Genomic DNA, 57671 nt, shown 5'->3' with positions numbered 1-57671 from the left:
TGCCCTGGCCCAGTTCGCTGAGCAGTACTTCGGAATAACGCGACAGCCGCGCTTCGGTGTAACGCATGGCGGCGAAGGACTTGGGATCATCCGGCGCACCCCAGTTGCCCTGGCCGTCGACCAGCGTGTAGCGATAGCTGAACGGCTGGGCCATCAGCACCATGGCCTCGTAGCAGGCCGAATCGCCGTGGGGGTGGAATTTACCGAGCACGTCACCGACGGTACGCGCCGATTTCTTGTGCTTGGAATCGGCGTCCAGCCCCAGCTCGCTCATGGCGTAGACGATACGCCGCTGTACCGGTTTCAGGCCGTCGCCGATATGCGGCAAGGCACGGTCCATGATCACGTACATGGAGTAGTTGAGGTAGGCATTTTCGGTGAAGTCAGCCAGCGAGCGGCGTTCTACACCGTCCAGGCTGAGATCAAGGGAGTCGCTCATGCGGGCCTCATCGGTTCGTTGTCTGGCGCAGCAGCATGGTGCCACCGCGCTGGGTAAATTCAAGTTTGTTCAGTGCGCTCATGCCGAGCAACACCTGATCGCCATGCAGCCCCGGGGCCACCAGTGCGCGTACATCCCGCAGCACTATGTCGCCCAGTTGCAGGCGTTCAATATGGGTGCGATAGCCCTGGCTCAAGCCATTGGCCGTGCTCAGGGTCACGCCGAATCCTTCTTCGAGCTTCAAGCGCTTGGCCAGGTCCGCCGGAATCGACACATCAGTCGCCCCGGTGTCGAGCATGAAGCCCACCGGCTGGCCGTTGATCTGGCCGCTGGCGACGAAATGCCCCTGCACATTGCTCACCAGTTTCACCTCGATGAAACCTTCGCCCTGCTCCGAACTGACCACCACATTCGGATTTTGCTGACGCGCTTCCCATTGGCCGAAAAACCGTGTGGCCAGAAACAGCGCCGCACACCAGGCCAGCACCATGAATACCCGGCCGATGCGCTGCCCCGGGGTTTGTTGTCTCATGGCTTGGCACTCCAGCCACCTTCCGGTGCAGCGAAGCGCCAGACCACCGGACGGACTTCGCCATCGGCGCGGGCGCCGAAGTTATTGTCGACACCGATCCAGGCGCCATCGGCATCCACGATCAATGCTTCTTCCAACCCGTAGTTCTGTGGATAACGACGGTTTGCCTGCAACAACTCGGCGGCATACGACCAGCAACGCTCGACCCTGGCCGTCTGCGGATCCCGGCGGCAGATCTGGTAGGCGTTGCGTTCAAGGGTGAACAGCTTGCCGTTGAACAGCGACAGGTCAGAAAAATCCCGCGGTACAGCTTTGGCGTCAGGAAACTGCTCGGGCTGCATTTCCATGCCCGCTTCGCTCAGCAGCACGCAGCCACCGTCGCAATCCCACAACGTCTGCTTGCGTTTGATCATCAGCAATCCGCGCCCTTCACGCTCGGCGGCGAACCACATCTGATCGCCCGCCGGATTGACCGCCAGCCCTTCGAACAATGCATTGAATTGCAACAGCAGGCCTCTGGCCCGTGCCTCGCGAACCAGCATCGGCGAGATCTTCAGCCAGGCGGCGGGCCCCGTTGGCGGCACTTGCAAGACAGCGGCATGGCCTTCACTGACGATGTAACGATTGCCGGCGCTGTCGCAGGTGATGCCCTCGAAGTCCAGATCACCGCCACGCACGAACGAAGCCCCCCAGACGCGAGACTTCAGCCCCCAGGGCAAACCACTGTCAGGCACTGGCGGTGCGTTGATGTGCACCGTTTCGGCCTGCCAGACAGATTCGCTGGTATCCAGGCGGTAGATCTGATTATCGTCGCGGTCGGAAACCGCCCACAGATCATTGCCGCACTGCGCCAGCCCGGACAGGTTGCCGCCGCGCATACCGTCGACGACATGTTCGGACAACAGGCGCAGCTGTGGCGCCGGATCGGCGGATACCGTGTACGACGTCAACAGCAACCCACAAGCCAGGGCAAAGCCCAGACGCATCAGCCCAGCACCTCGGCCAGGTTGCCCTTGGACTCCAGCCAGGTCTTGCGGTCGCCAGCGCGTTTCTTCGCCAGCAGCATGTCCATCATTTCCGAGGTCGCCTCGAAATCTTCCAGGGTCAATTGCACCAGGCGCCGGGTGTTCGGGTCCATGGTGGTCTCGCGAAGCTGCGGCGGGTTCATTTCGCCCAGACCTTTGAATCGTGTGACTTGCGGCTTGCCGCGCTTCTTCTCGGCCACCAGACGATCGAGGATGCCATCGCGTTCGGCTTCATCGAGGGCGTAGTAGATCTCTTTGCCCAGGTCGATGCGGTACAACGGCGGCATGGCCACGTAAACGTGGCCGGCATCCACCAACGGGCGGAAATGCTGGACAAACAGGGCGCAGAGCAGCGTGGCGATGTGCAGACCGTCGGAGTCGGCGTCGGCGAGGATGCAGATCTTGCCATAGCGCAGTTGGCTCATGTCCGCCGCGCCCGGATCGACGCCGATGGCCACGGCGATGTTGTGCACTTCCTGGCTGGCCAGCACTTCGCTGCCGTCGACTTCCCAGGTGTTGAGGATCTTGCCGCGCAACGGCAGGATCGCCTGGAACTCTTTGTCCCGCGCTTGCTTGGCCGAGCCGCCAGCGGAATCACCTTCGACCAGGAACAGCTCGGAACGCATCGGGTCCTGCCCGGCACAGTCGGCCAGCTTGCCCGGCAGCGCCGGGCCCTGGGTGACGCGTTTACGCTCGACTTTCTTGCTCGCCTTCAAACGACGGCCGGCGTTGTTGATCGCCAGTTCCGCCAACGCCAGACCGGTTTCCGGGTTGGCGTTGAGCCACAGGCTGAACGCATCCTTGACTACACCGGAGACGAACGCCGCCGCCTCACGGGACGACAGGCGCTCCTTGGTCTGGCCGGAGAATTGCGGTTCCTGCATCTTCATCGACAACACGAAGGCAATGCGTTCCCAGACGTCCTCCGGCGCCAGCTTCACGCCGCGCGGCAACAGGCTGCGGAATTCGCAGAACTCGCGCATGGCGTCGAGCAGGCCTTGACGCAAACCGTTGACGTGAGTACCGCCCTGGGCTGTCGGGATCAGGTTGACGTAGCTTTCCTGGACCGCGTCGCCACCTTCGGGCAGCCACAGCAGCGCCCAATCCACCGCTTCTTTATTACCGGCCAGGCTGCCGCAGAACGGCTCGTCCGGCAGGCGCTCGAATTCGCTGACCGCATCCACCAGGTAGGAACGCAGGCCGTCTTCGTAATGCCATTCGACTTTCTCGCCGGTGGCCTTGTCTTCAAAACTGACCAGCAGCCCCGGGCACAACACGGCCTTGGCCTTGAGCACGTGCTTGAGGCGGCTGATGGAAAATTTCGGGGAGTCGAAGTATTTCGGATCCGGCGCGAAGAACACGCTGGTGCCGGTGTTGCGCTTGCCGACAGTGCCGACGATTTCCAGCTCGGTGGCCTTGTAGCCATCCTTGAAGGTCATCTGGTATTCGTTGCCGTCACGCTTGACCCGCACCCGCACTTCGGTGGACAAGGCGTTGACCACGGAAATACCTACCCCGTGCAAACCACCGGAGAACTGGTAGTTCTTGTTGGAAAACTTGCCACCGGCATGAAGCTTGGTGAGGATCAACTCGACGCCCGAAACACCTTCCTCAGGGTGAATGTCCACCGGCATGCCACGGCCGTCATCGCTGACTTCCAGAGAATGGTCGGCATGCAGGATCACCTGCACCGATGAGGCATGCCCGGCCAAGGCTTCGTCGACACTGTTGTCGATGACTTCCTGGGCGAGGTGGTTCGGCCGACTGGTGTCGGTGTACATGCCGGGGCGCTTGCGCACCGGGTCGAGGCCCGAGAGGACTTCGATGGCGTCTGCGTTATAAGAGCTAGCGCTGGGAGTGGCCATGGGGTCTCGTCGTCAGTCGTTCATTGAAAATAGGGGCGAGAATTCACAATGCCGTGAAATCGATCGCCTGATACAAATCTGCGCCAATGCCGGCAAAACTCAGCATGGCCGGAAGCTGTGCGGCAAACCCCTGGAAACCATGGTCGCCGCCGGCCTGGATGCGCAAGGCACAGGCCCGGTAATACTGCTGGGCGAGGCGATAGTCCAGCGTTTCGTCAGCCGTCTGCAACCACACCTGATAACGCTGTGGGTCCTGGGGCGCCGGCACTTCCAGTTCGGCCAGGGCCGTCACGTGGTCGTGGGTCATTTCCCAAGTCTCTTCGGTATACAGGTTTTTCTGCGTCCCCAGATAGCCGTCGAACATCCGGTGCGGACCGACGGCGGGGTTGATCAACAGGGCTTTCAAGCCAAGGCGCTCAGCCAGGTGAGTCGCATAGTAGCCGCCGAGTGAGCTGCCGACCAGCAGTGGCCGCCCCAGTTCGACAATCGCCTGTTCCAGTTGCGCAATAGCCTGGCGCGGGTGATGGTGCAACGCCGGAACGCGCAAGTGTTCACTCAGGCCCAGACGCTCCATCACCTCGATCAACTGACAGGCCTTCTTCGACAACGGCGAGCTGTTGAAGCCGTGGATATAAAGGATCGAACCGGACATTTGAGCTCCCTGTGCGTCGGCTAAAGAGGCGGAGTTTACAGGGCGCAGGGAGAAACGGGGATACCCGCAAAAATCAGGTGCCTGCACCGCCGCCATCGCGAGCAAGCTCGCTCCCACACTAGTTTTGCGTCGTTCACAAAATCCCTGTGGGAGCGACGGTGCGACGATTCGACTTGCTCGCGATGGCCGCACCTCGGTTTCCAGAAAAATGAAAAAATCAGTAGCCGTTGGAACCGTAATCCACAGTGAAATCGAACCCGGTAACCCGCTCCACCCCGGTTTCCAGCCGCCCGTCGGGCAGCAGCCGCAACCAGCGATAGCCTGGCGCCTGTTCCCCGACCTTGAAATCCTCGCTGCCCGGCTCGAACTGGATGCAGGTCGAGGGCGAGGCGATCAAACGCACGCCGTTACGTAATTGATCGATTTCCTGGTGCACATGCCCCCACAGCACGGCACGTACCTGTGGAAAACGATCCAGCACGTCAAAAAACGCCTCGGGATTACGCAGGCCGATAGGCTCCATCCATGCGCAACCGATGGACACCGGGTGATGGTGGAAGCACACCAGATGATGGCGATCCGGCGCTTCGCTCAACGAGCGGGCGAGCAACTGCAGCTGTTCATCCTGCAAATATCCCGGCACCGAGCCTGGCACCGCCGAATCGAGCAAGGTGACCCGCCAGTTGCCAATATCCACCACCGGTTCGAGCAAAGCGCTTTGCACCGCCGCCTCGGCCATGATTCGCGGCTCATCGTGATTGCCGGGAATCCAGCGCGCCGGCGCATCAAGCTGGCGCGTCATGTCGCGAAACTGCTGGTAGGACTCCAGCGTCCCGTCCTGGGACAGGTCACCTGTGGCCAGGATCAAGTCAATCCGCGGCTGTTGCCCGCGCACCAGCTCGATGACCTTTTGCAGACTGTCGCGGGTGTTCATGCCCAGCAACGCGCCGTCCGCTTCGGCAAACAGGTGGCTGTCGGAGAGTTGCACCAGCAACGCCGGATCGGCGGTGGTCAATGTGGATACGCTCGGCAAGGCGTTCTCCCAGGGCGTGATCACGGGGATGGGTAAGTGCCGCAATTATGCTGGGGGACGATCGAAAGGGGAAACCTGTGAACCTGACACAGTTCACAACTGCGCTTCACTACTAACGTACTACTTCGTATTCATGCCCCAGCGCCAGGCAATGGCTCAGCCATTCGCCCAGAAACATGTTCAACTGGGCTTTTTCGTCCGGCTGGTGCATCGCGGCGTTCGGGTAAGGATAGATGCCACGAAAGCGTCGCGCATGTTCGGCGCTGACCACTTCGGCCATGCGCGCGTCGTGATAGACCTGTACTTCCAGTTGCGGCACCGGCAGCCAGGGCAGGCTGTGCTCCTGGCGCACTTGCAGGGTCGTGGTGTAAGGACAGGTCAGCAGCACTTCCAGGGCCAGCACACCCAGCATCTGGTCGCCATGGGTCACGGCAATGCGCCGCGCGGCGGGCTCGCAGCGCATGTCCGGCAGCAGTCGCATCAGGCGCGCGTAGTTCGCCTCGCAAGACGCTTGCAGCCCCACCAGGTCCACCCGATAGCGATCGCGCAGCTTGTTTACGACCATAACCCCCTCACTTCAACGCGGTTCAAAGCCAGCCATTGCAAGGCAATGATGCTCGCCGCGTTGGCAATACGTCCGTCGCGTACGGCTTGCAGGGCATCTTCGAAAGCCCAGACCGTGACGCGGATGTCTTCTGCCTCTTCCTCCAGCCCATGCAGGCCGCCAACCCCGGTACTGTCGCAACGCCCCAGGTACAGATGTACGAATTCGTTGCTGCCGCCCGGCGATGGAAAATATTTGAGCATCGGCCAGAGCGCCCCGATTTCAAGCCCAGCTTCCTCCTGCGCCTCGCGGTGAGCAACTGCTTCCGGCACTTCATCCTTGTCGATCAGACCAGCGACCAGTTCGATCAGCCACGGGTTGTCGGTCTTGCCCATGGCTCCGACGCGAAACTGCTCGATCAGAACCACTTCATCGCGCTGCGGATCGTAAGGCAGCATGCAGACCGCGTCATGACGAACGAACACCTCACGATTGATCTCGCGGCTCATGCCCCCGGCGAACAATTCGTGGCGCAGGTGCACGCGTTCGAGTTTGTAGAAGCCCTCGTAGCACTTTTCGCGCCGCACGATATCAACGGCGGTCGGAATGGCGTTGGTAAAATCCTTCATGACTATCCTCGTTACTGCAAATCCTGTTCGAGGCTGCTTTTTTCCTGGGCCTCGACTTCGCGCCATCCTAACGCGCCCGTGATGTTTGATGCAGCTCCTTTCCCGTCAGCGGGATAGACGGTGAGGGCGAAACCCACTCTAATTAGCTTAGTGGCGAACTGACTGCTTTGTTGAGAGTCGAAGCCGGTAACTTTTTGCCTTCCCCTGTTTCAGAAAGGACGCACATGTCGTTTTTCAAAATCGCCTCCGTGGCCGCTATCGCCCTGACCCTTGGCGCTTGCGCGAGTCTGTTCCAGCCCAACTACCGGACGCCGCTGGAAACCACGCGCGATGCCTCCGAGCAACTCAAGCCCGGTTGCAGCAACCCGGATTGCCCGCTGGTCAACATCGACACCCTGCGCTTCCCGGCCGAGCCTGCACTGGACGGCATCATCGAAAAACGCCTGCTGCAAATGACCCGCACCTCGCCTGACGCTCCGGTAGCGCCGACCCTGGAGGCCTATCGCGAGGAGTTTTTGCGCACCGCCGGCCCGCGCAGCAGTAGCTATCTGCAAGCGAAAGTACGTGAGCAGCATGACGGATTGGTGATCGTCGAATTGTCCAGTTACCTGGACACCGGCGGTGACCATGGCACGCCGGGGCGAGGCTTTATCAACTACTCGCGCCAGCAGCATAAAGTGCTGACGTTGTCGGACATGCTGGTGCCGGGGCAGGAAGAAGCGTTCTGGAAAGCGGCGCAGGTGGCGCACAACAACTGGCTGATCAGCACCAAGCTCGATCAGGAACCGGAGTTCGTGAAGAGCTGGCCGTTCCAGAAAACCCGGAACGTGGCACTGACCTACGGCGGGGTGATCCTCAAGTACGAAACCAGCAGCATCGCGCCTTACGCGCTGGGCCATGTCGAACTGAAGATCCCCTACCCTCGTCTTAACGGGATCATCAAGCCCGAGCTGTTTCCCGGCCGTAACTGAAGGCTCGGCCCAGCACAAGCTGCAGCAGCCCTGCCAGGACCAGTGCCGGCAGGGTGGCACCGACATCCGGGTACAGGTTGGCCAGCAAATGATAAGTACTGATCCCGCCCAGCCAAGCGAGCAGCGCCGGCCAGCGTAGCGCGGCCGAGGCCACCTGGCCGCTACGCTTGCGCAGGATGAAGTGGTCCACCAGCACCACGCCGAACAATGGTGCAAACACCGAACCGATCAGCAGCAGGAAGTTCTGGTACTGGGCCAACGGAGCCAGCAGGGCAATCAGCGTGCAGATGACGCCGATGGCCAGGGCCAGGTGCTCGACTTTGGCGCGCAACAGAATCCCGCTGGACACCGCCGCCGAGTGAATATCGGCAAAGGCGTTTTCCGATTCATCCAAAAGAATCAGCAGCAGCGGAATCCCCAGGCCGGCACCGGCCAGCGCCAGCAACAAGGCATTGACTTCACCGCTTGGCGCGAACGCCAGGGTGTAGGCCACGCCCAGGCTCATCAGCCAGAAATTACCGATGAAGAAACCGATGGCGGTGCCACCGAAGACGTTTTTCGCCCGTTTGCCGAAGCGCGAATAGTCGGCGATCAGCGGCAACCACGAGAGCGGCATGGCAATGGCGATGTCGAAACCCACGGCGAACGGCATCGAACCGTCACCGGCCTGAGCCCACAATGCGGCCAGGTCGGCCTTGGCGAACAGGTTCCAGGTCAGCCAGGTGCAGGCGGCCAGCAGCAGCCAGATACCCCATTTGCGCAGGATCTGCCGCACGAACGTTAGCGGACCGCTGACCGCCAGCAAGGTCGCCAGGGCGCCGAAGAACAGCGTCCAGAGCAGCGGATTCGACAGCAGACTGCCTTCGCTGAACGCTTTGGCGCCCAACAGGCTGGCGGCATCGCGCATGACGATGATTTCGAACGAACCCCAGCCGATCAATTGCAACAGGTTCAGCACCGCCGGCAGGCTCGCGCCTTTGGCACCGAGGCTGAGCTTGAGCGCGGCCATCGACGACAGGCCGGTGTCGCTGCCAATCACGCCGACGGCGGCCAACAGCAGAACACCCACCAGCGTGCCGAGAAAAATCGCCAGCAACGAACCGGACAGCCCCAGGCCCGGCGCGAGCAATGCACCGGTCTGCAACACCATCAGGCCGATGCCGAGGGAAAACCACAGGGAAAACAGATCGCGGCCGCCGAAGACACGTTTGTCGGTCGGCACTGCGACATCAGGTGAATAAGTGCTGGGTTGAATGCTCAAGGGTGTTATCTCAGAGGGACATTTGTTGTTGTGAAGATCGCCATCGCGAGCAAGCTCGCTCCCACAGGGGATCTGTGTCGTTCACAAATCCCCTGTGGGAGCGAGCTTGCTCGCGATGGCGGCGGTGCAAGCACCGCCGACGTCAGGTCAGATCAAACTTTCTGATAAAGCTGACTGCCTTCCTGCTTGAACCGCTCGGCCTGTTCGGCCATGCCCTGGGCGACGTCCACGTCGACCGCTTCGATCCGTTGGTTGGCCGCATACTCGCGGACTTCCTGGGTGATCTTCATCGAGCAGAATTTCGGCCCGCACATCGAGCAGAAGTGCGCGACCTTGGCCGAATCCTTCGGCAGGGTTTCATCGTGATACGAACGGGCGGTGTCCGGATCGAGGCCCAGGTTGAACTGGTCTTCCCAGCGGAATTCGAAACGCGCCTTGCTCAAGGCATTGTCGCGGATCTGCGCGCCCGGGTGCCCCTTCGCCAGATCGGCGGCGTGCGCGGCGATCTTGTAGGTGATGATCCCGGTCTTCACGTCGTCCTTGTTCGGCAAGCCCAGGTGTTCCTTCGGCGTCACGTAGCAAAGCATGGCGCAACCGAACCAGCCGATCATCGCCGCACCGATGCCGGAGGTGATGTGGTCGTAGCCCGGCGCGATGTCCGTGGTCAGCGGGCCGAGGGTGTAGAACGGTGCCTCGTCGCAGCACTCCAGCTGCTTGTCCATGTTCTCTTTGATCAACTGCATCGGCACATGGCCAGGGCCTTCGATCATGGTCTGCACGTCGTGCTTCCAGGCAATCTTGGTCAGCTCGCCGAGGGTTTCCAGTTCGCCGAACTGCGCTTCGTCGTTGGCGTCGGCAATCGAGCCGGGACGCAGGCCATCGCCCAGCGAGAAGCTGACGTCGTAGGCCTTCATGATTTCGCAGATGTCTTCGAAATGGGTGTAGAGGAAGTTCTCTTTGTGGTGCGCCAGGCACCACTTGGCCATGATCGAACCACCCCGGGAGACAATGCCGGTCACGCGCTTGGCGGTCATCGGCACGTAGCGCAACAGCACGCCAGCGTGGATGGTGAAGTAATCGACGCCCTGCTCGGCCTGTTCGATCAGCGTGTCGCGGAACAGCTCCCAGGTCAGGTCTTCGGCCACGCCGCCGACTTTTTCCAGGGCCTGGTAGATCGGCACGGTACCGATCGGCACCGGCGAGTTGCGGATGATCCACTCGCGGGTTTCGTGGATGTGCTTGCCGGTGGACAGGTCCATGATGTTGTCCGCGCCCCAGCGAATACCCCAGGTCAATTTCGCCACTTCTTCTTCGATGGACGAACCCAGGGCGCTGTTGCCGATGTTGCCGTTGATCTTCACCAGGAAGTTACGGCCGATGATCATCGGTTCCAGTTCGGTGTGGTTGATGTTGGCCGGAATGATCGCACGGCCGCGGGCGATCTCGTCACGGACGAATTCGGGGGTGATGATTTTCGGTACGCTGGCGCCGAAGCTGTGGCCCGCGTGTTGCTGGTCCAGCAGGCCGGCGGCGCGGGCCTCTTCCAGCTTCATGTTTTCGCGGATGGCGACGTATTCCATCTCGGCGGTGATGATGCCTTTGCGCGCGTAGTGCATCTGGCTGACGTTGGCACCCGGTTTGGCGCGGCGCGGGTTGTTGACGTGGGCGAAGCGCAGCTTGGCCAGCTCCGGATCGGCAAGGCGCTCCTGGCCGAAGTTGGAGCTCAGGCCGCTCAGGCGCTCGGTATCGCCACGGGATTCGATCCACGGCGAACGCACGTCAGCCAGGCCTTTGCGCACATCGATGATGACATTGGGGTCGGTGTAGGGGCCCGAGGTGTCGTACACCACTACCGGCGCGTTGATTTCGCCGCCGAAGTCGGTCGGGGTCACGTCCAGGCTGATTTCGCGCATCGGCACGAGGATGTCGGGACGACTGCCCTGGACATAAATTTTTTGCGAGCGGGTAAACGGCTTAACCGATTGCTGATCGACCTTGGCCGAGTCACTCAGATTGGTTGCGATTTTTGATTTTGTAGTCATCACGGGCTCTCCAGACAAACATCCAGGCAGTGGATTTTTTGTCGGAGCGAACCTGTAAACGAATGGACGCACGGGCGCTGGGAAAACCAGCTGTGCTGTGCTCAATACTCGAGGGGTGTTCGATTGTCGAACAACATCCCGGACGAAGCACAAGAGGACTCGCCGGGTGACGAGAAATCTTGTTCCCTACGCAGGCGCTAACCTGATCAGGTTCAACGGGATCCGAAATTATTCGATCTCAGCCTCATAGCAAGGCACCCCGACAAGAACCCGGCCAGTCTAGACACAACTGGCAAAGAACGCCAACCCCACTGCAAATACCATGATGAATGGCGTAATTACACGCAGTATCAGGATTGTTGCCGCCTGAATGCGCAACTACACTCGCTACGCTGAGCCGGCATTGACGCTGTCAAAGCGGGGCCTTAGCCTTGGCGCTCAAATTACCTCTGTAATATCAATTCTAGGGATCGTCTATGCTGCGCAAACTCTCACTGGCCCTTGCCGTGTCTTGTGCGTCCAACGGATTGGCCTGGGCAGCAGATGCGCCCCTATCGAACAAGACGGACCTGGTCAGCGTTTATCAGGAAGCCGTCAACAACAACGCCGACCTGGCGGCTGCCATCGCCCAATACGGCGCGCAGAAGGAAGTCGTACCCCAGGCCCGCGCCGGGCTGCTGCCGAACCTCTCGGGCGGCGCGAATATTTCCGAGGTGCGTACGGATCTCGATCAGCCATCCTCCACGCTCAACCGCGACGCTCATTCCTACCAGGCCACTTTGGCGCAGCCGCTGTTCCGGGCTGACCGCTGGTTCCAGTTCCAGGCCGCCAAGGAAGTCAACGAACAGGCCGCCCTGCAACTCTCGGCGACCGAGCAAAACCTGATCCTGCAAACCGCTAACAGCTATTTCAACGTGCTGCGCACCCAGGACAACCTGGCCTCGACCAAGGCTGAAGAAGCGGCGTTCAAACGTCAGCTCGATCAATCCAACGAGCGTTTCGATGTTGGTCTCTCGGACAAGACCGACGTATTGAACTCACAAGCCAGCTACGACACCGCACGCGCCAACCGGATCGTTGCGCAGCGCCAGGTGGACGACGCCTTTGAAGCATTGATCACCCTGACCAACCGCCAGTACAACTCGATCTGGGGCATCAGCCATAACCTGCCGATCCTGCCGCCAGTACCAAACGACGCCAAGGCCTGGGTCGAAACGGCGGGCAGGCAGAACCTCAATCTGTTGGCCAGCAACTATGCTGTCAGCGCCGCCGAGCAAACCCTCAAGCAGCGCAAGTCCGGGCACTTGCCAACGGTTGATGCGATAGCCAAGTACGAGAAAGGCGACAACGACGCACTGGGCTTCAGCAACCCGAATAACCAGCCTGTGCCGTTCGGTGGCAACGCCGAGCAAACGACCGTTGGCCTGCAACTGAACATCCCGATCTACAGTGGTGGCTTGATCAACTCCCAGGTGCGTCAATCGTATGCACAGCTGGACCAGACCGAGCAGCAACGCGAATCCCTGCGCCGCAGCATCGTGGAAAATACCCGCGACCTGCACCGCGCGGTGAACACCGATGTCGAGCAGGTACAGGCGCGCAAGCAATCGATCATCTCCAACCAGAGCGCGGTGGAAGCGACTGAAATCGGCTATCAGGTGGGTACGCGAAACATCGTCGACGTGCTGGATGCGCAGCGCCAGCTCTACACCTCGGTGCGCGACTACAACAACACCCGCTACGACTACATCCTCGACAACCTGCGCTTGAAGCAACAGGCCGGCACGTTGAATCCGGGGGACCTGCAAACCCTGGCACGCTGGCTCAATCCCAACTACAACCCGGACAAGGATTTCCTGCCACCAGATCTGGCCAAGGCTGCGGCTGAGCAGTTGAAAGCCCGGCCTTGACCATCAGATTTTAGGCAGCACAAACCTTGTGGGAGCGAGCTTGCTCCGGGCGGCGTTCCGACGATCGCTGACTGACAGGCAACTTAAGTGTTGAATGTTCAGCCGCCATCGCGAGCAAGCTCGCTCCCACAGGATCATTGGCGGACTGAAGAGTTGTCGATCAACCGCCCCAACCCGTCCAGCAACCGCTGCAACGCACCTTGATTAGTGCGCATCACTTTCAACCCGGCCTCTGCCATGCGCTGCGCATCTCGCGGCAGTTCGAATAGACGCTGCACCGCCACCGCCAGCCCTTCAGCATCCTCCACTTCCTGCAACGCCCCGGCACTGCGCAACTGGGCGGCGATTTCGAGGAAGTTGAAAAGATGCGGACCGCTCAACACCGGTTTAGCCAGGGCCGCCGGCTCCAGCAGGTTATGCCCGCCGTTGGGCACCAGGCTGCCGCCGACGAATGCACTGTCCGCCAGGGCATAGAGAAACAGCAACTCGCCCATGGTGTCGCCCAGCAGCACCGACGTATTCGCACTGACCGCATCGCCGCTGGAACGCCGGACCGTGGCAAACCCCTGTTGCTGGCACAACCCGTACACCGAATTGAAGCGCTCCGGATGACGCGGTACCAGAATCAGCAAGGCATCGGGGTGACTGGCCAACAACTGACGATGGGCTGCCAACACCACTTCATCCTCGCCCTCGTGAGTACTGGCGGCGATCCACACCGGTCGCTCCAGCGCCTGCCATTGCCCGCGCAGCTCAACAGCACGCTCCAGCAGTTGCGGGTCGATGGTCAGGTCGAACTTGATCGATCCGGTCACTTCGACGGTTTCCGTCCGCGCGCCGAGGTCGCGCAAGCGTCGGGCTTCGGCTTCGGTCTGTACCGCGAACAGGCTCATCTCGGCCAGCATCGGCTGGGTCAGCTTGGGAAACCGGCCATAGCCCTTGGCCGAACGCTCGGACAGTCGCGCATTGGCCAGCGCCACGGGGATCCCGCGTTTGGCACACTGATGTATATGGTTGGGCCACAGTTCGGTTTCCATGATCACCGCCAGTTTCGGCTGGACCCGATCGAGGAAGCGCCGGGCGGCGCACGGCAAATCGTAAGGCAGATAGCAGTGCTGGATGCGCGGCTCATTGGCGAACAGTGCCAGGATCCGTTCCGACCCGGTCGGTGTCATGCAGGTCACGGTGATCGGCAGATTCGGATAACGCGCCAGCAAGGCGCGGATCATCGGCGCGGCAGCAATGCTTTCGCCCACCGACACGGCGTGCACCCAGATGCCGCCAGGTTTCATCGTCGGCATCGCGCAGGAGAAACGCTCGCCGATGCGCCTGGCATAGGCAGGCGCCTTGCGCGCGCGCAGCCAAAGCCGAATCGCTACCAATGGCAGCCCCAGATAAAACAGCGCGGTGTAGAGAGTTCTATTCATGGCGGCGGAGTTTATCGGCTTTTTTCGCCAATCGTCTGCAAGTGCACGGCAAAACGTTCGGCGAGCCAGCGCGCGGCCGGACCTAGCGGCTCATCCCGGCGCCATACCAGTTCCACCACCAGAGCCGGCGGGGTCCATTCGCTGACCAGTTCGACCATCTGATTCTGATAAGTCGGGTACTGCACTACGTGGCGTGGCAACCAGGCCCAGCCGAGGCCACGTACCAGCCATTCGGCCATCACATAGAAACTGTCGGCGCGCCAGACTTGCGGGCTGGCCGGGTCACTGCCGGGATAAATGCTCGACGCCGTGGACATCAGCAACTGCCGATGTTGCGCCAATTGTTGACTGTCCACTGCGCCTTTACGCGCCAACGGATGATCCTTGCCGCACACCGTGACCATTTCCACGCTGCCCAGCACCCGCCGCTCAAGTGCCTCGGGAATCTGATCGTGAAAGAACAGCAGCCCCAGATCGGCGCGCCGCTCCACCAGCTTGCGCGCGACATCGCCTTGGGCGGCGCTGGTCAGTTGCACTTCAAGGCTGGGGAATTTTTCCGCCAGGGCCTCGAAGCTTTCGATGATCGGCTGATACGGCATCGCTTCATCCTGCGCCACACGCAATCGCGCTTCCTGCCCGCGCATCATTGCCAGCGCCCGGCCGTTGAGCCGTTCGCACTGGCGCAACACCTCCCGCGCTTCGTCCAGCAATGCCGTACCGGCTTCAGTGAGCTTCGGTTGACGCCCGCTGCTACGGTCGAACAGGCTGACACCCAGGTCTTCTTCCAGCAACGCTATCGAACTGCTGACCGCCGACTGCGCCTTGCACTGATCCCGCGCCACGGCAGAAAACGAACGCTGCTCCGCTACGCTGACAAACAACCGCAACTGCTCCAGATTCCATTGCATGCTCATGGCTCAACCCATCTTATAAACAGATAGGTAATGACTTTACCGCATCTGGCGAATCACTAGAATGCCGACCTCAGAGAGCAACACTTCACACGAGGATTGAACCATGACCGCTTACTACTACCTGGCCATTGCCATCTGCGCCGAAGTGATTGCCACTGTTTCGATGAAAGCCGTCAAAGGCCTCAGCACCCCGCTGCCATTGGTGCTGGTCATTCTCGGCTACGGCATTGCCTTCTGGATGCTGACCCTGGTGGTGCGCAGCGTTCCGGTGGGTGTGGCGTACGCCGTGTGGGCCGGCATGGGGATCGTGATGGTCAGCGTCGCCATTGATATCGACTGACACGCCCTCATCGCGAGCAGGCTCGCTCCTACAGGTTTTGCATCCGCCAACAAATCTGCTCTTCGTCGAGTCTGTATACTGCGCCCTCGTCTTGAACACAGAGGTCGCTGCATGCCATCCGTTATTTCCACCGACGTTCTGATTGTCGGCGCTGGTGTCGCCGGCCTCTGGCTGAATGCGCGCCTGCGACGCCAGGGTTTTTCGACCGTGCTGGTGGAAAGCGCCAGCCTCGGCGGCGGGCAGAGCGTGAAGTCCCAGGGCATCATCCACGGCGGTGCCAAATACGCGCTGCACGGCGCCCTGACCGGCGCCTCGGAAGCCATCGCCGACATGCCGCGCCGCTGGCGCGAAGCCCTGGCTGGTGATGGCGAGCTGGATCTGTCCGGCGTGCGCCTGCTGTCCGAAGCTCACTACCTGTGGTCCCCCGGCACCCTCGCCGGCAACCTCACCAGTTTTTTTGCCAGCAAGGCCGTGCGCGGTCGCGTCGATCAGGTCAAGGGCGAGCAATTGCCGCCTGCCCTGCGAGACAAACGCTTCAAGGGCAAGGTCTATCGCCTGGCGGAACTGGTGGTCGATGTGCCGAGCCTGATCCAGCGCCTGGCCGATCTGGCGGGAGATGGTTTGCTCGCAGGGCAGAGAATCGAGCCGTTGCTGGAAGGTGGCGTGCTGGTCGGCCTGAAGGTGGATGAGCGCGAAATCCGTGCCCAACGCATCGTCCTGAGCGCCGGTGCCGGGACGGCGGCATTGCTTGAAGCACTGGGCCTGAGCCAGCCCGCCATGCAGCGCCGCCCGTTGCACATGATCATCGCCAAGGGTCCAAGCCTCAAACCGCTGTACGCCCACTGCCTGGGCGGTGGTACCAAACCCCGTATCACCGTGACCACACACCCGGCGGCGGATGGCCAATGGGTCTGGTATCTGGGCGGCGATATCGCGGAATCTGAAGGCGTGGCCCGTGAGCCTGCCGAGCAAATCGCCACCGCACAGAAAGAACTCGGCCAGTTGCTGCCGTGGATCGACTTGAGCACGGCGCGTTGGGCCACCCTGCGCGTAGATCGCGCCGAACCCCTGCAATCCGGCCTGACCCGCCCCGACAATGCGTTTCTCGCAGAAGAAGGCCGCCTGCTGGTGGGCTGGCCGACCAAGCTCGCCCTGGCGCCGGACTTCGCCGACCGTGTGATCGCCAGCCTGACCCGCGACGGTATCCAGCCAAGCCACCCGCCAGCACTGCCTGAACTGCCGAAGCCACCGATGGGCGTACCTGCCTGGGAGCAACTGCTGCCATGAGCCAACCGACCCTGCACGACCTGCATCGCCCCCTGGGCAGTACCGGCCTGGTGGTTTCACCCTTGGGCCTTGGCACGGTGAAACTGGGCCGCGACCAAGGGGTGAAGTATCCCAACGGCTTCAGGATTCCCGATGACGATGAAGCGCACATGTTGCTCAAGCTCACCCGCGACCTGGGTATCAATCTGATCGACACCGCACCTGCCTATGGTCGCAGCGAAGAACGCCTCGGCCCGTTGCTGCGCGGTCAGCGCCAGGACTGGGTGATTGTCAGCAAGGTGGGTGAAGAGTTTGCCGACGGCCAGTCCCTTCACGATTTCAGCGCCGCACACACACGTATGTCGGTGGAGCGCAGCCTGCAACGCCTGGAAACGGACTTCATCGATCTGGTGCTGGTGCACTCCGATGGCAACGACCTGGCGATCCTCAATGACTGCGAAGTCTACGAGACCCTCGCCGCGCTCAAGGCCGAAGGCAAGATTCGCGGTTTCGGCTTTTCCGGCAAAACCGTCGACGGTGGCCTGAAGGCCCTGGAGCAAGGCGACTGCGCGATGGTCACCTACAATCTGAACGAACAAAACGAGAAGGCCGTCATTGACTATGCTGCTGCACACGGCAAAGCCATTCTGGTCAAGAAAGCCCTCGCCAGCGGTCATGTCTGCCTGAGTCCGGGCGTGGATCCGGTGCGCGCCAGTTTCGAATTGTTGTTTGAACATCCGGGTGTTGCCAGTGCTATTGTCGGGACCATCAATCCGCTGCACCTCGCCCACAATGTCGCGACCGTTGCCCAGGTCCTACGTAGCCACTGACGCCGCCCACGCGGCCTTAAGCAGGAGCCGACATGTCGCGTACGCTCATCAGAAAGAACCCGAGCAACTTCAAGACCCTGCCGTTATTCGTCGAAGCGACTCCCGAAGGCCTGGCTTATCAGAGCGTCGGCAGGCCGCTGAATTTCTCCCAGACCCTGCAACGTCGTCGTCCGGTGACGGTCGGCGACAGCGAACGGTTTTCCCTGGAGCTGGCCAACCTCGGGGTTTCGGTGCGCCTGACCCTGCATTGGCAGAATCGCGATTACTGGGTGCTGGTGCGCCAACGCCGGCAGGACCGTGGCGATGTGGTGCTCAAGCTGATCTCCGGCTACGTGCCGGCTCATGAGCTGAACCTGCCCTTGCACACGGCGATCCAGGAGATAGCCGAAGAATGCCTGCTGGAAACTCCGGAAGGCTGGCTCGGTGGGCGGTTCAATGACACCTGGCTGCCGACGCCCTACTCGGCCGCCCTGCATTACCGTGAAGCCCTGCCGTTTCGCTTGTCGCCTTTGTCCGGTTCGGCTCGGCCGGTACGTTGCRCCAATCTGATGCTGATAGAGCGTCCGCGGGCTTACGTGCATTTACCGACGGCGTCACTGCAATTGATTTACGACTTGCGCCTGGACGTTCCCAAGGAAGCCAAATCCCTGAGCCTGTTCCATGTCGATGAAAGACTGGAAGGCGATCAACTCGTCGCCCGCCTCGACCGCAAGCGTCCCGATCTGTACTTGATGCCTTTGCAGGACGGCCATCCGATGGCTGAGCTGTATACCCTGAAAAAGGATCAACTGTACCCGGCCAGCACGCGCGGCCTGTACCTGGCCGAGAGTTTTGCCCGACAGGAAGGCTGGTTGGTGCGCGATGAGCGGATTCGCTGGAAGGACTGGGTGAGACAGCAGGGGTTGACCCCTCCGGGGAAGGATTCGGGGTTGGCGCGGTTACGTGGGAAGGCCAAGTTGCTGCTGAAGAAAATCGTGCCGCGTAAAAAAGTAAGCACTTAAACGCAAAAGATCGCAGCCTGCGTACTCCATGTAGGAGCTGCCGCAGGCTGCGATCTTTTGATTTTACGATCCCCAGGCTACCGGAAAAGATCGCAGGCTACGCCAGCTCCTACGACTTGCGGATCTTCTCGACAATCGCGGTGGTCGAGCTGTTTTCCACCAGCCCCAGCACTTTCACGGTGCCACCGTAGGCCGTCACGATGTCCGCGCCGACCACCTGGTCGACCCCGTAGTCACCACCCTTGACCAGCACATCCGGCTTGACCGCGCTCAGCAGGTTTTCCGGAGTGCCTTCCGGGAAACTGATGACCCAGTCCACCGCCCCCAGACCGGCCAGCACCGCCATGCGCCGGTCGACACTGTTGATCGGACGGCCTGGCCCTTTCAGGCGGCTGACCGATGCATCGTCGTTTACCGCAACGATCAAACGATCGCCCTGGGCCCGCGCCTGTTCGAGGTAGGTCACATGACCGGCGTGCAGGATATCGAAGCAACCGTTGGTGAACACGATCCGCTCTTTGTGCGCGCGGGCATCGTCGACCGCCAGCAACAGTTGCTCAAGACCCAGCACACCGCGCTCGGAACCTTCCTCGCGCTGGATCGCACGACGCAATTCCGGCGCACTGATGGCCGCCGTACCGAGTTTGCCGACCACGATACCGGCCGCCAGATTGGCCAGAGCCACCGCGTGAGGCAGCTCTTCGCCAGCGGCAATCGCGGCCGCCAGGGTGGAAATCACCGTATCGCCAGCACCGGTCACGTCGAACACTTCACGGGCACGAGCCGGCAAGTGCAGCGCCGGGTGATCCGGACGCAACAAGGTCATGCCGTGCTCGCCACGTGTCACCAGCAAGGCACCGAGGTCCAGGTCGTGCATCAGCTGCGCGCCCTTGCTCACCAATTCGTGCTCATCGGCGCAACCACCGACGATGGTTTCGAATTCGTTGAGATTCGGTGTGATCAGGCTCGCACCGCGGTAGATCGAGAAATCCTTGCCCTTGGGATCGGCCAGCACCGGAATGCCACGGGCACGGGCAGCCTGGATCAGCGCCTGATGGTTTTTCAGCGCGCCTTTGCCGTAGTCGGACAGCACCAGCACCTTGATGCCTTCGAGCAACTCATCGACCTGCACAGCCAGCGCCAGCGCGTCAGTGGCGAAGGGCTCTTCGAAGTCGATACGCAGCAATTGCTGGTGACGGCTCATGACCCGCAGCTTGACGATGGTCGGCTGGTGCGCAATGCGCTGGAAGATGGCCCGCACGCCGGCGCCCTTGAGGCTGTTGACCAGGCTGTTGGCGGCTTCATCGTCGCCGGTGACACCGACCAACGAAGCCGGAGCCCCCAGGGCGGCAATGTTCAAGGCAACGTTGGCAGCACCGCCCGGGCGGTCTTCGATGTGATCTACCTTGACCACCGGCACCGGCGCCTCAGGAGAAATCCGTGAGGTACCACCATGCCAATAACGGTCGAGCATGACATCGCCGACCACCAAGACGGGGGCTTGATCGAATCGCGGCATGGACAACTTCATGGTGCAACCCACATACAGAATGAACAGGGGCGCGATATTAACACAGGGTTGGTGTCGGCTTGTGCGGTGGCTGCAACCGGATGATTCGCCGGGATTTATTGCTCATTTTTTGAGCGAAAACCCGCCAGGCGACGACACGCATCGGCTTCATTCATAACCAGGCATCTCGTAGCTTGGGCAACAATTTCCAGAGATAACGTTGCAACATGCAGACACCCGCGCGAAAGGACGAGCCAGGCTCGCCCTTTCGGGGTCAGGCGATGTCTTCGGCCGGGGCGTCGAGGCCCATCGCGTTGAGGCGCGAGTAGTAGCCGTTTTGCGCCAGCAGTTGATCATGGGTGCCGCGCTCGACGATTTTCCCCTGATCCATGACCAGGATCAGGTCGGCCTTCTCGATGGTCGACAGGCGGTGAGCGATCACCAGCGTGGTGCGACCTTTCATGACCTGATCCAGGGCTGCCTGAATATGCCGCTCGGACTCGGTATCGAGTGCCGAAGTCGCCTCGTCGAGAATCAGCAGGGGAGCATTCTTCAACAGCGCCCGGGCAATCGCCAGGCGCTGACGCTGGCCACCGGAAAGCAGCACGCCGTTTTCCCCGACCTGGGTGTCCAGGCCTTCAGGCAACTGAGCAATGAAGTCCATTGCGTAGGCATCCTTGGCCGCCTTTTCAATGTCTTCACGGGGTGCACCGGCCAGGTCGCCATAAGCGATGTTGTTGGCCACGGTGTCGCTGAACAGGGTCACGTGCTGGGTCACCTGGGCGATATGCCGACGCAGGTTCAATAGCTTGTACTGTTCCACTTCGACGCCATCGATGAGGATTTCACCCTTGTCGTGGTGATAGAAACGCGGAATCAGGTTGGCCAGGGTCGACTTGCCGCTGCCCGAACGTCCCACCAGCGCCACCATTTGCCCGGGCTCGACCGAGAAACTGATGTCATTGAGCACCTGACGCTCGGTGTCAGGGTAGGTAAAGCTGAGGTTGCGCACGTCCAGGCGACCGCTGACGACGTCACGCTCGACGGTGCCGGTATCGACTTCAGGTTCGACATCCAGTTGCTCGAAGATACTTTCGGCACCGGCCACCCCCTTCTGGATGGTCGAGCTGACTTCGGACAGCTGGCGAATCGGCTTGGGTAGCAGGCCGGCCAAGGTGATGTAGGCCACCATGTCGCCGGCTGACGCATCGCCACGCAGGAACAGCACCAGGAACATCAGCACGGCCATGGCGGTGTAGATCACCAATTGCAGCAGCGGCGTGTAGATGGCGCCGGTGCGGGTCATGCGCAATTGCTTGTCAGTGTTGCCCTGGCTGGCGTCGAAGAAGCGTTTCTCTTCATAGGCTTCACCGCCGAAGCTGCGCACCACGCGATAACCCTGGATGGTTTCGGACGCCACATGCGTCACGTCTCCCATGGCCAGCTGGATTTTCTTGCTCTGCTTGCGGAATTTCTTGCTGGCGGTGCGCACCATGATGGCGATCAGCGGCAGGATGGCGACCATGACCAGCGTCAGGCGCCAGTTCATGAACAACAGCGAGGCAAACAGGAAGATCACCGTCATGCCTTCACGAATTACGACCTTGATCGCATCCGTTGCCGCCCCCGTGACCATGGTCACGTTGAAGGTGATACGTGAAATCAGGTGCCCCGAGTTATGCTTGTCGAAATACCGGTTTGGCAACACCAGCAGGTTGTTGAACAACTGCACCCGCAAGTCATGGACCAGGCCCAGGGAAACCTTGGCCAGGAAGTAGTTGCCCAGGTACGACCCCAATCCCTGCCACGCAGCGATCAGGATGATCAACAACGGCACCGCCTGCAGCAGTTGCAGATCCCGCAGGTAGGGCACGGTTGGAAACAGCGCCGCTTCAGGGTTGGACAGACCGTCGACGAAGTACTTGAGGATGTAGCCCAGCATTGGCTGCGTCGAAGCGAAAATCAGAAAACCGACGATGCTGATCAGGAACAGGCTGATGTACGGCCGGACATAGCCGAGCAGACGGAAGTAGATTTTCAAGCTCGATGGGCTTGCACTGAGACTGGAGTCGGTCATATCACGCGAATGTCGATAAAAAGGACGCTGACTTTAGCACAGCTTCCCCAGGGTTCTGGCAATCGCATACAGTCTGTGTATTGTGGCGCGTCAAATACCCACCAGATGTCCCTGCCTTGGTACGCTCGCTCAATTCAGGAATAAGTTACTCAGCATGCAATCAAACGCTTTGAACAGCACGTCCAATAGAATCTTCGATTTCATTTGCTTGTGGATCCTTCCGCTCGGTTATTTATTACTGCTTTGTGCGCTGTTTTTCCTGCCTGGGCGCAGTGTGCATCACAAGCTTTACTATGGCCTGTTCAGCATTCCGGCACTGATTGCGCTGTGCCTGCGTCCGCGGCTCAGCAAAGAACTGCTGCACGAACCGATCGTCATTGCAGTCCTGCTGTTTGTGGCGTGGGCACTACTCAGTCTGCGCTGGGGACTGGGCGGCGACATCGACTTTGGTGAGTTCAAACCGCCATTGCATACCCTGATGCTGTTCGTTGGCTGCTACCTGCTGGTGCGCTATCGCAGCGAAATCATTCAGCCCCTGCTGTTCTGCGCCGCAACGGTGGCGCTGATTGCCTCTGTCTATAACCTGTACAGGTTCGGCCAGATCTACCAACCGGAAATGCGCCTGATCGGTGTCGGCGCGTTCGACAATCCACTGCTCAGCTCCCACGCTTTCGGCTTTTTCTGTACTTACTGGCTGAGCCTGAGCATGACCTGCAAGCGACACCAGGTACTTTGGTTAAGCATACCGGCGATGGCGATCATGTTCGCCGCCGTCCTGGCCACCGGCTCCAGGACCCCACTGGTTGCACTGACGCTGGCCGCGCTGTGGCTGTGCTACATCTGCTGGAATCGACGCTCGGTCTTCATGCTTGGCTCCATGTTCATCACCGGCACGGCGACTTTCGCGTTGTTTGCGGACAAGATCCTCGAAAGAGGCAGCTCCTTTCGTATCGAGCTCTGGCAATTGGCCATGGACAGGATCACTGATCATCCGTGGATCGGGCACGGCTACAACGCCGAACTGACCCTGGACCCAGGCGTCGGCTACCCCCTTCAGGAGCCCCATAGCTTTGCCCTGGGCGTGCTCTACTACGTCGGCATTATCGGTCTGCTGCCATGGCTGTTCTTCCTCGCGTGGAGCTTCATCAGTAGCTGGCGCCATCGCGTGCAACCGCTGTTTGTCATTGCCTCAGCCTGGCTGGCCTTCGGTATCGGTGCGGGCCTGACCGAAGGTGGCGGAATTATCTCTCGCCCCAAGGAGCACTGGTTCCTGCTGTGGATCCCGTTGGCGCTGATTGCTGCATTGAGCATCAATCAACGGGCCAGGCGCCTGCTGGACACGCCGATCAAGACCGCGACACCAAGCGCACTGCAACAACTGACGGCCGATGCCCGGGTCATCGAAGAAGATGGTTTGGGCCCCAAAGTCCTGCGCCTGACCGATGGCAGCTTTCTCAAGCTGTTCCGCCGTCGCCGCTGGTACACCTCGGGCAGTTTCACGCCCTACTCCGATCGATTTGCCGTCAACAGTGTGCAACTGCGCAACATGGGCATCCCGACACCGCACATCCTCGACCTTTACCGGTTCGAAGACGGCAGCAACGCTGTGCACTACTCTCCCTTGCCGGGCAACACGCTGCGCCAGATCCTGCAAGGCATCACCGCCCCGGCGGTGCGCCAGGCACTGGTGGAGCGCTTCGGCAAATTCATGGCCCAACTGCATCAGCAAGGGGTCTACTTCCGCTCCCTGCACCTGGGTAATGTGCTGGTGCTGGAGGACGGCGAGTTCGGCCTGATCGACCTGGCCGACCTGCGGATTTACCCTTCATCGTTGAGCCCTTCGCTGCGTCGGCGCAATCTGCGCCACATGCAGCGCTACGCATCAGATTGGCACTGGCTGTTCGAGGATCACTTCGAAGCGCTGCTGCAGGGATACGCTGCAGTGGCTTCGCAATCCGACGTAGATAATTTGCACAGGCACGTGCTGGCCGGGAGTCCTCCTGCCCAGGCTCACCGATGATAGAAACCAACCCGCTTATCGCGATGACGGCCTACCTGCTCGCCATCGCGACTGCTGCGCTACTGTTGCGCAGCGTGCCGAGATTCACCCGACAGCTGGAGCATCGCGGCGAAAGCCGCTTTGCCGGCATCGACGGCTTACGCGGGTATCTGGCCTTCGGCGTGTTCGTGCACCACTCGATCATTACCTGGATCTTTCTGCAAACCGGCGTGATCGATTTTCCGCCGAGCAACTTCTACTCGCAGCTCGGCCAGGGTAGCGTCGCCCTCTTTTTCATGATCACCAGCTTTCTGTTCTGGGACCGCTTGCTGACCCATGGGCGGCAACACGACTGGCTGGCATTTGCGGTATCTCGGCTGTTTCGCCTCTACCCGCTCTACCTGCCGCTGATGTTGACCGTGTTTGTCTGTGTGTTCTATTTGCAGGACTGGGAACTCAAGGACTCCGGCACCCAGCTCATTGGCCAGACCCTGGCCTGGCTGATATTCGACCGGCCAGACGTCAACCAGTACCACCAGACCGGCATGCTGATATCCAACGTCACCTGGACGCTGGGGTACGAGTTGTTTTTCTACCTGGCCCTGCCACTGGCCGCCATGCTGTTCATTTATCGCGGCGGCTGGATGCAGACAGTGCTGTGCCTTATCGGCATCTATGCCCTGTACGAGGTGGTCGGCTGGGAACACTCGCTGAAGAAGCACTTCCTGGCCAGTTTCCTCGGCGGCATCGCTGCAGCGTACTGGGTTCGCCGCCCACAATGGGTCGCCTGGAGCCTGTCTCCGCTAGCGGGCATCATCGCCCTGCTCGCATTGGCGATCGCCTTTACGGTGTTCAACCGGGCTTTCAACCTGGGAGCGCTGCTGCTGCTTTCACTGTTCTTTGTGATCGTGGCGTCCGGCAACACCTTGTTCGGTGCCCTGAGACCACGCAGCATTCGCTGGCTGGGGGAAATCAGCTACAGCACGTATTTGCTGCACGGTTTCGTGCTCTGGGTACTGGTGCAGCGACTGCCGCCGGTATTGCATCTCGACGCCCGGCAAGCCTGGGTCTTCCTGCCGTTGCTGGCTGTGTGCAGTTGCCTGCTGATCATCATCAGCAGCCTGAGTTACCTGTACATCGAAAAGCCCGGTATCAATGCCGGCAAGAAAACCCTGCACTGGTTGCGCCAGAACAGGAAGCTGAGGAAAGAACTTTCGGAGGAGTCGGCTCAACAACGTTAAGCAACCACCGGGGCATGTCATCGAGGACAATGCCCCGCCTCCCCCCCTTGAATCCCGCCTTTGGCTCAGTCTTTCTCCAGCCGCGAGAAATACATCCGCCCCAGCCCACGCCAGGTTTTCTTGTTCCAGGCCTTGAACGGAATCTGCGCCAGCAACTCCCGCGCCAGCTTGCGATCACGGTTGGCGGTCTTGAGGAACATGGAGTTGAGAAATTTGTAGCGCACCTCGTCATACAGCGGGTGATCGCTGAAGAGCGCGTAGGTGCGCAGGATGCTGTCAATCATGAAGCGGTGGTTCTTGTAGGAGTTGGTGGCGTGCTTGCGATAGCGCGCCATCAACACATTCAGACCATCGATAAAGTAACCGGCATGGGTCACCTTCAGTTCAATCAGCAAGTCTTCCAGGCGAATGGTCGGGTCGAAACCGCCCACCTTCTCCAGCGCTTCGCGACGGATCATCAGGGTGGGAGCCGGAGGATAGGGCTTGCGCTCCAGGAACATGTCGTCGAAGTCCAGGCGACGGAACGGTACATCCCGGCGTTGGCGCTTCTCGGGGTAGAGATTGCCGTCGGCATCGATCAACTCGATGTTACCGGCGCAAATGCCGACCTCGGGCTTGCCGTCCATATGGGCGACCTGGGTGGCGATTCGCTCCGGCAACATGATGTCATCCGAACCGAACGGCACGATCAGGCTGCCCTTGGCCCGGGCAATCGCACCATTGAGGGTGTTGGTCAGCCCCTGGTTTTCCTGCACCCGGAAATCGAAACCATGGATTGCCTGCAGCGCCTTGATCCGCTCGACGCTGTCATCTTTCGAGCCATCGTCGACCACCAGCAACTCGATGTTCCGATAGGTCTGGTTGAGGACGCTGAGAATGCTTTCCTCGATGTAAGGGGCATGGTTATACGACGCGATGATGACCGTGACGATGGGTTGCGCGTCGTTCATGGCTGTTCCTTGCGGGCCTGTTCCAGGCCGGAGTCGATCAGATTGAGGTATTCGCGACGGAACTCCTCGATGTCATGGTGTTGCTGCAGATAACGGAAAGCCTGCTCGCCCTTGGCCTTGAGCTCGTCATCCGTCAGCCCGAGGTAAGTGTCCAGCGCCGCCTGCAGCGTCGGCACATCCTTCGGTGTAATCGCCAGGCCACCGGCACCCTCGATGAGCGGCAGCATGGCCGGCACGTTCGAGGCGATCACTGGCAAATGCCCGCTCATGCCTTCAAGCAGCGCCAACCCGAGTCCTTCGGCCAGGGAGGGCATGGTCCAGATATCGAAAGCGCGAATGTACTGCAGGGCAATTTCCTTGAACCCCAGCAAATGGGCGCGACCGCTGAGGCCGAGGCGGTCGATTTCCGCAGCCAGGCGCGACTCTTCACGGCCGGCTCCGATGATCGCCAGTTGGGTATTCGGGTATTTGTCCTTGAGTGCCGCGAAGGCCTGCAGCAAATAGATATGGCCCTTGACCGGCACCAGTCGCCCCAACGCACCGATCAGCCGCACAGACGGATCGATGCCCAACATTTCACGGGCTTTTTCACGACTGTGTTGCAGGCCTTCGGCTTGCTCGATGTCGATGGCATTGGTGATGGCGTAGGTATTCTGGTCAGTGAAGCCGCAGTCACAGTCCAGCAGATACTGTTTCACCGCAGGCGACACGCCGACGAAGCGCCAGTGACGATCAATCAGGCGCTGGGTCTGGCGGCGCCGGTAAAAACGGTCGTACTCGCCAAAGCCGTGGGAAATACCGATGCACAAAGGCACTTTCAGCCAGCGGTTGAGTGCCAGCATCATGTTGACCGGCTTGAAGCGATTGCAGATCACCACATCGAATTTTTCCCGGCGGCAGAACTTGTACAGCTGCCACATGGCCCGCAGGCGCATGCCCTTGAGGGACTTGTCGGAAAACTCGAAGTACACCGAACGGTCGGCCCGGCTCACCGCTTCACCCGGCCCGGGTTTGCCGCGCAAAAATGCGGCGGTCACTTCATAGCGTTCACTGGGCAGGGCCTTGACGATTTGCTCCGCGAGGTCGGCGAAATCATGGGCTTTGACGTTGTAGTCAGGCTGCAGTTGCAGGACCTTTGACCGCTGACTCATAACTCTCCCCGCTGAGAAACATTGCCTGGTGTGTGCTTGAGGGACCACAAAAGCTCGTGGCGCCGGACTGCCTTGCGAAAGAATTCGTTCTGGCCATAGGTTGGCGGCAAGCGGCCGGCCAACAACCGTTGGATCAACCGACGCAAGCGACGCTTGAACGGCATCGCCGGTTGCAGGTCGTGCATCATGCCCAACGCCATGGCTTTGTCTCGCTGCTGCTCCAGCGGCAAGGGCAGGCAATAAGGTTGCATCGGTTGGGACGGATCGAAGGCAGGCGGCAAGGCGATGCCGTCACCGGTATCGCCCATCGGCCAGCGGTCGTTGTCGTGCAGGTGGTTGGCATAGCCCAGCAGCGTGGTCGGTTGCCAGTCCAGGCCTTGCAAGGCTTCGAGGACTGCCGCCTGGGCGCAGATATGATCGGGATGCGGATCCAGGGTCGGATGCGGCAGGACGATGACCTCGGGCCGGGCCCGCAGCAGCAACTCTCGCAGATCCGCCAGCAGGTTGTTCCAGGTCGGCGCGCCATCGACATCGCCGGGCAGCACGAAAGGATTCAACCGGCGGAACAGACGGGTATCACTCATATCCGCTTCCCGCGATCCCGCCGCTACGGCAGGCGCGGCCTGCATGCTCGCCAATTGCAGACAGAAGTAACCCAGTTGTACGCAGTGAGCCTCGGGCACTCCGGCCCAACGTGGCACGGCGATACTGTCCCAGGTGCGCAGGCGGCCTTTCAAGCGGGCCGCATCGACCTTGTTCAGGCCCATCTGCCGATAGTGCTCGGCTTCGATTTCACCGGCGGTCAGCGTGACGATCCAGGTTTCGTCGGCCTGGCTGTACAAACCGTAGGCCGCCAGTTCGGCGTCATCGGCGTGGGGGGCGATGACCATCACCCGCTGATGCCGGTAATCCGAGTGCTCGAACGCCCACAGCACGGGCTCACCAAACACGCGACAGAAGCGCCCGCGCAAGCGCAGGTCACCGCGCGACAGCGCCTGAGCCTGACCACTGAGATTGAGGTAACGCAGGCCGTTCACGCCCCGCTCGAAGGTTTGTCGATCAGGGTTTTCGCCACCCGCCAACTCCACCACCGGATCGATAAAACGCCCCAGCCAGGTGCTTTTTACCCGCAGGGCCAACACCAGCGTCGCGTCGTCGACCAGCATCACGCCCTCGTCCAGCCGCAAGTGTTCACCGCTCAGGTGCACCTTGGGCTGTGGCGTATACGGGGGGAAGCTGTACTGGTAATCGTCTTTCGCTGAGTAGAACAGATGGTCGGCAAACCAGGCTTCGTGGGCAATCCAGCCAAGAACCGCCAGCACCAGCGGCAACCACCAGGCCACCAGCACACCTACGACGATCAACAGCACCAGCGCAATCAACAGGCCGATACGTTTATTGCGCCGGTGGCGCTTGAGCAGTTGCTGTTTGCGGCTCATGGCTTGGCTCATACGGTGAAGACCGGCACGGGGTTGCACCAGCGATCCTTGTACTCACGATCGGCGCGACCGAAGGAAAAGCGCAACGGTTTGTCCTGTGCCCGGGCATGCTCCCAGGCGCTTTGCGTATTGAGAAAACTCAGCACACTGCCAGGGCTGAACTCGCGAGTCTCGGGATCGACTCCGCCGTTGATGTACTCGACACTGATCCACTGCGGGGTCTCGACGCGGTACACCAGTTGTATCGCAATCGGCGCATCGTTGAGGAAAATCACCGAGCCGATCAGCAACTCGCGCAGCAACTCGACGACCTCGGTCATGCGCTCGGCACCCGTCGCCGGGAAGCCCCAGCGGCGCTGGAACAGGTCGCAATAAATCGCCGCCAGTTCAGTGCTGGAAAATTCGGACACCGGCCGCACCACGCCACCGGCCTCTTCCAGCAAGCGCAATTCGCGGCGCTGGTTATAGCGAAATTTTTTCGACAGTTCTTCGGGTGTGCGGGCCATGGCCAGTTGTTCGGCTTGCAACTTGATGCCAGTGAAACGACCTTCGTTCAGCGCCGACAGATACCGCGCGCGATGGCGCAAAGGCGCTTGGGTATCGGCAGCGGCGGGCAGGATGATCTCGGCGTTGCCCAGGTCGAACAGACCTTTTTTGCCGCGACGCTTGAGCACGTCCTTGGACAAGGCCAGGTCGCGCCCCCAGGTCGGGATCGCCGCCTTGACCTCGTCACCCTGGACCCAGGCCAGGTAACGCACCGGAATATCCGCCAATTGCGCCAGCCGCTCGACCACCATGGGATGAGTCGCGACACTGCCGCCATAACGCTGCCAGGTTTCGGCGTAAGTCGAGGCGTCGACTACCGCCCAGCCACGCTCGCGCCAGCCTTGAAATCGGTTGAGCATCAGCCCCTCTGTGCCAGTTCGGTAACGTGCGGCAAATGCCAGAAAGCATCGCGCACCGCGCGATCGGAGAAGCGTTCGCGCAAGCGCTCGAGCATTAACTCGGCACACTGTCGGCGTTGCTGATCATCCATGCCAGCCAGATGTTGCAGCCCTTGGGCCAGACGCCCGGCATCGCCCAACGGGAACAGGATGCCCACGCCTTCGACCACTTCTTTCGCTCCGCCGCACGCCGTTGCGAGCAAAGGTACACCAGCGGCCATGGCCTCCAGCAGCACCATGCCGAACGGTTCGTGATCAGAGCTCAGGGCAAACACATCGAAGGCCCGGAAGTAGTTACGCGCATCCGGCACCTGACCGAGGAACAGAACCCGGTCACCGATACCCAGTTCCCGGGCCTGGTCCTTGAGGTCCTCCTCCAGACGCCCCTTACCGAGAATCACCAGCTGACTGTTGGCCGGCAACCCCGGCAACGCCTCGGCAAAACCGTGCAACAGCGTGGCCTGGTCCTTGTCCGGATGCAGCCGCCCGACGTTGCCGACGATCCAGGCATCCGCCGCCAGCCCGAGGGTTTCCCGGGCCTCGCGAGCCGACACCTGCGTGGCTTGCAAGGCATCCACGTCGATACGGTTGTACAAGGTCTGAATTCGCGAAGCCGGCCACTTCGGCAGGCAATTGCGCATGTCGTCGCGCACCGCGTCGGACACGCCAAGCAAACTCAAACGCTTGCGGAATATATGCGCGAACAGTTTACGGCTGCCGCGCTGGTAGTCTTCAAACCCGTGGTGCACGCCAATGACCGGCAACGACGTACCGAGCAAGGCGATGTAGATAGGCTTGAAGCGATGAGCGATGCAGAAACTGAAGTTGCGCGACGCGGCGATCTTGCGCAGATCGCCGATGGCTCCCAGCTTCAGGCCGCGAATGGCTTTGGAGCTGTACTCCATGAACAGCACTTCATCGCTGGCGCATTGCGCGGCGACTTCAGCATCGGCAACCCCGGTGAGAAACACCGTGGTCACTCGATAACCGGTCCCAGCGAACAGGCTGGCGTACTGCCGTGCGCAGTCCAGAAACGGCCCGTCATAGCCGTGGCAGAACTGCAGCACATGGCGTTCAGCCGAACGTGTCATAGGCGTTCGCGCCCTCTTTGACCACCAGGATGTCTTCCATGATCAGATACTGTAGATCCGAACCGAAGAACATGTTCAGGGCGTCGGTCGGCGAGCAGATCATCGGTTCGCCGCGACGGTTGAGCGAGGTGTTGAGCGACACGCCGTTGCCGGTGAGCACTTCCAGCGCTTTCATCATGTCGTAGTAGCGCGGGTTGTATTCGCGCTTGAGCACCTGGGCGCGGGAGGTGCCGTCTTCGTGGACGACTTCCGGCACGCGGGTTTTCCACTCTTCAGCCACTTCGAAGGTGAAGGTCATGAACGGAGCCGGGTGATCGATCTTGATCATCTGTGGAGCGACAGTGTCGAGCATCGACGGGCAGAAAGGCCTCCAGCGCTCGCGGAACTTGATCTGGTGATTGATTCGGTCGGCCACACCGGCCACGCTCGGGCAACCGATAATCGAGCGACCACCCAGTGCACGCGGACCAAACTCCATGCGGCCCTGGAACCACGCCACCGGGTTGCCATCGACCATGATCTTGGCGATCTGCTCCGGCATGTTGTCGAGCTTGCGCCACGTCGGCTTGTCGGCGTGACGGGCGCACGCGGCGATCACGTCTTCGTTGCTGTACGACGGGCCGAGGTAGACGTGCTCCATCTTCTCGACCGGTACGCCACGGGCGTGGGACACATAGGCTGCCGCGCCCACCGCGGTACCGGCATCGCCGGAGGCAGGCTGTACAAACAGTTCCTTGACGTCGTCGCGAGCGATGATTTTCTGGTTGAGCTTGACGTTCAACGCACAGCCACCGGCGTAGGCCAGTTTGCCGGTTTGCTTGAGCACGTCGCCCAGGTAGTAGTCGATCATCTGCAGCGCAATTTTTTCGAACAGCGCTTGAATGCTGGCGGCGTAGTGGATGTACGGCTCGTCGGCGATATCGCCTTCACGCTTGGGACCCAGCCACTCGATCAGCTTCGGCGAGAAGTAGTAACCTTTGCCCTTCTCTTTGTAGCGACGCAAGCCGATGACGTTGGCGTAGTCGGTGTTGATCACCAGTTCGCCGTTTTCGAACGAAGCCAGGCGCGAGAAGTCGTATTTGCTGGCATCGCCATACGGCGCCATGCCCATGACCTTGAACTCACCGTCGAGCATATCGAATCCGAGGAACTCGGTGATCGCGCCGTACAGGCCGCCGAGGGAGTCCGGATCGAAGAATTCCTTGATCTTGTGGATCTTGCCGTTTTCGCCATAACCGAAGAAGGTCGTGGCGTACTCGCCCTTGCCGTCGATGCCCAGGATCGCGGTTTTCTCTTTGAAACCGGAGCAGTGATAAGCGCTGGAGGCGTGGGCCAGGTGGTGCTCGACCGGCTCGATCTTGATCTTCTTCGGATCAAAACCCAGTTGCTCCAGGCACCAGACGATCTTGTTGCGATAGCGCTTGTAGCGACGGTTGCCCATCAGGATCGCGTCGAGGGCGCGGTCCGGGGCATACCAGTAACGCTTGGCGTACTGCCAGCGGGCCTTGCCGAACAGGCTGATCGGAGCGAATGGAATCGCTACCACGTCAACGTCGGACGGCTTGATGCCAGCCTGTTCCAGGCAGAACTTCGCCGATTCGTAGGGCATGCGGTTCTTTGCATGTTTATCGCGTACGAAGCGTTCCTCTTCAGCCGCCGCGACCAGCTTGCCGTCGATGTACAGGGCTGCGGAAGGATCATGGCTAAGGGCGCCGGACAGGCCAAGAATCGTCAATGCCACAGGGGTCTAGCCTCTTTAGTCTGCATGCAGGCGCAAGCGCCTCAAAAATTAATGTGCCCTCGCAAGGGGCGAGAGACAGCTAAAGGGCGGGATTATAGCTTAAAAGCAGCGGCAAGCCTCTAGCCGCAAGCGGCCAGCAACTGCGACAGGGACCTCGCGGCATTTTTATCCGCGCGCAGGTCGCCAATAGATGGAAATATTGCCGTCCACGCTTTGCCGGTAAATCGTGTACGGCAAGACAACGGTGTCCAGCGCGCCAGACACGGCCAAGTCCACCAATATGAGTGGTACAAGAAAACCCGTAGGGTCTGGCGGCGCATTCAATACACAGAAGTCGTAAGCCAGGCCGCTGTAGACACGGGGGATGGACTGGCAATAGGTCTTTTGCCTGCGCAGCCCCTGCGCTGCTTCGGCTTCATCCTGCAGGACCGTTGCGGCAGTCCCGCAGCCCATTAGCGACACTGATAAAACACCTGATGAAACTGCCATTTTGATTGTCACAGCCTGCCCTCCGAGAACGTCAGGCAAACTAGCATCGGGGCGATTTGGGCCACAGTTCATGACTTCCCAAGATCGCGTAGGACGGTTCACAAGAACTTGTCTGCTTTCTCGGTTGGCAGTTCCGGCCTCATCGCGGGCAAGCCCGCTCCCACAGGGATTGTTGGTGAGCACAAAGCCTGTGGGAGCGGGCTTGCCCGCGATAGGACCGAAGGTCCTGATTCAGCCAGCACTGGAGATATCTTTGGGCAAACGCTGATCAATCACCTGGTAAAGGGCGCTACCTTCAGGCCAATTGCGCATGAACCGCGCGCGATCCCTTGCATACGCCGGGGCGAAACTGCCAAGGGAGCTGTGCTGGCACATCGAATCGAGATCGATCAACGCCCAGCGATCCTGCTGCCAGAACAGGTTATGGCCCTTGAAGTCGCCATGGCTGATGCGTTCGCGAATCAGCTCGGCAAACAGATGATCCAGCGCCGCCAACTCGACTTCCGGTGCATCACCGCTTTCAACATGCGGCGCAAAACGTTCGATGATGTCCGGCCCCGACAGATGCTCGGTGATCAGGTACGCCCGGCTGCGCAGCCACAGAAAACGCTTTTCCAGCAACGCCAGCGGCTTGGGCGTGGCAATCCCGAGGAACACCAGGCGATTGCCTTCGCGCCATGAATGCCAGGCCCGGCTCGGGCGCCAGAAGCGCTTGAGCCAGTGGGCAAAGCCCTTGATGTTGTAACGCTTGATCACCAGCGTGCGGCCATCCACCTCGACCTTACCGACGCTCGCCGCGCCCCCGGTCTTGTACAGATGCCCCTGATCGAGCAGGGTATCGGCCTGTTCCAGCACCGGCACCATCGACGACTCTTCCTCGCGGCGAATCGCCCGCAAGCCGAAGGCCCCGCGCTGGACGCTGAACAGCGTGCACTCGCGGCCGACCTTGATCAGGAAGTCTTTGAGGCGCCAACTGCGGACCTTGTCGATCTGCTTCTGGAGCGCCTCCATGGGCAAGGCGTGCTCGCCGTTGCTCAGCAGGTAATACACCAGCAACTCTTCAATGAAGGGTTCAATCGACTTCGGCAACTGGGCGAAGAACACCCCGAGGTTTTCCAGGACCTTCTGCCGTGACAGCGGCTGCCCCGGCGTTTCGGAGCAAATCCCGGCGCCGTCGATCAAGTACAGACGACCACGCTGACGGAGCAGGTTGTCCAGGTGCAGGTCTTCCTGCCACAGTCCTTTGCGGTGCATTTGACCGATGGCACCTAACGCCTCGGCCAGCACCGCTCCTTGCCCATCGGACAGCACGGGCTGCTGCTCAACCTGCTTCCAGGTATCACCCAGGCTTTCGGCGCCTTCCAGAAACTCGAACAGCAGCCAACCACCCTCACCCTCTTTCAGGCCATCGGCCAACAGCTGCGGCGTGGTCAATCCTTGAGCGGCAAGCAAGCGCACGCCGTCCAGCTCACGCTGGAAGTGCCGCGCAGCCTTGCTGCCTACCAGCAACTTTGCCAACACCGGTCGGCCACGCCAGACACCGGCACCGACATAACGCTGCCCCGGCAACACCCGCAACAGGCTCAGCAGTTGTAGCTCAGCGGGGCCGGCGGCATCAGCCAGCGAAACGCTCAATGGCAACGCCGGGGTGCGGCCGGCGGACTTCAACTCGGATAAACGCATCAGCGTGGTCCCTTTTGGCTGCGCCGCGTAGTCAAACGCCCCAGCCAGCTGTCGATCAACGAGCTGTCCTGTGGTTGATCCAGATAGGCGGCCAGCAATTGCCGCAGTTGCGACTCTCCCCACTCGGGCGCGCGGCGCGCCAGCGGTTCCAGGTCCTTGATTCGGTCACGCTGCCCGTACAGCAGTGGTCGGGTCTTTTCCAGATCGATCAATTGAGCCTGATAGCCGTTGCCGGTGGCGCGCATGAAAATATGCTTGGGATAGAAGCATCCGTGCACCTGGCGTGCCGCGTGCAGCCGCCTGGCCAGTTCGCCACTGGCCTTGAGGATTTCCGAGTGTTGCTCAGGGCTCAGTTCATCCCAGCGCTGCAACAGCGATTCGAGGTCGTCCCAACCATCCAGGGCGCGGGTCAACAGGACCGCCCGAACTTCACCATCGACCTTGCGCTCACCGTAGAACACCGCTTCCAGCGCCGGAACCCCCAGCTTCTGGTAACGGGAGATGTTGCGAAACTCGCGAGCGAAGCTCGGCTCGCCGAACGGTGCGCGTAACGTGCGGGTCAGGTAGTTGCTTTGACGCTTGAGGTAGAAACCATGACCTTCCAGGTCCAGCCGAAACACACTGCTCCAACCGCCCCGACCGGTGTTGGGCTCATCCACCGCGTCGAGTTGTTTGGCCCAGAGGGCATCGAATGTGCCGAGGCCGTGGCGTTCAAGCAGCGCACGGTCATCAGCGGCCAGAAAATCAGTCATTCACGCCCCTCGAAAAATCTCACCACGTGCCGGATACGTTTTTTGTCCGCAGCGTTGAGCCGGGTCCGATTGCGGTATTGCAGGTAAAAGCGCAGGCGCTGGGTTGCCGACAGTTGATACTTGGCGACCTTGTCCAGGCACGCCAGATCCTTGGTAATACGGTACTTGAGCCAGAAACCGCGCCAGAAATCGCCGTTGGGGCAATCGATCAAAAACACTCGAGCCTCATCGTCGATCAGCAGGTTGCGCCACTTCAAGTCATTATGGGTGAAGCGGTGGTCGTGCATGGTCCGGGTGTATTCGGCCAGCTGACGACTGACGGTATCGACCCAGGCGCGATCCGAAAGTTTCGGGTCGCGACGCTCGGCCAGTGCCGACAAGTCTTCGGTATGCGGCAGCTCCCGGGTAATCATCGCGCCGCGAGCGTAGGCCACACCGCGTCGTTCCAGCCCCCAGGCCACCACTTCGGCCGTGGGGATGCCCCACTTGGCGAAGCGCTTGAGGTTCTGCCACTCCATCTTCACCCGAGGCTTGCCCAGGTAACGCCGCAAGCCTTTGCCAGCGCCCACATACCGTTTGACGTAATAGTTGACGCCATTGCGCTCGACCCGGATGACCTCCGAAAGCAGATCGCTGGTCAAACGCTCGCCTTGCAGCGCAAACACAGCCTCGAGGCTGCCAAAGTCATCGGCCAGTTCGCTGTAGGCCGGTTCCAGTTTCCAACCCGACATCAGAGCGCATCCCCGTATCGCTGTTTACGCTCGTAGAGCTTGTTGGCCTTGCCGTCGAGCCATGCCAGCAAAGCGGCCTCTTCACTCAGGATCTGGCGCAGCGGTTGCTGGAAATAGCCTTTGAGGAAACGCAGCTTGTCGCGGCGGGTCAGGCCGATGTCCAGCGCGGAAAAGTACAGGGCCGCCAGATCCTTGTTGCGCCAGCGCGAGGTGATCGCCGGGCGGGTCTGGGCGCGGTGCAGGTCGATCACCGAGAGCTTGAAGTCGTCCGCGGTCACCGGTTTGTCGGTGTGCAGCAGGAAGTGGCAGATGTAGCAGTCGCGGTGGTTGACCCCGGCGCGGTGCATCATGCCGGTCATGCGTGCGACTTCGGCGATCAGCGCGCGCTTGAGTTTTGGCTCGGGCGGCTGCTTGATCCAGTTGATACTGAAGTCTTCGAGGCTGACAGTGGGTGCCAGCTCCTCGGTGACGATGAACGAGTGCTGGTCGGCCGGGTTGCTGCCCTTCTCGCCATACGCGACGGCGGTCATGGTCGGCACGCCAACTTCCTGCAGGCGCTGAATGGCCTGCCACTCCTGACCGGCCCCCAATACTGGAAGCTTGGCGGTGAGCAGGTTCTTGAAGATTTCGCCCCAGCCGATGCCACGGTGGATTTTCACGAAAAATCCGTTGCCATCGACTTCCGTGCGTAAGGTCCGGCGCGCTTCCAGCTCGCGGTACACCTCGCCCTCAAGCCCCTCGACTTCGGCGAACGGGTCGCGTCCGGCCCAGAGGCTCTTGAACGGTTCAGCCAGCATCAACTTCATTTAAGCGTGCTCCGCCAGAATCACATCGGCCGCGTGCTGCGGCATGCTGTAGAGGTCGGCCGTCCCGGCGTAGGCCAGACCATTGCGGCTCCAGGCCGCCCTTGCTTGAGCGTCGTTCAACATGCCGGTCAGGTACTGCGTCAGTTGCGCCTGATCGAACGGTTCGTCCAGCACCAGACCCGCATCGGCCTCGGCGATGTAATGGGCATAACCGCACACCGCGCTCACCAGCACCGGCAAGCCAGCCACCAGCGCTTCGAGCAGCACGGTGCCGGTATTTTCGTTGTACGCCGGGTGGATCAACAGATCGGCACCCAACAGGAAACGCGGGATATCACTGCGCCCTTTGAGGAACGTGACGTTGTCGCCCAGCCCTAATGTCGCACTCTGCATCTGGAATAATTTGGGGTCATCCTGGCCAATTACAAACAGCCGGGTGCGTTTCCTCAACTCGGCAGGCAATGCCGCCAGTGCCTTGAGGCTACGGTCCACGCCCTTGGTCTTGAACCCGGAGCCGATCTGCACCAGCAGCAGTTCGTCGTCCTTGAGATCGAATTCAGCGCGGAACCCGGCGCGAATTTCATCGGCATCCGCCGGTCGGCGACGGTCCTGGGCGATACCCGGTGGCAGCAGGTGGAAACGCTCCAGCGGCGTGTCGTAATGCTTGATGAACAGCGGCTGCTGGACCTCGGAAATCATCAACACTTCGGTCTTGGCATCCCTGGCGAACACCGCCCGCTCGTATTCGGCGAAGTGGCGATAGCGGCCCCAACGGCGATACAGCGAGTTGCGCAGGTTCTGTGCCTTGTCTTCGAAGCAGCCGTCGGCCGCGTAATAGACGTCCAGGCCCGGCATCTTGTTGAAGCCGATCAGGCGGTCGACCGGGCGCTTGGCCAGGTCCGCTCCCATCCATTCGCTGAGCTTCTCATTGCGGCGATGGTTGAAGAACGCCTTGACTGGCGCCACCAGCACTTCGAAACCCGGCGGCACGTCACCCTCCCAGATCAGCGTGTAGACGCGAATCTGATGACCGCGCTTCTGGCACTCCAGGGCGATTCGCATGAAATCGCGCTGCAAGCCGCCGAACGGGAAATATTTGTACAGGACAAATGCCAATTGCATCAGCGCAGCTCCTCAGCCATTAACAACGTGCTCAGTCGGCTGGCGACACGCTCGGGATTCAGACGCGTGAAGCACAATGGCAACTCGCGTTTCAGGTCAAATTGACGGGCATCTTCGGCCGTCGGTTGATAGGTGCATTTCTTTTGCAGGCACGGCGCACAAGGGAAGTCGCTGGCCATGTGAATCTGCACCTTGCCATAAGCGCCTGTCAGGCCCGGGTTGGTCGGGCCGAACAGCGACAACGTCGGCACATCCAGCGCGGCGGCCAGATGACCAAGACCGGTGTCGACCGCCACGCAGGCTTGCGCGCCGGCCAGCACCTTGCCGACACCCGCCAGGTTCAGTTTTGGCAGCACTTCGGCGTGCTTGAAACCCGCGGCGATACGCTCGGCCCGGGCTTTCTCCAGGGCATTGCCCCAGGGCAACTTCACCCCGACGCCAAGGTAGCCAACCCGTTCGGTCAGCTCGCGCCAGTAGGCTTCGGGCCAGTGCTTGGTGTCCCAGGTGGTGCCGTGCAAAAACACCACGTAAGGATTCTTGCGCGGCAACTCCACCAGGCGCTCGATATTCAGTCCGTAGTCGCCCAGGCCTTTAGGCAAGTCATAGCCCAACGCAATGGCGAACAACTGACGCACTCGCTCCACCGCGTGCTGCCCACGGGCAACGGCCAGACGTCGATCGTAAAAGCGCGCAGCGATGGGCTCGCGCGCCGAGCTTTTATCGAGGCCGGCCACCGGCGCCTTGACGTAACGGGTCAGCCAGGCACTTTTCAGCAAGCCCTGGGCGTCGATCACCAAGTCATATCTGGTGACGCGAACGCTTTGCTTGAAGCGCTTCCACTCACCGCTCTTGATGGTCTGCCAGATGTTTTTGCGCCAGCGACGGATCGCCACCGGAATCACCTTGCCCACCGCCGGATGCCAGGTCGGGATTTCGGCAAAGCCTTCTTCCACCACCCAGTCGAATTTGATGCCGGGAATCGCCCGCGCCGCATCGGTCAACGCCGGCAACGCGTGAATGACGTCGCCCAGCGAAGAAGTCTTGATCAACAGAACCCGCAAGCTATTTGACCTCGACCACAGTGCCTTGCAACCGCTGCAAGGCTTCGTTCACGGCCTGCGGCATGAGCTGGCGCAGGCAGTTGTAATGGCCGAAACGGCAGGTGCGATCGAAGCACGGACTGCACTCGATGCCCAGGCGTACGATTTCGACATGCTCGGCCAGCGGTGGCGTGAAGCCCGGCGACGTCGAACCGTAGACCGCGACCAGCGGGCGGTTCAGAGCGGCGGCGACGTGCATCAGGCCGGAGTCGTTGGACACCACAGAATCTGCACAGGACATCAGGTCGATGGCTTCGGCCAACGAGGTGCCGCCGCTGAGGTTGACCGATTCTTCACGCAGACCTGGAATCAGCCGCGCGCGGATGTCTTCGCCCACGGCGTGATCGTTTTTCGAACCGAACAGCCAGACTTGCCAGCCTTCGCGGATCTTCGCTTCGGCGACCTTGGCGTAATGCTCGGACGGCCAGCGCTTGGACTCGCCAAACTCGGCACCAGGGCACAGGGCCAACACCGGACGGTCGAGGGTCAGACCGAACTTTGCCAGTGCCGCCTCGCGCGTGACCGGGTCGATCTGCAGTGTCGGGCGCGGATAGGGTTTTGGCAACTCGACGCCCGGCTCATAAGCCAGGGCCATGAAGCGCTCGATCATCAGCGGATAACGATCTTGATCCAGCGTGCGCACGTCGTTGAGCAGGCCATAGCGGAACTCGCCACGCCAGCCTGTGCGTTTCGGGATGCCGGCAAAGAACGGCACCAGCGCCGACTTCAGGGAGTTGGGCAACAGGATCGCCTCGTCGTACTGGCCGGCCAGGGATTTGCCGATGCGCCGGCGAGTCGCCAGTTCCAGAACACCGTGACCGAGCGGAAAGCTCAAGGCCTGGCGAACTTCGGGCATACGCTCAAGAATCGGCCGGCTCCACTCGGGGGCCAGCACGTCGATTTCGCATTGCGGGTGGCGTTGTTTCAAACACTGGAACAGTGTCTGCGCCATCACCATGTCACCGACCCAACTGGGCCCAACGATCAGAATTTTCATGTGGTTTCCATAAACGAACCGGGGAGGCCTACGCCTCCCCGCCTCGAAAATCTCTGCGGGAGCACGGCGGCTTGCGATGGGTCATCACCTTCAACATTGCTGTCGAGTGTCACTCCGCTATCGCGAGCAGGCTCGCTCCCACATTGGGTATTGGTGTACCTCGATCCGCATGGCACTGCAGATCCACTGTGGGAGCGAGCTTGCTCGCGATGAGGCCATCACATTCAACATCAATGGTAACTGTCAGTCCGCCATCGCGAGCAAGCTCGCTCCCACAGGGGTATTGGGCGTATCGAATATCCCGTTTCAGCTTAGCCCCAGCTCACGCCAGATCCGCATGACCTGCCGCCGTTCGTCCGCGAACTGGTCGCCCGGAATCACCCCCGGGTCCTTCTGCAAGGCCTGCCGGTGGGCGGCGGAACGGTACGCTTTATACGCTTCACGCAACAGGCCGGCATCTTCGACGGGCATCAGCCCTTCATGCTCCAGCTCTTCCAGAATGCGGATGTTGTCGGTCCAGCGCAGCAACGGCGGGTGTGTTTCGGACCACGCCAGGGCCGCGTATTGCACCATAAATTCAATATCGACGATACCTCCGGCGTCCTGCTTGATATCGAACGGCGCCGTGGCTTCGAAGGCATTTGCCCCGGTGCCGGCCGCCGTGCTCTTGCTGCCCAGGTTATCGCGCATCTTGGCGCGCATCTCGCTGACCTCCTGGCGCAGGGTCGGCAGTTCACGCGTCTTGCCCAATATCGCGGCGCGGACTTTCTCGAAGGCCTGGCCGACATCCTGACTGCCCACCAACACCCGCGCCCGCACCAATGCCTGATGCTCCCAGGTCCAGGCCTCGTTTTCCTGATAGCGGGCAAACGCCCCCAGGGAACTCACCAGCAAGCCCGACGCACCGGATGGCCGCAGACGCATGTCCACTTCATACAACTGCCCGGAGTTGGTCTGTGCAGTCAGCAAGTGAATGATCCGCTGCCCCAGCCGGGTGAAGAATTGCGCGCCATCGATGGGTTTGACGCCATCGGTTTCAGCCTGCGGATCGCCGTCGTGGATGAACACCAGGTCCAGGTCCGAACCATGCCCGAGTTCCAGACCGCCGACTTTCCCATAACCGACAATGATGAAGCCGGGATCGCACAAAGTGCCATCGGTGCGTAGCGGCGTGCCGTACTTGGCCACGGTCTGGCGCCAGGCCAGTGCCAGCACTTGCTCCAGGATCGCCTCGGCGAGCCAGGTCAGGTAATCGCTGACCTTCATCAGCGGCAGGCTGCCGGCGATTTCCGAGGCAGCCACCCGCAGGCGGTGCGCCAGCTTGAAGTGGCGCAGGGCTTCCATTTGCTGCTCGAGGTCGTCCTCGGGAATCCGTGTCAGGCGCTCGCGCAATTCAGCCGCCAGTTCTGGCGCCAGTGGCGGTTTGAACAGCCGGCCTTCGTTGAGCAATTCGTCGAGCAGCAGCGGGAAGCGAGTGATTTGCTCGGCGATCCACGGGCTCGCCGCGCACAGCGTCAGCAACCGCCGCAACGCACTGGGGTTCTCGGTCAGCAGCACCAGGTACGCGGAGCGACGGGCCACGGCTTCAACCAGCGGCAGCACCCGTTCCAGTACCAGGTCCGGATTGTCATGCTCCACGGCCTGCGCCAGCAAACGCGGAATAAAAGCATCGAGACGTTCGCGACCCAGACGCTGCATCGCCCGCAACTGGGGGCTGCTGCGCAAACTGGCCAGGGCTTTCAAGGCTTTTGGGGCATCCTTGAAACCACCCTCTTCCAGTTGACGGCAAGCGGCCTCATCGTCCTGAGCCTCTTCCCACAGCGGCAACCACTCACCGCCGACCACCACTTCGCTTTCGGCGCCCTGCTCTTCGTCGGGATCGGCGATCACCTGCCCGAAGTGCCAGGCCACGCGGCCGCGCCAATACATCAATTGTTCGTGGAAGGCCGTCCAGTTGGCGAAACCCAGCATAAAGGCAATACGCGCCTGATCCTGCTCGCCATCGGGCAACATTTGCGTCTGGCGGTCGGCAATCGCCTGAATCGCGTGTTCGGTGTAACGCAGGAATTCATAACCTTCACGTAGCTCGCCGATCACAGCCGGCGGCAGGTAACCCTGACCTTCCAGCGTGCTCAGCACCTTTAATAGCGGGCGTTGCTGCAAGCTCAAATCGCGGCCGCCGTGAATCAGCTGGAACGCCTGGGCAATGAACTCGACTTCACGAATACCGCCGGATCCGAGTTTGATGTTGTCGGCCATGCCCTTGCGCCGTACTTCCTGCTGGATCAGCTGCTTCATGGTGCGCAGCGCTTCGATGGCCGAGAAGTCCAGGTAGCGCCGGTAAACGAACGGTCGCAGCATCTCCTGCAGTTGCGCGCCGGCTACTTGATCGCCGGCCACCACCCGCGACTTGATCATCGCGTAGCGTTCCCAATCGCGGCCCTGATCCTGGTAATACTGTTCCAGCGCGTTGAAGCTCAGCACCAGAGCGCCGGACGAACCGTAAGGTCGCAAGCGCATGTCGACGCGGAATACAAAGCCGTCGACGGTCATCGGGTCCAGGGCCTTGATCAGCCGCTGGCCCAGACGAATGAAGAACTCCTGGTTATCCAGCGCGCGTTTCACACCGACGGTTTCGCCGCCCTCGGGGTAGGCAAAAATCAGATCGATGTCCGAGGACAGGTTCAGCTCCACGGCGCCGAGCTTGCCCATGCCGAGGATGACCATCTGCTGCGGCTCGCCGCTACGTCGGCCGGTCGGCACGCCGAACTGCTGACAATGCCGCACATACAACCATTGATAAGCCTGATCGATGCTGGCATCGGCCATGTCCGAGAGGTCGCGGCAGGTCTGTACCAGGTCAGCCTGACGGGTCAGGTCGCGCCAGATGATCCGCACCTGATGGCGTGCACGCTGACGGCGCAAGGCGCGACCAAGCTGATCATCGGTCTCGGCCACGCTCACGGCAGCGGCAATCTGCGCGCACAACTCACCGGGCGCGAAGCGGCGGTCCAGTTCGCCGGACTGCACCAGCGCCAGCAACATCAAAGGGTCACGAACACACTGTTCAATCACGAAATCGCTGGCGGCGGTGACGCGGGCAAATTGCGCCCAGCGTTCCGGCGTCCAGGTGGACAGCCCGTGATCATCGTCCAGGGCAGCGACGGCAGCCCGGAACGACTGCTCGGCGCGGGTGACCAACGGCAGGAGAATGGCGGGCAGTTCGGCAAGCGAAGGGAGGCTCATGGTCTATCCTTGATCGGCGTACAACGGACTGCATGTAGTGGTTTTCGAAAACTCACTACCTGAGGGACTGTCGAACAAAAGTTAGAAATAGCTGAAATTTCTTTAATTTTGGCAGCCAGCATCAAGCTTTTACCTTTTGTAGTTGGAAAAAGACCAACCTTAACGATTATTCTCACAACGCAGCCGGGGGCTACAAGCCGCTCATCTGTAGTTTTACTACTCGTATATACATTAGACGGGCTGAAATGCCGGAAGATTTGTAGTAAAACTACACGCCGCCGGAACAACCTGTCGGCAATCCAAGAATTCATAACGTCTGCCCACAAGGCCAGTCGCTAACTCAGGCAACCGATTCTGGTAGCCTTTCCGCCCTGGAGCAAGCCATGCAAGACCTCGATCCCGTCGAAACCCAGGAATGGCTGGACGCCCTGGAATCGGTTCTCGACAAAGAAGGCGAAGACCGTGCTCACTATCTGATGACCCGTATGGGTGAACTCGCGACCCGCAGCGGCTCGCAGTTGCCTTACGCCATCACCACGCCTTACCGCAACACGATCCCCGTTACCCACGAAGCACGCATGCCTGGCGACCTGTTCATGGAACGCCGCATTCGCTCGCTGGTACGCTGGAACGCGATGGCCATGGTAATGCGTACGAACCTGAAAGATTCCGACCTCGGCGGTCACATCTCCAGCTTCGCGTCCAGTGCGACCCTGTATGACATCGGCTTCAACTACTTCTTCCAGGCCCCGAGCGACGAACACGGCGGCGACCTGATCTACTTCCAGGGCCACACCTCGCCAGGCGTTTACGCCCGCGCATTCATGGAAGGCCGCATCACCGAAGACCAGATGAACAACTTCCGTCAGGAAGTCGATGGTCAAGGCCTGTCGTCCTACCCGCACCCTTGGCTGATGCCTGACTTCTGGCAGTTCCCGACCGTATCCATGGGTCTGGGCCCGATCCAGGCGATCTACCAGGCACGCTTCATGAAGTACCTGGAACACCGTGGCTTCATCCAGCCAGGCAAACAGAAAGTCTGGTGCTTCCTGGGCGACGGCGAGTGCGACGAGCCGGAATCCCTGGGCGCCATCTCCCTGGCCGGCCGCGAGAAGCTGGACAACCTGATCTTCGTCATCAACTGCAACCTGCAGCGTCTTGACGGCCCGGTTCGCGGCAACGGCAAGATCATCCAGGAACTCGAAGGCGTGTTCCGCGGTGCCCAGTGGAACGTGACCAAAGTCATCTGGGGCCGTTTCTGGGACCCACTGCTGGCCAAGGACGTCGACGGCATCCTGCAACGCCGCATGGACGAAGTCATCGACGGCGAGTACCAGAACTACAAAGCCAAAGACGGCGCGTTCGTGCGTGAACACTTCTTCAACACGCCAGAACTCAAGGCGATGGTTGAAGACCTGTCCGACGACGAGATCTGGAAGCTCAACCGTGGCGGCCACGACCCGTACAAGGTCTACGCGGCGTACCACGAAGCGGTCAACCACAAAGAACAACCGACCGTCATCCTGGCCAAGACCATCAAGGGTTATGGCACCGGTGCCGGCGAAGCGAAGAACACTGCGCACAACACCAAGAAGGTCGATGTCGAAAGCCTGAAGTTGTTCCGCGATCGCTTCGACATCCCGGTCAAGGACGATGAACTGGAAAACCTGCCGTTCTTCAAACCGGAAGTAGGCAGCGCCGAAGCCCGTTACCTGAGCGAGCGTCGTACCGCACTGGGCGGCTTCGTGCCTCAGCGTCGCGCCAAGAGCTTCAACATCCCGACTCCGCCACTGGACACCCTCAAGGCGATCCTGGACGGCTCGGGCGACCGTGAAATCTCCACCACCATGGCCTTCGTGCGGATCCTCGCACAGCTGGTCAAGGACAAGGAAATCGGCCCGCGCATCGTGCCGATCATCCCGGACGAAGCCCGTACCTTCGGTATGGAAGGCATGTTCCGTCAGCTGGGCATCTACTCCTCCGTCGGCCAGCTCTACGAGCCAGTCGATAAAGACCAGGTGATGTTCTACAAGGAAGACCAGAAGGGCCAGATCCTCGAGGAAGGCATCAACGAAGCGGGCGCCATGAGCTCCTTCATCGCTGCCGGTACTTCGTACTCCAGCCACAACCAGCCGATGCTGCCGTTCTACATCTTCTACTCGATGTTCGGCTTCCAGCGTATCGGTGACCTGGCCTGGGCCGCTGGCGACAGCCGCACCCGTGGTTTCCTGATCGGCGGCACTGCCGGCCGTACCACCCTGAACGGTGAAGGCCTGCAACACGAAGACGGTCACAGCCACCTGCTGGCTGCCACCATCCCGAACTGCCGCACCTACGATCCAACCTACGGCTACGAGCTGGCGGTGATCATTCAGGACGGCATGAAGAAGATGACCGAAGAGCAACAGGACGTCTTCTACTACATCACCGTGATGAACGAGTCGTACCAGCAGCCTGCCATGCCGGCCGGTGCCGAAGAAGGCATCAAGAAAGGCATGTACCTGCTTGAGGAAGACACCCGCGAAGCGGCGCACCACGTTCAGCTGATGGGCTCCGGCACCATCCTGCGTGAAGTCCGTGAAGCAGCGAAGATCCTGCGCGAAGAGTTCAACGTCGGCGCCGACGTGTGGAGCGTTACCAGCTTCAACGAATTGCGTCGCGACGGCCTGGCCGTTGAACGCACCAACCGTCTGCACCCTGGCCAGAAGCCTAAGCTGAGCTACGTCGAAGAGTGCCTGAACGGCCGTAAAGGTCCGGTCATCGCGTCTACCGACTACATGAAGCTGTTCGCCGAGCAGATCCGTCAGTGGGTACCGTCCAAGGAATTCAAAGTCCTGGGCACCGACGGTTTCGGCCGTAGCGACAGCCGCAAGAAACTGCGTCATTTCTTCGAAGTCGACCGTCATTTCGTGGTGTTGGCAGCCCTGGAAGCACTGGCTGACCGTGGCGACATCGAACCTAAAGTGGTGGCCGAGGCCATTGCCAAGTTCGGTATCAACCCGGAAAAACGCAACCCACTGGACTGCTGAGGAGAGATTTTGTGAGCGAACTCATTCGCGTACCTGACATCGGCAGCGGTGAAGGTGAAGTAATTGAACTGTTTGTGAAGGTCGGCGACCGTATCGAAGCCGACCAGAGCATCCTGACGCTGGAATCGGACAAGGCGAGCATGGAAGTGCCCGCGCCGAAGGCCGGTATCATCAAGAGCCTGAAAGTGAAGCTGGGCGATCGCCTGAAAGAAGGCGACGAACTGCTGGAACTGGAAGTCGAAGGTGCCCCTGCGGCTGCCGCTGCGCCGGCTGCCAAGGCTGAAGCCAAACCGGCTGCTGCTCCTGCCGCCGCCGCTCCTGCTGCTGCGCCGGCTGCCGCCAGCGTTCAGCAAGTGCACGTGCCGGACATCGGTTCGTCGGGCAAGGCCCAGATCATCGAGATCCAGGTCAAGGTCGGCGACACCGTCGCGGCTGATCAATCGCTGATCACCCTGGAATCCGACAAGGCCAGCATGGAAATCCCGTCGCCTGCCGCTGGCGTGGTCAAGGCCATCAGCGTCAAGCTCAACGATGAAGTCGGCACTGGCGACCTGATTCTGGATCTGGAAGTGGCGGGTGCTGCTGCACCAGCTGCTGCCGCTCCAGCTCAGGCGGCCGCTCCTGCCGCCGCTGCTCCCGCGCCTGCCGCTGCCGCACCGGCTGCTCCAGTGGCCGACAGCGTTCAGGACATCCACGTTCCGGACATCGGTTCGGCGGGCAAGGCCAAGATCATCGAAGTCCTGGTCAAGGCCGGCGACACCGTTGTGGCCGACCAGTCGCTGATCACCCTGGAGTCCGACAAGGCGAGCATGGAAATCCCGTCGCCAGCCGCTGGCGTGGTGGAAAGCATTTCCATCAAGCTCGATGACGAAGTCGGTACCGGCGACCTGATCCTCAAGCTGAAAGTCAAAGGCGCCGCTCCGGCCGCTGCACCGGCAACTGCCGCTGCAGCTCCGAGCGCACCTGCTCCAGCTGCTGCTCCTGCCGCCGCCGCACCTGCTGCTGCCCCGGCCGCCGCGCCAGCCAAGCCTGGTGCAAAAGTTCACGCCGGCCCTGCCGTGCGTCAACTGGCCCGCGAATTCGGCGTCGAGCTGAACGCCGTTGGCGCCAGCGGTCCGCACGGTCGCATCCTGAAGGAAGACGTGCAGGTTTACGTCAAGGCCATGATGCAGAAGGCCAAGGAAGCGCCGGCCGCTGCTGCTGGCGCAACCGGTGGCGCGGGCATCCCGCCGATTCCGGTCGTGGACTTCAGCCGCTTCGGTGAAATCGAAGAAGTGCCGATGACCCGCCTGATGCAGGTCGGCGCCGCCAACCTGCACCGCAGCTGGCTGAACGTGCCGCACGTGACGCAATTCGACTCGGCGGATATCACCGAGCTCGAAGCGTTCCGTGTTGCCCAGAAAGCCGTTGCAGAGAAGGCCGGCGTCAAGCTGACCATCCTGCCGTTGCTGCTCAAGACCTGTGCGCACCTGCTCAAGGAACTGCCGGACTTCAACAGCTCGCTGGCGCCAAGCGGCAAAGCGATCATCCGCAAGAAATACGTCAACATCGGCTTCGCCGTCGACACCCCGGATGGCCTGCTGGTACCGGTCATCAAGAACGTCGACCAGAAGAGCCTGCTGCAACTGGCCGCCGAGGCTGCTTCCCTGGCTGAAAAAGCCCGGACCAAGAAGCTCTCGTCGGACGAGATGCAAGGCGCCTGCTTCACCATTTCCAGCCTCGGCCACATTGGCGGCACCGGCTTCACGCCGATCGTCAACGCGCCGGAAGTCGCGATCCTCGGTGTTTCCAAGGCAACCATCCAGCCAGTCTGGGACGGCAAAGCCTTCCAGCCGAAACTGATGCTGCCACTGTCGCTGTCCTACGATCACCGTGTGATCAACGGCGCCGCTGCTGCACGCTTCACCAAGCGTCTGAGCGACCTGCTGGGCGACATCCGCACCATGCTCCTGTAACACCGACCGGCCCTCCTTCACCGGAGGGCCTGTTGCGTTCCACGTTTCCGAGCGCCACGCTCGTACCTCAACCCCGCCAATTTGGCGGGGCTTTTTTTTGCCTGAAGTTCTTGCTTGATACGCTTTCCTACATTTGTGGCTGATATCGCCCACAACTCGAATCCATTTCTGCCAGATATTTATTCAGGCCAAATAACTAGTCTTGGCTGAACACCCTCCCATTACATCCGAAATAACCAACTACCAATTAACTGGCAGCGATTGGACTCAAACATGCTCAAACTAACTGTTGGCCCGATTATTGGCCACACCACAACTAATCACGCGCGTATATTTGTGCGCGGYGAAGCGCAAAAAGATGCACCCGTATTTGCCGGCATCCGTTATCGGCAGTCCGGGCGTGAGCAATGGCTTAAAAGTATCTTTGTAAGGCTGACAAGCCTGCAAGACATGTCCGATGTCATTGTTATCAATAACCTGGCGGCCGATACCGAATACGAATACCAGGCTGGCTGGTTCAGTACCACGAGTGCCGGGCACTCCGTGGATTCGGTGCAAGAACTGCCGCTGCGATGGCCGCAAGAACTCTATCGCGTGCGCACCCGGTCCAGCACGGCCGGCACACCACGAGCCTATTTCGTTGGCTCATGCCGTTACTTGCGGATGACCGCCGGCATCCCGTCGGCGCCACATCTGGGCGACCGGATATTTGCCTCGATTTCACAATTGGCTCAGCAAGCCGACCCGCCGGTCAGCGCGATGTTGATGACTGGCGATCAGATCTATGTCGACGATTTGAATTTTTTCGCACCTGACCGCGAATATCAGGAAATACTCGCAAAATACCGTGCGACTTTCTCACAGCCGCATATTTCCAGGTTAATGGCCAATGTATCGACTTACATGATCCTCGACGATCACGAAATTGAAGATAACTGGCCGAAAAATAAAAAATCAGGCGATGATTTTTTATATAAAAACGCCATCACTGCTTATGAGTTATATCAAGCCAGCCACAGCCCGGCATTTGAATTACTAGAGGATGGGCGGATCAGCCGGCATCCGAAGCACTATTGGTATAAGTTCACCGATGGCGATATCGAATGGTTCGTCACCGATAGCCGCACCCAGCGTAATCTGTCCGCCGATGATCGACGTATCCTTGATGTTGAGCAGGAATATGCCTTGTGCCAATGGCTGATCCACAGCCCCGCCCGGGTCAAGTTGGTGGTCACCAGCGTGATGCTCTATCCCGACGCCAAACACAACGGGGATGACGCCTGGGCCGGTTTTCCCGGGCAACGGCTGCGGTTGCTGGAGACCATTCGCTCGCACCGACTGAAGAATATCATTTTCGTTTCCGGCGACGTCCACGGCTCCTTGACCAGTCGACTGACCCACAGCGAAGACCCGGACTTTGAGGTGCACACCATCGTGTCGTCGCCATTGTGCAACATCAAACTGTTGCCCTATGCCAGTCAATCCAGCTTTATCCTCGACCAGCCGTTGGCACGCAACGCCGCAGGCGAATATCGACAGGAATTGACCGGCAAAGTCATCAGTCAGGATAACTTCGCGCATCTCGTCATCGATGCAGAACGCATTCAGGTGAATTACCACGATCGGGAGGGCAAGTTGCTGCAATCGACAGGCATTAATTTGCGTTGATGGCAAAAAAATCACAGCCTTCGGGACGCTCGGCTTTCGTCAGACGAGATGCAAGGCGCCTGTTTCACCATTTCCAGCCTCGGCCACATTGGCGGCACCGGCTTCACGCCGATCGTCAACGCGCCGGAAGTGGCGATCCCCGGTGTTTCCAAGGCAACCATCCGGCCAGTCCGGGATGGCAAAGCCTTCCAGCCGAAACTGATGTTGCCACTGTCGCTGTCCTACGATCACCGTGTGATCAACGGCGCCGCTGCTGCACGCTTCACCAAGCGTCTGAGCGACCTGCTGGGCGACATCCGCACCATGCTCCTGTAACACCGACCGACCCTCCTTCACCGGAGGCCCGATTGCGTTCCACGTTTCCGAGCGCCACGCTCGTACCTCAACCCCGCCAATTTGGCGGGGCTTTTTTTTGCCTCGATCTCCACTGTTCTCCAAAAATAATATCCTGTTATTTCTGACAGTTGTTTTTCCAGCCTTACGTCACTTAGTTTAATAAGCGAGGGCCAATCACTGGTCCCATTATTAAGGATGATGACATGCAAAACCCACCTCAACCACGCTGCAGCGCTCGCTCCAGCCCACGCCTGGACACGACTTTCGGCACCCAAGGCACTGTGAAGTGCAACGCAATGCTGCTTGGTAACGGGGTATCCGCCTCGTCTATCTATGCCGTCGCTCTGCGTCAGGACCGCTCGCTAGTGTTGGCAAGCAGCTATGCCGACAAAGCACTTCTGATCGCCTTGAACGAGGATGGCAGCCTGGACCGAACCTTCAATGCCCAGGGTTATGTGTCTGAGGATCTTGATGATGTACGCCCCAACGAAGGTATCGATGTTCAGTTGATGCCCGATGGTCGGTTGCTGCTGACAACATGGCTCGAAGGCCAGGACGGGTATATTCCAGGGTTCGTCATGTACCACCACAATGGCCAGCGTGACCGGACCTTCGGCAATAACGGGGTCACCATCGTCGAATTGGATTCCTCGCGCAACGCCAGGACCCGGCGCTCAATCATGGCCCGCTCCTCAAAAGCTCGTAATGGCACCCACAGCACTCCGCCCATCATGACTCCCGAGGGACAGTTACTGATTCCGTTCGTAATGGACAACTTCTACGGCGAACCGGCCAGGACCGTTCTGATCCGCCTGAAGGAGAACGGGCAACTGGACACCCAATTTCACGATAAAGGCTACATCGAGATCACCTATGAAAATGGCCCGTGCCGACTGGATGCAATCATCAGTCTGCCGGCGCGCGACCTTGCGCAACGCCTCGTACTGGCCGGCCAATATAGCGGAGGGGCGCTACTGGCTGGCGTGACTCTGGAGGGTGAAGCCGATCCGGCCTTCGGCAATCAGGGCTTCACGGCCCTGCCCGGCGAGCGGGCATTCCTGGCGCTGGACCAGACGCCGGATGAAGAACTGCTTGCCTCGGGCTACACCCAGACCCCACAACAGGCACTCGCGGGCTGGATCGTCCGGTTTACCTCAAACGGGCATCTCGACCAAAGTTTCGAACCTGTCACCACGCCTGCCGATAGCCGCAACATTCGATTCGAGCGCGTGCAATCGAACGATGACCAGCAGATCCTCTGCGCCGGGCAAATCATCTCTCCTGGGCCACGTTTTCATGGCGTGCTGGCTCGCTACTTACACAATGGCCAGCCCGACGACAGCTTTGGCAAAAATGGCCTTTTCGAAGAACTCGAAGGCAGTTTCTGGGACATCATCAGAACCGATAACCAGCTGCTGGCGGTCGGCGGGCAGACTGACAACTCCGCCGGTTCGGTACGACGCTACCATCTAACCCCTGAAACTTGAGATCTCTTCGCCGACTTCCATAGCAAAAGTTGAGGGAGGCACCCCCCCCCACTGGACGACGATGTATCGCTCACACTTCAACCCCACCAATCTGGCGGGGTTTCTTTCATCCGCATTTTTTACCGAAAAGAGAAATCAGAGCTCAAATTCGGCCAAATTTATGACTTTTTGCTATTAACTGGAGAAATCTTCGTTCCTGCCGACATAGGCTTATAGCACTTGGCCTTCATCCTCTCTTGTCAGCCAGTGCCGCATGATGCAACCTTGCCGCAGGCAACAGTAAAGAGGGCGAGAGCCCGGCGCGTTCAGCATATTCGAAGCGAGTTTCCCTCCATGAAAAGCCAACCCGATGCCGCCAGCCGTATGGTGGCCGAGGTAGTGACGCAGTTGCCTGTGCCCTCGCGGCTCGGCATGCTGCGTTTCGAACGGCTTAATGAACCCAGCTGGGCGCTGCTGTTTCTCGATCCCAATTGCGAACGCCAGTTCGGTCTGCCAGCCGTCGAGTTGTGTGCGCTGGTGGGCTCGCCCTACGCCAGCCTGATGGAGCCGCAAGCGCGCTATCAACTGCACGACGCGGTCCAGCAGCAGCTGACTGAAAGCCCGCATTACCTGATCCGCTACACCCTGCACACCGCCTCGGGCTCCCTGAATCTGCTGGAACTGGGCGAAGCCTACAAACAACACAATCGTCACCTGTTGCGCGGCTACCTGTTGGTCATTGACGGCCTGGTCGAGGACGACCCGCTGCAACCGGCGCTGGATCTGGAAACCCAGAACTCGCGCCTGCAAATCGCCCTGGAACTCAATCAACGTGCCCAGCAGGAGCAACTGCTGCATCTGGACCGGGCGCGTGCCCAGCAGGACCTGATCCTGCTGCTCACCCGTCAACGCTACAGCAGCAACAATTCCTTGCAGGAAGCCGCCGAGCTGATCACCCGCAGCGCCTGCGATATTTACGAGATCGACTGCGCCAGCCTGTGGCACCTCGAAGGCTCGAGGCTGGTGCCGATCTCGGCCTATCACCGCACGAATCAGCAATACCTGCTGCCGCAGCCGATCGACGTCAGCGTTTTCCCCGATTACCTCGACGCCTTGCACACCGGCCGCGCCATCGACGCCCATAACGCCATGCGCGACCCGCGTACCCGGGAGATGGCCGAAAGCCTGCGTCCGCGCGACGTCAACGCAATGCTCGACGCCAGTATCCGCGTCGATGGCCAGGTGGTCGGCGTTTTGTGCCTGGAGCAGACCGGCGCGACCCGCGCCTGGCAGTCGGATGAAATCGCCTTCGCCGGAGAACTGGCGGACCAGTTTGCCCAGGTCATCAGCAACCACAACCGGCGAACCGCCACCAGCGCCCTGCACCTGTTCCAGCGTGCGGTCGAGCAAAGTGCCAACGCCTTTCTGCTGGTCAACTGCGACGGCGTGGTGGAATACGTCAACCCGAGCTTCACCGCGATCACCCAATATTCCACGGAAGAAGTGCACGGTCAGCGCCTGTCAGAACTACCAGCCCTGGAGAACCTCAGCGAACTGCTGTTCGACGCGCCTTCGGCGCTGGCCAAGAGCAACAGTTGGCAGGGCGAATTCAAGAGTCGCCGGAAAAATCTCGAACCCTATTGGGGCCAGTTGTCGATCTCCAAGGTTTACGGCGACAACCGCGAGCTGACCCACTACATCGGCATCTACGAAGACATCACCCAGGCCAAGCTCGCTCAGCAACGTATCGAGCGCCTGGCCTACACCGACAACCTGACCAATCTCGGCAACCGCCCGGCCTTCATTCGCAACCTCGATGAACGCTTCGCCCGGGACAGCGATGCGCCAATCAGCCTGTTGCTGGTGGACATCGATAACTTCAAGCGGATCAATGACAGCCTTGGCCACCAGACTGGCGACAAGCTGCTGATCAGCCTCGCCCGACGCCTGCGCAACAGCCTGGTTCCGAGCGGCAGCCTGGCGCGATTCGCCAGTAACGAATTCGCCGTGTTACTGGACAACAGCGACCTCACGGTGGGTCAGCAAGTAGCCAACCAGTTACTGGCGACCCTCGACAAACCGATGTTCGTCGACAACCAGTTGATCAGCGTCACCGGCTCCGTGGGCCTGGCCTGCGCGCCGCTGCACGGGCGCGACCCGCAAACCCTGATGCGCAATGCCGGGTTGGCGCTGCACAAGGCCAAGGCCAATGGCAAACACCAGGTGCAAGTGTTCACCGAAGCGCTCAACGCCGAGGCCAGCTACAAGCTGTTCGTCGAGAACAACCTGCGACGCGCCCTGACCCAGAACGAACTCGACGTGTTCTATCAGCCCAAGCTGTGCTTGCGCAGCGGTCGCCTGCTGGGCATGGAAGCACTGCTGCGCTGGGACCATCCGGAAAAGGGCATGATCCGCCCGGATCAGTTCATCAGCGTCGCCGAAGAAACCGGGCTGATCATTCCGATCGGCAAATGGATCGCCCGCCAGGCCTGCCGCATGAGCAAAGCGCTGACCGCCGCCGGCCTGGGCAACCTGCAAGTGGCGATCAACCTGTCGCCCAAGCAGTTTTCCGATCCGGACCTGGTGGCCTCCATTGCCAACATCCTCAAGGAAGAAGCCCTTCCAGCTCATTTGCTGGAGCTGGAGCTGACCGAAGGCCTGCTGCTGGAAGCCACCGAAGACACCCACTTGCAACTCGACCAACTCAAGCGCCTGGGCCTGACCCTGGCCATGGACGACTTCGGCACCGGTTACTCGTCGCTCAGTTACTTGAAAAAATTCCCCATCGACATAATCAAGATCGACCGAAGCTTCATCCACGAAATCCCGGACAACCAGGACGACATGGAAATCACCTCCGCGGTGATCGCCATGGCGCACAACCTGAAAATCAAGGTCGTGGCTGAAGGCATCGAAACCGCCGAGCAGTTGTCGTTCCTGCGCCGTCACCGCTGCGACGTCGGCCAGGGCTACCTGTTCGATCGTCCGATCCCGGGCAATGAGCTGATCGAAAAGCTCAAGCGCTACCCACGTGGCCCAATCGCCTGACAGGCACAGAACCTGCGAGCTCGCTCGCGAAGGGCCATCGAAATCGCTACAAAATCCACTCCTTGCCACTTTCCTTGAGCTGCATCAAAAGACCGATTCGTTAGGCACCTTACCATTGGACATCGAACATTTTTAACGTCCTCTGGAGCCCCCATGAACAAGTCCATGCTCAGCGCTTCGCTGGTTGCCCTCGCGCTCGCAGCCCCGCTCGCCCAAGCCTTCGAGGCCGGCGATATTCTCATTCGCGCTGGTGCAATCACCGTCAACCCGGAAGCCGACAGCTCCAGCGTCAAGGTCGATCAAGGTCCTCTGGCGGGTGCCGACCTGGGTGGCAAGGCGACCATGAGCAGCGACACGCAACTGGGCTTGAACTTCGCCTACATGCTCACCAACCACCTGGGTATCGAGCTGCTGGCAGCCACACCGTTCGAGCATGACGTGAAACTCAAGGACACGGCCCTGAGCGCGGCCAACGGCAAACTCGGCACCCTCAAGCACCTACCGCCAACCTTGAGCCTGGTGTACTACCCGCTGGATCCGAAGTCGGCCTTCCAGCCGTACGTCGGCGGCGGCATCAATTACACCTATATCTACGACGAACACGTTGGCAGCCAAGCGCAGTCCGCCGGTTTCAGCAACTTCAAGGCGGAAAACTCCTGGGGCCTGGCATGGCAGGTCGGTGCTGACTACATGCTGACCGATAAGATCATGATCAACGCCCAGGTGCGCTACATCGACATCGATACCCGCGCCACCGTCGAGAACAACTCGATTGCCCCAGGTACCCGGGCACGTGTGGACGTCGATGTAGACCCATTCATCTACATGGTGGGTCTGGGCTACAAGTTCTAAGCGACATCGCTGAAAGAATGTTCACGTGGTGGTGAACCTGGATGTTGTGGCGAGGGAGCTTGCTCCCGCCGGGTTGCGAAGCAGCCCTATTCCAGGCAGAAGCGGTGACTCAGACAAACCGCATTGACTGGATTGACGACTGCTACGCAGTCGAGCGGGACGATGCGGCGATCCGACAAGCTCCCTCGCCACAGGAATTGCACAGACTTTTAATGCAAATTCCGGCCACAAAAAAGGCGCCTGTCAAAGGCGCCTTTTTTGTGGCAGCAAAAATCTCAGCGCCCCAGCAACCGCGCCAGCCCCACACGCATCGGTGTCTGCTCTGTGGTAGTGAAGCGCTCCAACAGACGCCGGTTGTTCGCCCGGGAGTGACGAATGTCACCGGAGCGCGCCGGACCGTAGCTCACCGGTGGCAACTTGCCGACCACGGCTTCCAGCGCTTCGAGCATTTGCTTGAGTGTCGTCGCCTGGTTCCAGCCAACGTTGACCGCACCGACTTCGACCCGAGGCTTCTCGATGGCCTGCACCAGCAAGTCGACCAGGTCTTCGACGTAGACAAAATCCCGGGTCTGCTCGCCATCGCCGAACACGGTGATCGGCAAGCCCTTTAGTGCGCGCTCGCTGAAAATACTGATCACCCCGGAGTACGGCGAGGACGGATCCTGGCGCGGGCCGAAGATGTTGAAGAAGCGGAAAATCACCGGCTCCAGCCCATGCTGGCGGCGGTAGAAGTCGAAGTAATGCTCGCTGGCCAGTTTGTCTACCGCGTAAGGCGTCAGGGGGGCCTTGGGCGTGTCTTCATCGATCGACTCACCTTCACCATTGTTGCCATAGACCGCCGCGCTTGAGGCAAACAGCACGCGTTTGACTCCGGTCTGGCGCATGGCCTCGCAGACATTCAGCGTGCCGATGAAGTTGCTCTGGTGCGTGCGCACCGGATCGTCCACCGAGGCCTGCACCGAAGCAACGGCGGCCAGGTGCGCCACAGCACTGCAACCGGCCATCGCCCGGGCAACCAAAGCCGCATCGGCCACGTCGCCGACGATCAGTTCGACCCTGGGATTGTCCAGCGGCAGATTGCTGCGCTTGCCGGTGGACAGGTCATCGAGAATCCGCACCGCATGGCCCTTGGCAAGCAGGGCGTCAGTCAGGTGCGAACCAATGAAACCGGCACCGCCGGTGATCAAAACGGGACCGTCAGCCATGGCGATAGAACCTGTCCAGTAGACCGGGAAGCGCCGCACGCCAGGCGCGCGGTTTGATCCCGAAGGTGTGCAGAATTTTTTTGCAGGCCAATACCGCGTGTTGCGGTTCTTCGGCAGCATCAGGACGCGCGGCATGGGCCTGAGCGGTCGGGGCTTCGATGGCCAGCGGATGCAGGCTGCGGGCTTCAGTCAGAATCGCCTGCCCCAGCGCCAGCGGCGTAGTCGCCTCATGCCCGGCGTAGTGGTAGGTGCCCCACAGCGGCGCGGCACAATCGAGTTGCTTGAGCACTGAAATGATCACGCGGGCAGCATCGTCGACCGGCGTCGGATTGCCCCGTCGGTCATCGGCCATCAGCAGCTCT

44 protein-coding genes, 2 pseudogenes and 1 riboswitch (2 of these 47 running past the window's edge) are annotated in these 57671 nt (G+C 60.5%); of the genes and pseudogenes, 15 read left to right on the top strand and 31 right to left on the bottom strand.

What is annotated here, in order from left to right; genetic code table 11:
• From parC to AC1DRN_RS13385, 8 genes are all read right to left on the bottom strand, one after another.
• Positions 1 to 439, bottom strand: the 5' end (the start) of a protein-coding gene (gene parC / locus AC1DRN_RS13420; protein ID WP_223461777.1) for a DNA topoisomerase IV subunit A. 1832 nt of this gene lie to the left of the window's left edge; the window shows 439 of its 2271 coding nt (coding positions 1-439); it begins with the start codon at positions 437 to 439; its stop codon lies beyond the left edge, outside the window.
• Positions 440 to 446: 7 nt separating this feature from the next.
• Complete coding sequence (locus AC1DRN_RS13415) at positions 447 to 971, bottom strand: retropepsin-like aspartic protease family protein (RefSeq protein WP_223461774.1); 525 nt, start codon at positions 969 to 971, stop codon at positions 447 to 449.
• A complete protein-coding gene (locus tag AC1DRN_RS13410; RefSeq protein WP_223461772.1) occupies positions 968 to 1957 on the bottom strand; it encodes an esterase-like activity of phytase family protein in 990 nt (329 codons plus the stop codon). The genes AC1DRN_RS13415 and AC1DRN_RS13410 overlap by 4 nt, the downstream gene beginning before the upstream one ends.
• Entirely contained in the window at positions 1957 to 3861 is a 1905-nt protein-coding gene (parE, locus tag AC1DRN_RS13405; protein WP_223461770.1) for a DNA topoisomerase IV subunit B, read from the bottom strand. Before parE ends, AC1DRN_RS13410 begins: the two co-directional genes overlap by 1 nt.
• 43 nt (positions 3862 to 3904) lie before the next feature.
• The gene (locus tag AC1DRN_RS13400) at positions 3905 to 4513 is read right to left on the bottom strand and encodes a YqiA/YcfP family alpha/beta fold hydrolase (RefSeq protein WP_223461768.1); all 609 of its coding nucleotides are present in this window, start codon (positions 4511 to 4513) and stop codon (positions 3905 to 3907) included.
• A 217-nt stretch (positions 4514 to 4730) separates the two neighbouring features.
• Complete coding sequence (cpdA, locus tag AC1DRN_RS13395) at positions 4731 to 5546, bottom strand: 3',5'-cyclic-AMP phosphodiesterase (RefSeq protein WP_223461766.1); 816 nt, start codon at positions 5544 to 5546, stop codon at positions 4731 to 4733.
• Between the two features lie 112 nt (positions 5547 to 5658).
• On the bottom strand, positions 5659 to 6111 hold the full coding sequence (locus AC1DRN_RS13390; protein ID WP_223461764.1) for a DUF1249 domain-containing protein: 453 nt from the start codon (positions 6109 to 6111) through the stop codon (positions 5659 to 5661).
• A complete protein-coding gene (locus AC1DRN_RS13385; protein ID WP_223461762.1) occupies positions 6102 to 6719 on the bottom strand; it encodes an NUDIX domain-containing protein in 618 nt (205 codons plus the stop codon). The genes AC1DRN_RS13390 and AC1DRN_RS13385 overlap by 10 nt, the downstream gene beginning before the upstream one ends.
• 224 nt (positions 6720 to 6943) lie before the next feature.
• Here AC1DRN_RS13385 and AC1DRN_RS13380 point away from each other — a divergent pair, with 224 nt between their 5' ends.
• The gene (locus tag AC1DRN_RS13380) at positions 6944 to 7690 is read left to right on the top strand and encodes an RsiV family protein (RefSeq protein WP_223461760.1); all 747 of its coding nucleotides are present in this window, start codon (positions 6944 to 6946) and stop codon (positions 7688 to 7690) included.
• On the opposite strand, the gene cytX is transcribed toward AC1DRN_RS13380, so the two are convergent.
• Both cytX and thiC read right to left on the bottom strand, forming a co-directional pair.
• Positions 7659 to 8951: a putative hydroxymethylpyrimidine transporter CytX gene (gene cytX / locus AC1DRN_RS13375; RefSeq protein ID WP_223461758.1), complete on the bottom strand. Its 1293-nt coding sequence runs from the start codon at positions 8949 to 8951 to the stop codon at positions 7659 to 7661. The two genes, AC1DRN_RS13380 and cytX, sit on opposite strands and share 32 nt — an antisense overlap.
• 152 nt (positions 8952 to 9103) lie before the next feature.
• Entirely contained in the window at positions 9104 to 10993 is a 1890-nt protein-coding gene (thiC, locus tag AC1DRN_RS13370) for a phosphomethylpyrimidine synthase ThiC (RefSeq protein WP_223461757.1), read from the bottom strand.
• Positions 10994 to 11159: 166 nt separating this feature from the next.
• Positions 11160 to 11265, bottom strand: a riboswitch (TPP riboswitch).
• Between the two features lie 204 nt (positions 11266 to 11469).
• On the opposite strand from thiC, the gene AC1DRN_RS13365 reads away from it, so the two are divergent.
• Entirely contained in the window at positions 11470 to 12903 is a 1434-nt protein-coding gene (locus tag AC1DRN_RS13365) for a TolC family outer membrane protein (protein ID WP_223461755.1), read from the top strand.
• Positions 12904 to 13037: 134 nt separating this feature from the next.
• Here AC1DRN_RS13365 and waaA read toward each other — a convergent pair whose 3' ends face one another.
• Both waaA and AC1DRN_RS13355 read right to left on the bottom strand, forming a co-directional pair.
• The gene (gene waaA / locus AC1DRN_RS13360; protein WP_223461753.1) at positions 13038 to 14330 is read right to left on the bottom strand and encodes a lipid IV(A) 3-deoxy-D-manno-octulosonic acid transferase; all 1293 of its coding nucleotides are present in this window, start codon (positions 14328 to 14330) and stop codon (positions 13038 to 13040) included.
• A gap of 11 nt (positions 14331 to 14341) precedes the next feature.
• The gene (locus AC1DRN_RS13355; RefSeq protein ID WP_223461752.1) at positions 14342 to 15244 is read right to left on the bottom strand and encodes a LysR family transcriptional regulator; all 903 of its coding nucleotides are present in this window, start codon (positions 15242 to 15244) and stop codon (positions 14342 to 14344) included.
• A 103-nt stretch (positions 15245 to 15347) separates the two neighbouring features.
• On the opposite strand from AC1DRN_RS13355, the pseudogene AC1DRN_RS13350 reads away from it, so the two are divergent.
• The 4 genes and pseudogenes from AC1DRN_RS13350 to AC1DRN_RS13335 form a co-directional block, all read left to right on the top strand.
• Positions 15348 to 15569, top strand: a pseudogene (locus AC1DRN_RS13350) (DMT family transporter); the annotation flags it as partial.
• Between the two features lie 126 nt (positions 15570 to 15695).
• Positions 15696 to 16871, top strand: a complete 1176-nt coding sequence (locus tag AC1DRN_RS13345) for an NAD(P)/FAD-dependent oxidoreductase (protein ID WP_223461750.1) — start codon at positions 15696 to 15698, stop codon at positions 16869 to 16871.
• Positions 16868 to 17680 (top strand): aldo/keto reductase, encoded by an 813-nt coding sequence (locus tag AC1DRN_RS13340; RefSeq protein ID WP_223461748.1) that lies wholly within the window; start codon positions 16868 to 16870, stop codon positions 17678 to 17680. Before AC1DRN_RS13345 ends, AC1DRN_RS13340 begins: the two co-directional genes overlap by 4 nt.
• 32 nt (positions 17681 to 17712) lie before the next feature.
• The gene (locus tag AC1DRN_RS13335) at positions 17713 to 18681 is read left to right on the top strand and encodes a metal ABC transporter ATPase (RefSeq protein ID WP_477786728.1); all 969 of its coding nucleotides are present in this window, start codon (positions 17713 to 17715) and stop codon (positions 18679 to 18681) included.
• A 109-nt stretch (positions 18682 to 18790) separates the two neighbouring features.
• Here the strand turns inward: AC1DRN_RS13335 and hldE are convergent, their stop codons facing one another.
• Positions 18791 to 20212: a bifunctional D-glycero-beta-D-manno-heptose-7-phosphate kinase/D-glycero-beta-D-manno-heptose 1-phosphate adenylyltransferase HldE gene (hldE, locus tag AC1DRN_RS13330; RefSeq protein ID WP_223461744.1), complete on the bottom strand. Its 1422-nt coding sequence runs from the start codon at positions 20210 to 20212 to the stop codon at positions 18791 to 18793.
• Positions 20213 to 20465: 253 nt separating this feature from the next.
• Positions 20466 to 22268 (bottom strand): lipid A export permease/ATP-binding protein MsbA, encoded by a 1803-nt coding sequence (gene msbA, locus AC1DRN_RS13325; protein WP_007996569.1) that lies wholly within the window; start codon positions 22266 to 22268, stop codon positions 20466 to 20468.
• Positions 22269 to 22422: 154 nt separating this feature from the next.
• On the opposite strand from msbA, the gene AC1DRN_RS13320 reads away from it, so the two are divergent.
• Positions 22423 to 24288 (top strand): O-antigen ligase family protein, encoded by a 1866-nt coding sequence (locus tag AC1DRN_RS13320; RefSeq protein ID WP_223461742.1) that lies wholly within the window; start codon positions 22423 to 22425, stop codon positions 24286 to 24288.
• On the top strand, positions 24285 to 25508 hold the full coding sequence (locus AC1DRN_RS13315; protein ID WP_223461739.1) for an acyltransferase family protein: 1224 nt from the start codon (positions 24285 to 24287) through the stop codon (positions 25506 to 25508). Before AC1DRN_RS13320 ends, AC1DRN_RS13315 begins: the two co-directional genes overlap by 4 nt.
• Positions 25509 to 25573: 65 nt before the next feature.
• Here AC1DRN_RS13315 and AC1DRN_RS13310 read toward each other — a convergent pair whose 3' ends face one another.
• The 15 genes from AC1DRN_RS13310 to glnE form a co-directional block, all read right to left on the bottom strand.
• The gene (locus tag AC1DRN_RS13310; protein ID WP_223461737.1) at positions 25574 to 26458 is read right to left on the bottom strand and encodes a glycosyltransferase; all 885 of its coding nucleotides are present in this window, start codon (positions 26456 to 26458) and stop codon (positions 25574 to 25576) included.
• A complete protein-coding gene (locus AC1DRN_RS13305) occupies positions 26455 to 27609 on the bottom strand; it encodes a glycosyltransferase family 4 protein (RefSeq protein ID WP_223461735.1) in 1155 nt (384 codons plus the stop codon). Before AC1DRN_RS13305 ends, AC1DRN_RS13310 begins: the two co-directional genes overlap by 4 nt.
• Complete coding sequence (locus AC1DRN_RS13300; protein WP_223461732.1) at positions 27606 to 29048, bottom strand: PIG-L deacetylase family protein; 1443 nt, start codon at positions 29046 to 29048, stop codon at positions 27606 to 27608. The genes AC1DRN_RS13305 and AC1DRN_RS13300 overlap by 4 nt, the downstream gene beginning before the upstream one ends.
• An 8-nt stretch (positions 29049 to 29056) precedes the next feature.
• Positions 29057 to 29953: an antimicrobial resistance protein Mig-14 gene (locus tag AC1DRN_RS13295; RefSeq protein WP_223461730.1), complete on the bottom strand. Its 897-nt coding sequence runs from the start codon at positions 29951 to 29953 to the stop codon at positions 29057 to 29059.
• Positions 29953 to 31083: a glycosyltransferase gene (locus tag AC1DRN_RS13290; RefSeq protein ID WP_223461729.1), complete on the bottom strand. Its 1131-nt coding sequence runs from the start codon at positions 31081 to 31083 to the stop codon at positions 29953 to 29955. Before AC1DRN_RS13290 ends, AC1DRN_RS13295 begins: the two co-directional genes overlap by 1 nt.
• Complete coding sequence (locus AC1DRN_RS13285) at positions 31067 to 32824, bottom strand: carbamoyltransferase family protein (RefSeq protein ID WP_223461727.1); 1758 nt, start codon at positions 32822 to 32824, stop codon at positions 31067 to 31069. The genes AC1DRN_RS13290 and AC1DRN_RS13285 overlap by 17 nt, the downstream gene beginning before the upstream one ends.
• Positions 32825 to 32989: 165 nt before the next feature.
• Complete coding sequence (locus AC1DRN_RS13280) at positions 32990 to 33325, bottom strand: YceK/YidQ family lipoprotein (RefSeq protein ID WP_223461725.1); 336 nt, start codon at positions 33323 to 33325, stop codon at positions 32990 to 32992.
• 219 nt (positions 33326 to 33544) lie between these two features.
• Positions 33545 to 34996: a lipopolysaccharide kinase InaA family protein gene (locus AC1DRN_RS13275; protein WP_223461723.1), complete on the bottom strand. Its 1452-nt coding sequence runs from the start codon at positions 34994 to 34996 to the stop codon at positions 33545 to 33547.
• Entirely contained in the window at positions 34996 to 35748 is a 753-nt protein-coding gene (locus AC1DRN_RS13270) for a lipopolysaccharide kinase InaA family protein (protein WP_223461721.1), read from the bottom strand. Before AC1DRN_RS13270 ends, AC1DRN_RS13275 begins: the two co-directional genes overlap by 1 nt.
• The gene (locus AC1DRN_RS13265) at positions 35745 to 36479 is read right to left on the bottom strand and encodes a lipopolysaccharide kinase InaA family protein (protein WP_223461719.1); all 735 of its coding nucleotides are present in this window, start codon (positions 36477 to 36479) and stop codon (positions 35745 to 35747) included. The genes AC1DRN_RS13270 and AC1DRN_RS13265 overlap by 4 nt, the downstream gene beginning before the upstream one ends.
• Complete coding sequence (gene rfaP / locus AC1DRN_RS13260) at positions 36479 to 37285, bottom strand: lipopolysaccharide core heptose(I) kinase RfaP (protein WP_223461717.1); 807 nt, start codon at positions 37283 to 37285, stop codon at positions 36479 to 36481. The genes AC1DRN_RS13265 and rfaP overlap by 1 nt, the downstream gene beginning before the upstream one ends.
• Positions 37286 to 38407 (bottom strand): glycosyltransferase family 4 protein, encoded by a 1122-nt coding sequence (locus AC1DRN_RS13255; protein ID WP_223461715.1) that lies wholly within the window; start codon positions 38405 to 38407, stop codon positions 37286 to 37288.
• Positions 38407 to 39468, bottom strand: a complete 1062-nt coding sequence (gene waaC, locus AC1DRN_RS13250; protein ID WP_223461713.1) for a lipopolysaccharide heptosyltransferase I — start codon at positions 39466 to 39468, stop codon at positions 38407 to 38409. Before waaC ends, AC1DRN_RS13255 begins: the two co-directional genes overlap by 1 nt.
• 1 nt (position 39469) lies before the next feature.
• A complete protein-coding gene (gene waaF / locus AC1DRN_RS13245; RefSeq protein ID WP_223461711.1) occupies positions 39470 to 40504 on the bottom strand; it encodes a lipopolysaccharide heptosyltransferase II in 1035 nt (344 codons plus the stop codon).
• 306 nt (positions 40505 to 40810) lie between these two features.
• A complete protein-coding gene (gene glnE, locus AC1DRN_RS13240) occupies positions 40811 to 43750 on the bottom strand; it encodes a bifunctional [glutamate--ammonia ligase]-adenylyl-L-tyrosine phosphorylase/[glutamate--ammonia-ligase] adenylyltransferase (protein ID WP_223461709.1) in 2940 nt (979 codons plus the stop codon).
• Between the two features lie 383 nt (positions 43751 to 44133).
• On the opposite strand from glnE, the gene aceE reads away from it, so the two are divergent.
• The 7 genes and pseudogenes from aceE to AC1DRN_RS13205 all read left to right on the top strand — a co-directional run bounded on the left by aceE (position 44134) and on the right by AC1DRN_RS13205 (position 56104).
• Positions 44134 to 46779 (top strand): pyruvate dehydrogenase (acetyl-transferring), homodimeric type, encoded by a 2646-nt coding sequence (gene aceE / locus AC1DRN_RS13235; protein ID WP_108218364.1) that lies wholly within the window; start codon positions 44134 to 44136, stop codon positions 46777 to 46779.
• Between the two features lie 11 nt (positions 46780 to 46790).
• On the top strand, positions 46791 to 48734 hold the full coding sequence (aceF, locus tag AC1DRN_RS13230) for a dihydrolipoyllysine-residue acetyltransferase (RefSeq protein WP_223461707.1): 1944 nt from the start codon (positions 46791 to 46793) through the stop codon (positions 48732 to 48734).
• Positions 48735 to 49007: 273 nt separating this feature from the next.
• Positions 49008 to 50402 carry an alkaline phosphatase D family protein gene (locus AC1DRN_RS13225; RefSeq protein WP_223461705.1) on the top strand — a complete coding sequence of 465 codons (1395 nt, stop codon included), beginning with the start codon at positions 49008 to 49010 and terminating at the stop codon, positions 50400 to 50402.
• 21 nt (positions 50403 to 50423) lie between these two features.
• Positions 50424 to 50717 (top strand): annotated as a pseudogene (locus tag AC1DRN_RS13220) (2-oxo acid dehydrogenase subunit E2); the annotation flags it as partial.
• 224 nt (positions 50718 to 50941) lie between these two features.
• The gene (locus AC1DRN_RS13215; RefSeq protein ID WP_223461703.1) at positions 50942 to 52225 is read left to right on the top strand and encodes an NHL repeat-containing protein; all 1284 of its coding nucleotides are present in this window, start codon (positions 50942 to 50944) and stop codon (positions 52223 to 52225) included.
• Between the two features lie 333 nt (positions 52226 to 52558).
• Entirely contained in the window at positions 52559 to 55252 is a 2694-nt protein-coding gene (locus AC1DRN_RS13210) for a putative bifunctional diguanylate cyclase/phosphodiesterase (RefSeq protein ID WP_223461701.1), read from the top strand.
• Positions 55253 to 55405: 153 nt separating this feature from the next.
• Positions 55406 to 56104 carry an OmpW/AlkL family protein gene (locus AC1DRN_RS13205; protein WP_223461698.1) on the top strand — a complete coding sequence of 233 codons (699 nt, stop codon included), beginning with the start codon at positions 55406 to 55408 and terminating at the stop codon, positions 56102 to 56104.
• A 275-nt stretch (positions 56105 to 56379) separates the two neighbouring features.
• Here AC1DRN_RS13205 and AC1DRN_RS13200 read toward each other — a convergent pair whose 3' ends face one another.
• Positions 56380 to 57309 (bottom strand): NAD-dependent epimerase/dehydratase family protein, encoded by a 930-nt coding sequence (locus AC1DRN_RS13200; protein WP_223461696.1) that lies wholly within the window; start codon positions 57307 to 57309, stop codon positions 56380 to 56382.
• Positions 57302 to 57671 carry the end of a sugar nucleotide-binding protein gene (locus tag AC1DRN_RS13195; RefSeq protein ID WP_223461694.1) on the bottom strand. The gene runs 515 nt beyond the window's last position, so the window shows 370 of its 885 coding nt (coding positions 516-885); its start codon lies off the right edge, out of view; its stop codon occupies positions 57302 to 57304. The genes AC1DRN_RS13200 and AC1DRN_RS13195 overlap by 8 nt, the downstream gene beginning before the upstream one ends.

It is taken from the genome of Pseudomonas sp. P5_B3, assembly GCF_056400405.1.
This window is presented reverse-complemented; position numbering and strand designations above follow the sequence as displayed.

Coding starts and splice junctions, on each gene's coding strand:
- AC1DRN_RS13270 (WP_223461721.1), bottom strand. CDS start 35,748: ATGACTGATTTTCTGGCCGCTGATGACCGTGCGCTGCTTGAACGCCAC.
- AC1DRN_RS13385 (WP_223461762.1), bottom strand. CDS start 6,719: ATGAAGGATTTTACCAACGCCATTCCGACCGCCGTTGATATCGTGCGG.
- glnE (WP_223461709.1), bottom strand. CDS start 43,750: ATGAGCCTCCCTTCGCTTGCCGAACTGCCCGCCATTCTCCTGCCGTTG.
- AC1DRN_RS13205 (WP_223461698.1), top strand. CDS start 55,406: ATGAACAAGTCCATGCTCAGCGCTTCGCTGGTTGCCCTCGCGCTCGCA.
- AC1DRN_RS13390 (WP_223461764.1), bottom strand. CDS start 6,111: ATGGTCGTAAACAAGCTGCGCGATCGCTATCGGGTGGACCTGGTGGGG.
- AC1DRN_RS13265 (WP_223461719.1), bottom strand. CDS start 36,479: ATGTCGGGTTGGAAACTGGAACCGGCCTACAGCGAACTGGCCGATGAC.
- AC1DRN_RS13305 (WP_223461735.1), bottom strand. CDS start 27,609: ATGAGTCAGCGGTCAAAGGTCCTGCAACTGCAGCCTGACTACAACGTC.
- AC1DRN_RS13340 (WP_223461748.1), top strand. CDS start 16,868: ATGAGCCAACCGACCCTGCACGACCTGCATCGCCCCCTGGGCAGTACC.
- msbA (WP_007996569.1), bottom strand. CDS start 22,268: ATGACCGACTCCAGTCTCAGTGCAAGCCCATCGAGCTTGAAAATCTAC.
- AC1DRN_RS13290 (WP_223461729.1), bottom strand. CDS start 31,083: ATGACACGTTCGGCTGAACGCCATGTGCTGCAGTTCTGCCACGGCTAT.
- AC1DRN_RS13380 (WP_223461760.1), top strand. CDS start 6,944: ATGTCGTTTTTCAAAATCGCCTCCGTGGCCGCTATCGCCCTGACCCTT.
- AC1DRN_RS13400 (WP_223461768.1), bottom strand. CDS start 4,513: ATGTCCGGTTCGATCCTTTATATCCACGGCTTCAACAGCTCGCCGTTG.
- rfaP (WP_223461717.1), bottom strand. CDS start 37,285: ATGAAGTTGATGCTGGCTGAACCGTTCAAGAGCCTCTGGGCCGGACGC.
- AC1DRN_RS13415 (WP_223461774.1), bottom strand. CDS start 971: ATGAGACAACAAACCCCGGGGCAGCGCATCGGCCGGGTATTCATGGTG.
- AC1DRN_RS13215 (WP_223461703.1), top strand. CDS start 50,942: ATGCAAAACCCACCTCAACCACGCTGCAGCGCTCGCTCCAGCCCACGC.
- thiC (WP_223461757.1), bottom strand. CDS start 10,993: ATGACTACAAAATCAAAAATCGCAACCAATCTGAGTGACTCGGCCAAG.
- AC1DRN_RS13275 (WP_223461723.1), bottom strand. CDS start 34,996: ATGCGTTTATCCGAGTTGAAGTCCGCCGGCCGCACCCCGGCGTTGCCA.
- waaA (WP_223461753.1), bottom strand. CDS start 14,330: ATGAATAGAACTCTCTACACCGCGCTGTTTTATCTGGGGCTGCCATTG.
- AC1DRN_RS13320 (WP_223461742.1), top strand. CDS start 22,423: ATGCAATCAAACGCTTTGAACAGCACGTCCAATAGAATCTTCGATTTC.
- AC1DRN_RS13200 (WP_223461696.1), bottom strand. CDS start 57,309: ATGGCTGACGGTCCCGTTTTGATCACCGGCGGTGCCGGTTTCATTGGT.
- hldE (WP_223461744.1), bottom strand. CDS start 20,212: ATGAAGTTGTCCATGCCGCGATTCGATCAAGCCCCCGTCTTGGTGGTC.
- AC1DRN_RS13365 (WP_223461755.1), top strand. CDS start 11,470: ATGCTGCGCAAACTCTCACTGGCCCTTGCCGTGTCTTGTGCGTCCAAC.
- parE (WP_223461770.1), bottom strand. CDS start 3,861: ATGGCCACTCCCAGCGCTAGCTCTTATAACGCAGACGCCATCGAAGTC.
- AC1DRN_RS13310 (WP_223461737.1), bottom strand. CDS start 26,458: ATGAACGACGCGCAACCCATCGTCACGGTCATCATCGCGTCGTATAAC.
- aceE (WP_108218364.1), top strand. CDS start 44,134: ATGCAAGACCTCGATCCCGTCGAAACCCAGGAATGGCTGGACGCCCTG.
- AC1DRN_RS13410 (WP_223461772.1), bottom strand. CDS start 1,957: ATGCGTCTGGGCTTTGCCCTGGCTTGTGGGTTGCTGTTGACGTCGTAC.
- AC1DRN_RS13355 (WP_223461752.1), bottom strand. CDS start 15,244: ATGAGCATGCAATGGAATCTGGAGCAGTTGCGGTTGTTTGTCAGCGTA.
- AC1DRN_RS13315 (WP_223461739.1), top strand. CDS start 24,285: ATGATAGAAACCAACCCGCTTATCGCGATGACGGCCTACCTGCTCGCC.
- AC1DRN_RS13255 (WP_223461715.1), bottom strand. CDS start 38,407: ATGCAATTGGCATTTGTCCTGTACAAATATTTCCCGTTCGGCGGCTTG.
- waaF (WP_223461711.1), bottom strand. CDS start 40,504: ATGAAAATTCTGATCGTTGGGCCCAGTTGGGTCGGTGACATGGTGATG.
- AC1DRN_RS13210 (WP_223461701.1), top strand. CDS start 52,559: ATGAAAAGCCAACCCGATGCCGCCAGCCGTATGGTGGCCGAGGTAGTG.
- AC1DRN_RS13345 (WP_223461750.1), top strand. CDS start 15,696: ATGCCATCCGTTATTTCCACCGACGTTCTGATTGTCGGCGCTGGTGTC.
- AC1DRN_RS13300 (WP_223461732.1), bottom strand. CDS start 29,048: ATGAGCCGCAAACAGCAACTGCTCAAGCGCCACCGGCGCAATAAACGT.
- AC1DRN_RS13295 (WP_223461730.1), bottom strand. CDS start 29,953: ATGCTCAACCGATTTCAAGGCTGGCGCGAGCGTGGCTGGGCGGTAGTC.